Here is a 57671-nt window from a genome sequence, read left to right as displayed (position 1 = left end):
TATATGAGTCAGTATCACATTTTTTGCATTCAATTCCTTTGCAAGTTCCATTGCTTCTTTTGAATTCATGTGTTTGGCAATAATTGCCCGCGGTGGGATTATAGCATCCGCTATCAGAAGGTCAGGTTCGAACATTGCAGAAAGTGTTTTTTCCGGGATGTTTTTTGAAGTATCGCCTGTTATAACGACTTTTTTGCTGCCGTCTGTTATTAATACTGCTGCCGATTCTTCAAGGGGCGGATGTGTAACTTCAAGAAGCGTAAAATTAAGGCCGATAAGTGAAAAAGGCTCATAAAAAATTATATCATGTCTCACAGGTTTCATGAAATAGAGGTAGTTCAATATATAATCCATCGTATTCTTCAGGCCATATACATTAACTCCATTCTGGATACGATGAAAATCCCCAAAACCGGCATAATGGTCATAATGGGCATGAGTCCAGATTACCCCGTCAATATGGCTTATGCCTTTTTTCAAAAGCTGCCACCGCAAATCAGGGCTGGTATCAATAAGTACTTTGCCGATTTCCGATTCAATGAGAACTGAGAAACGAAGCCTCCTGCTTTTGCCGCCCGCTAATGCGTCAAGACAGGTCGGGCAGGAACATCCTATTTTTGGTGTCCCTATGGCATCACCAGTTCCAAGGAGTGTTATTTTCATACACTTTCATCAAGCTTTTTCAGGTGTGTCCGTTTATTGAACTCGGCAACCCCACGAATCAAATCCTGCTGTGTCAGGACTGTTCTTTCGGTAATAAGACCATTAAGTACAGCTTCCCGTGCTATGAGACGAAGGTCTGAACCAGAGTATCCGTCTGAAATTTTTGCAATTTCCTCGGTATCAAAGGTGCCTTCGATGTTCCTCAAAATAAGGTCGAGTATTTTTTTCCTCATGTCCTTATCAGGCAGCGAGAACTCAACAATCTCATCAAACCGCCTCCATGCAGCATGGTCAAGTATGTTGGGATGGTTTGTGGCTCCGATGACCAGGACACCATGTTCAACAAGACTTATCTCGTCAATGGCCTTAAGAAGGGTATTTACTGCCCTTTTCAACGCTGCATGTTCATCTGTTGCCCTTGCTTTTGCCACGAAATCGAATTCATCGATAAAGAGGATGCATGGGCTCAGGCGCTTTGCAAGTTCAAAGACCCGGTCTATGTTCTTTGCGGTCTCTCCAAGATACTGGTCGGCAATTTGTGAGAGTTTTACTTCCACTATGGGGATCTTAAGCTGTCCTGAAATAGCCCTGGCAACTGAGGTCTTTCCTGTTCCCGGCGGGCCAACGAACAATAATTTCCCGATTTCCCGAAGACCTATCCGCTTCAGGTAATCACGATATTGTATCGCTTTAGTCATTTTTTCGATCTCATCTTCCTGTGCCCTGGTAAGGACAAGGTCAGAAATATTCTGCTGGATATCTTCCGGCGCTACGATATGGGCAAGTTTAAGCATATCCTCCGAACCTTTTTCAGATTCGATATTCTTGATAAGGGAGTTTATCCATTCCCTGCCGCTTTCTTTTGGCAGGATCGAGGCTTTTGCTTTCTTATAACTCACAGGGAGTGAATCATAATTCTCAAAGAAAGAAGCAAGAACCGGATTTTTATTTATGTTCTCAACCGCTTCAGGATGTTTTGTCACCCACTTTACGGCAAGATCAAAGATGTTGAGTTTGATCTGGGAACCGAAATCTTCAAATTCAAGGAAAGGTAGTAATTTAGTACTATTTTTTACGTTTTCAATCCCGTAAATGGATTTTATGTCCCCTTCAGTGACATATATGGGACGCTTTACGGTTTTTTCTTTCTCATCCCAGTAGTGTTTCCTTATTTTATGGGGAAGGTCATCTACGGTAAGCTTATCTGACTGATTATACAGATGTGCTGTCAATACCAGTTCTGTTATTAAAAATTTCTCATCTGTCATATTTAAACTTCATTGTTACGTCCTGAAATAAGATATAGTTTACTCAAATATCCAATAATTCAATAATTTTTTCCGGATTCCCATGCTCTTATCCCCGTAAGTAATAAATACCTTAATGCAATTGTTTGAGGCATTCATCACGATTGATTGTTAAATAATTAAAAATATATATAGTATATTATTCTTGGAGAAAGGAAATGAAGGAAATTCGAATACATGGTCGCGGTGGACAGGGTTCTGTGACCGCAGCAGAACTACTGGCCGTTGCCGCATTTGAGGACGGGAAATACAGCCAGGCCTTTCCTGCGTTTGGCGTTGAAAGGAGAGGCGCCCCGGTAACTGCATTTGTGCGTATTGATGACAGACCCATACGATTACGGAGCCAGATATATGAACCTGATTATGTAGTTGTACAGGATGCGACGCTCGTTGATGTAGTAAATATCGCTGCAGGCGCCAGACCTGATGGATTTATCTTAATAAACACGGAAAAAAGCCCGGGTTCTTTTAATTTTAATACAAAAGCGATTGTCAAAACCCTGGATGCCACAAAACTTGCAATGGACATCATAGGAAAACCCATCGTTAATACGATCCTTGCAGGCGCTTTTGCGGGCGTCTCCGGTCTTATCAATCCTGAATCCATTAAAAATGCCGTTATGGAAAGATTCCCTGGGAAAGTCGGTGAGAAAAATTGCCTGGCAATACAAACTGCGTATGATCTTATGGAGGCCCAGCGATGAAACTTATTATCAAGACAGTGACAAAACCAGGAAGCACGCGAGCTAATAAGACCGGAGCATGGCGTTCATTTATGCCTGTTTTTGATCATAAGCTGTGCAGTAAATGCGGGATTTGCGGGATCTATTGCCCTGAAGGAGTTGTCAATAAATTGGAAAATGGTTATTTTGAGCCTGATTATGAATATTGTAAAGGATGCGGCGTCTGTGCTAACGAGTGCCCGAAGAAAGCCATCATAATGGTGCTGGAGGGAAAATGAGAAAAAATATGGTAGTTGTAGAAGGTTCGTATGCTGTGGCTCATGCGGTCAAGGTATGCAGGCCAAATGTAATTTCAGCATATCCGATCACCCCGCAGACGCATATTGTCGAAGACCTGGCGCAATTTACTGCCGATGGTGAGATGAATTGTGAATATATGAACGTGGAATCGGAATTCTCAGCCATTTCAGCATTAATAGGAGCAAGCGCAGCAGGAGCAAGGACATATTCATCGACCACTTCGCAGGGGCTGGCGCTTATGCATGAAGCATTGTTCAATGCCTCAGGAATGAGATTACCCATTGTCATGACTGTTGTGAACCGTGCGCTTTCTGCGCCCATCAATATATGGAATGACCAGCAGGACTCCATCTCACAGAGAGATACGGGCTGGATACAGCTTTATGCTGAGGACGTACAGGAATCAGCAGACATGACCCCGCAGATTTACAAGCTTGCTGAGGACGAAGATGTTTTGCTTCCGGCAATGGCCTGTATGGACGGGTTTATTCTTTCCCATGTATATGAACCTGTGATATTACTTGAACAGAGCCTGACTGATGATTTCCTTCCTGCTTATGATCCCGAGTTTGTTCTTGACACAAAAAACCCGATGTCCTTCGGCGCTTTTGCTGATCCGGGCACTTACACGGAATTTCGGTACAAACAGGAAAAAGCAATGGGTATAGCCTTAGAGAAAATAGAAAAGATCGCAAATGAATTCAAAGATATCTATGGAAGGTATTACGGCGGTCTTATAGATGGTTATGTTCTTGATGACGCTGAAATAGTCATTATGGCAATGGGTTCGATCATTGGAACTGTAAAAGATACAATTGACGAACTTAGACTGGAAGGAGAAAGTGTCGGACTTCTCAAGATCCGGTCTTTCAGGCCATTCCCGGCAGATGCCATAAGGAAAGCACTGAAGAACGCAAAGGTCGTCATAACCCTTGATAAGAATATTTCTATCGGGAAGAATGAAGGGGCGCTTTGCACTGAAGTCAAGGCCTGTCTCCATAATACGGACAATAGAGTGCCGGTTATCGGTTTCATGCTTGGTCACGGGGGGCGCGATATTCCAATAAGTATGATCAAGAAAATTATCAATAAGGCAAAATTAGTTGAAAAAGGTATATTTATAGAAAGCGAATTTGCTGACCTCAGGGAGGACCTGGCATGAGCCTGTTAAAACCCGGTCATCGCGGATGCGCAGGTTGCGGAGATGCTTTTGCAGGAAAATTCGTTCTTGATGCGCTTGGTGAGGATGTTGTAGTTGTCAGCCCGACAGGATGCCTTGAAGTGTTTACCACCCCATATCCCGAATCAGCATGGGGCGTACCATGGATACATTCACTTTTTGAGAATGCGGCAGCAGTTGCTTCAGGTGTTGAAACAGCGATGAAAGCTCTTGGTAAAAAGAACAACACAAAAATAGTGATAATAGGAGGAGATGGCGCCACTTTTGATATTGGCTTACAGGCAATATCGGGTGCATTTGAGCGCGGGCACGATATAACATATATTTGTGTTGATAATGAGGCTTATATGAATACAGGTATCCAGCGCAGCGGCGCCACACCATTATATGCAAGCACAACTACAAGCCCGCACGGTAAGGTCTCGATCGGGAACCCACAGCATAAAAAGAATATGCCTGCAATAATTGCAGCCCACGGATCGCCTTATGTGGCAACAGCTTCGATCGGGTATGCGCCCGATATGATTAAAAAAGTGAAAAAGGCAGCCCAGGTAAAAGGCCCCACTTATGTCCATGTTCATGCGCCCTGCTGCACAGGCTGGAAATTTGACAGCTCAAAGACCATAGAGATAGGCAGGCTGGCAGTTGAGACCGCAATGTGGCCGCTATATGAAATGGAAAACGGCGAGATCACAAACGTCAGGAAGATCAAGAACAGGAAACCTGTGGAAGAATACCTGAAAGTCCAGGGACGCTTCAAACATCTTTTCACTATGGAAGGCAGGAATGAGGATATCAAGAAGATACAGGCGATAGCTGACTGGAATGCGAAACACTTCAGGTTGGAGTAAAGGGTTATTTAATTTTTGAAAAGCTTCCATTACGTAGCTCTATTCAGTACAGGAGCAAATTCTAAGCGAATCGAACGCTCCAGCAATGAAAATTCATGCTCCTGAAGGCCGGGTTGGAAAAGGGCACCTGTCTCATTGTAGTTCGTGGCAAAGCAACCTCCCTGGAAATCTCCGGCTATGCCCAGAGCTTCACAAGCCGAGCGCAGCTTTATGCAATTTATCAGTTCAAACCGGTTGCTGATGTTGGTTAATCCGTATTCTACATCACCTAGCTTTGCAAGGAGCTGCCTGTTATTTAAGGACAGGACCTTTGAACAGGATGATATCTCTCCGTCGACAGATATAGATATGCTGTTGCGGCCCGCCCTGCAGCCGAAGAAGCTTGAGCCTTTATCTTCTGCATCTAACTCTGCAATACGAAGATCCCCACGACGTTCTTCCCTGTACCACTTAGCGATTTTTCTCATCTCCCGGCCGTAAGTTTCCCTCTCTTTCTCAGACCACTCCACACCTGTAGCATGACCGATCATAAATTGGTTTACGCCCATACTGTAAAGCCCCAGGATATCTTCAAAAAGACTGGCGACATTATCGGGCATAACGGTCATCTTTGTCCCTATCCAGGGTTGGGTTCTCTTCAATATTCTCATACTCTTCATAACCCGTGAGAAGGTGCCCCTGCCTTTTTTATCCACCCGATGGCGATCATGCGTAGACTCGCATCCATCAATGCTAAGAAGCACATTTATTTTATGCTCATCAAGGTATTCTGCCATGGATTCATTCAGCAAGATTCCGTTGCTCGTCATATTGAAATCAACAGATTTTCCTGTGAGTCTGGCTTTTTCCTCTGCATACTCTGTGACGAATTGGACCATGGGAAAATTCAGAAGGGGCTCCCCTCCAAAATGAGTTATGCTTAACTTATTCTCATTCTGCGAATAATCGAAGAGAAGATCGATAGCATATCGGGCTACTTTTTCAGTCATCTTCTTGTGCCTGATCATTTCATTTTCAAAACAATAAGAGCATTTCAGATTGCATCCTTCAGTTAAGATCAGCTCCATGCAGGCCACAGGAGGGAAAAACTTGGCATTCAATTGTGCTACGATTTGATAAATAAGGTGCTGTACTTCGCCTGATGGTAAATTAAGCTCCATTTCCAGGCGCTTGCAAAGTTGAGAAAGATTAACAGGCTCTGATAAGAGAGCTGTGCTAATCTCCTCGACTAAATTGTCCTGCATTCTTTCTTGCTATTCGGGGTCTTATTCCAATACTACCCTGGTGAAGCCGCCCCCGCATCTGAATACGGTTGTGCACTCAAATGGGTCCTGGTCACAAGAGTAAGAGCCCCTAAAACCACATCTGAAGCAACCTCTTGCCATAGCCCGGGACTCAGGTGATCCGGCAATCAGTGCCTCCCCCATCTTTTTCGCAACTGCATCTGTTATATTCTGGATATCTTCCGGTGTCATCTCTACCATATCTTTACCTCCTAATTATTTTGTTATTAACCTGAGACTCAGAGTTGCAGATTACTGATGTAATTATTAACCCCATATCATCAGTTATAACCACTTTCCCGCTAATTGAACATTGTTTTTAGGTATATATAATCTTTCCGGCAGTTATTCATGATCATATAAATAAAGTGTCAACAGGTTTTGATTAATATTAAGACTGTGATCTAACAATAACTCCCACAAATCTGCTTCATCGATCAAAACCTATTTAAATCATAATTAATAAAAGTAAATATGTCTGTTTTAACAGATATAAAATGGGAGGTTAGTTATGAGAGAGGAAGAAAAATTTTCAAGGGCGTTTGAATTAGAGAAAAAATGGCATGGATTTCCATGGCCGCTTGACGGGGACCCTGTGGATATCCTGTGGAAAGATGGATTAATCGAAATAGAAGCGTTCAGGGAACTGGCAAGACTTCAACTTGATGTGCATATCCAGCAATTGAAAGGACGTCTTGAAATCGCCGAGAAAGTACAGGAAATGTTGAAGTAAATTCACATTTGCCTATAATATAAACAAATAATGTGAAAAATAACACTACAGAGGGCTGTGAGGTTCTACTTGTCGGTTATGAGGACGAGGAGAACCTTGGTCTTCGTTCAATTGCTGCCTACCTGACTGAGAATGGTGTTCGGGCAAAGATCGAACCGTATAATAATTCACACAACAAAATCTTAGAACGTATTCTTGTTGAGAAGCCAAGACTCGTGGGTTTCTCATTGATATTTCAAAGAATGCTCTTTAATTTTGCAGACCTGGTCGCATATCTTCGAAAAAATGGGATCACAGCTCACTTTACAATAGGCGGGCATTTTCCCACCCTGGAATACAGGATAACTTTAGAATCAATACCAGGGCTTGATACGGTCGTGCGTCATGAGGGTGAGTTGACACTGCTGGAATTGTTCCATAACATTGACAGCCCGGATCATTGGAACACTATAAGAGGTCTTGCATATCGCAATAATGGGGAAATAGTGGTAACCCCTCCACGTCCCCTGATCTCTGACCTTGATTCGCTTCCTTTCCCGATAAGAAATAAAGAAATGGCTACTTACAGGGGACTGGGAATTCACTCATTACTTGCAAGCCGCGGGTGCCAATATAACTGTAGTTTTTGCAGTGTCCAACAGTTTTATCGCGGTGCCCCGGGTCGGAAAAGGCGTTCACGCTCACCTTCCGGCGTAGTCAGAGAGATGGAGAAGCTTTACTCCGAAAACGGAACCCGCATCTTTCTCTTCAAAGATGATGACCTGGGTTTAAGAAATACCGGACAAAGGCAATGGGTAGAAGAGTTTATAGGGGAACTGAAGAGGAAAAATTTGTCCGATAAAATTGCATGGCGTATCTCATGCAGGGTTGATGAAGTCGATGCCGAAATGATGAACAAATTGAGAGAAAACGGCCTGGCATTTCTCTACCTGGGAATCGAATCCGGCAGCTCACATGGGCTCAAGACATTTAACAAAGGTTATTCGGTTGACCGGATTCGTCCTGCACTAAATATACTCCAGGAACTGGGAATAAAATTCGAATATGGTTTTATGATACTTGATCCCGACAGCACCATAGAGTCTATAAAAGAAAATATTACTTTCCTTGGCGACCTATCCAGAGACGGAAGGGCAGTGGTACATTTCACAAAGATGTTCCCTTATATTGGAACAACGATTTCCCACCGGTTAAAAACTGAAGGAAGGCTAAAGGGATCGATAGCCTCGCCTGATTATGATTTCAATGATCGCCGGCTGCATTTGTTAGAATATTTCTTTTTTAAATTTGCCTTCGATTCGTATTTGATGGGGAACGGATTGGCTAACCAACTGGCAATGGCCAAGTTTGATACCATAATACTTGACAGGTTCTTTTCCGATGAATTTGACACCCGGACTTATTCGATGGCAGTAAGCGAACTTATTCTCCAGAGCAACGATTCGGTTCTGCGTACGATGAACCGTGCAGTCGATTTTATGGAGAATCGCAGTTACGGGGAAATCATTTCTGATTGGTATGACCTTGAAATTATTGTGCATGATAGTAAAATCATAGAACAGAATATCACTGAAGCCCTGAAAAGATTAACGATCAATAACCGAAAGGTTTATACATGATGATGATTTATTCAATAACGGAAATATGGTTGTGGGATAATTATAAAAAATTCAGTAGTTTCCCTTGACTGTGAAATTTCCTTTCTAAATAGGTGGGGCCGATCAGGGAGATTTAGCTAAACTTGATTTAGATATATTTCAGGAGTATTTAGGGAGAGGAAAATATGAGGAAAAATAAGTTAGGTGGGACTCAATCCAACAAGAAATACAATATGAAAAATCCGGACGTAATTATGTTTGCTCCGAAACAACTACGGTCGATCAGGTAAGGGGGATGAATTAATGGACATAGAAATTCCAAAGCCTCCAGCTGAAGAGCTGTCGGGTAATCGTGCACCACCACGCAAGAAAGCAAAAAAGGGATTACAGGCATCATCAGAAAAAAAAACAGCTTTAATAATAAATGACGACAATGATATTGATTTTGGAGATGATCAGAGTGTGCCCACATTTACGTCGGCATTTAAGGATATGGGGTATGATGTTAAACTGGAGAAAGCAAGTGAAACTGTATATACAACATGGAATAAATATGATATTGTAGTATGGAGCTGCGGGGATGATTATTCTGCCGTAAATACCATTAAATACAGACAGATGCTTGTAGAATACGTAGAGATGGGAAGGCATCTTCTACTTGAAAGTGGGAATGTTGCGGCATGGGCAAAAGAATTTGGAGGAGAGATATTCCCGAACCGCATGTTCCGTAAAAAAGTGTTGCATGTAACAGGAGACTGGGTCTATCATGATGTTGGGGATTTGAAATTAAAAACAAATCATCCTATTGCCACCACACCAAATGCACTTCCCAAAACTATTGGTTTTACCCCTACAAATCCGGGAGATAACTCAGGAGATGCCAACGCAGTCAGGATTTTACCAGATGCTACAGGCGTATATAGTTGGTCTTCTGTTTCCTATGAAAATATGCTTTTAAATGATAGTATAACAGAAAAATCATACGGGCTTGTAGCATATGAATCCAGGGAAGGAAATGGCGGTCGGATAGTATATTTTGCCTTTGATATAGATGACATTGAAGATGCTGACATACAGCAGAAATTAATAGAAAACTCGGTAAATTGGCTTAAATCATAGGAGGGAGAAGAAATGTCAAAAATAAGTAAAGAAGGAAAATCAAAAATAAGTAAAGAAGAAAAATCAAAAATAAGTGGAGAAGGAAAGCATCAACGGTTATGTTCAATACCTAAGGTGCCTGAACCTGTTTTGCCAGCGGACATCGATTCCACCCGCGCCCGACTGATAATGATTCTGCGCAATAAGTGGGTGAATGGAACGAAGCTGCTCTATTGCTTTCTCAACCAGCCGCGCAATTTTGCCGGAAGAGAGGATCAGAAGAGGGTTGTGCGTGATGGGTTCAATGTGTGGAAGAACGTGGGTATAGGGGTGAAGTTCGAAGAGGTCTCAAACCCTGATGATGCTAAGATCCGCATCGGCTTCTTGCGTGACGGTCGAACATGGTCATTCATCGGCCGTGAAATCCTAAATGATCATGAGGACGAGAGGACGATGAACTTCGGTTGGGATTTAATTTTGGAAGATCCCAGGGGGGTCGATACGGCGACGCACGAGATCGGCCACACTCTGGGATTCCCACACGAGCACCAGAACCCCTATGCCGGCATAGAATGGAATGAGGATGCGGTTTATGAGGAGATGCGCAGGACTCAGAATCCCCCCTGGACTAAGGATGAGACCGATACGAACATCTTAGACAAGATCTCACCAGATGAAGTGCAAGGATCGAATTGGGATCCTAACTCCATCATGCATTACCCCTTTGGAGCCGGCATGATCAATAAACCTGAACAATATAGAAACGGCCTGAGACCTGCGGGCGGGTTATCTGATAGGGATATTACTTGGGTCGGTACCTATTATCCGCCTGACCAACCGGATATTGTGGATCTCACTATCGACACACCCGTTACACTCGCCCTGGGCCCAGGGGAGCAGAAGGACTTCCGCTTCACGCCCGATGAGACGCGGATATACAACATGGCAACAGAAGGGGATTCAGACACTGTGATGGTCCTGTTTGAGGAGAAGAATGGGGAAAGGACCCAGCTGGCAGCTAACGACGATAGCGCTTCGGACATCAATGCCCACATTAAGCAGGAGTTGACCGAGGGAAACAAATATGTACTGAGCATCCGGCTTTATTATGAGTGGGGAAGTGGCGATACTAAGGTGAAGGTGTGGTAGACGATCGGTACATCAGATATTGAAATCGTGAAGGAAGGCCCAAAGTCTGGGAAAGATAATAAAAGCAGCCTCTGGGTCACCGATTCATCAGCGAAGGAAAGAAGGACCTCCCTGGAGTTGCCTGCAGGGTCTTGGGCAAGGCTGGAGTTACAGCCTGCTACCGATGGAAACCTCCTTCTTCTATGCCGTTATCCAACAGGATCGATAGATACCATATTCAGCATCACTGTGAAAAAAGGTTACATCTACAGAACATGGTATCAATCTGAGGTAGAAGGAAGTTATGAAATCTGGTATATTCTTGATGGATACGAAAGCAACTCAGTTACATTTCATGTGATCCAGGGAATAGAAAAGACCCTATCAAGCCCGATCGGGTCTATTTCGATGGCTGCGGCCAGGTCGTTTGCACCATCCCGAAGCATCGGCTTCTCAGTTGGTGGAGCCAAGGACATTGGCAATTTCAGGGAGAACATAGAGAAGGGCTACCTGCCCCTGCCCACTGATGTGACATTCGAGGGTATAGCTTATGGATATTATTTCCAGACCACCCAGAGAGAGTGCAAGAAAATCTTCTGCCCATCCTACAGCTACGCCATATCGAGAGATCCCTTATCCGGGGAACCTCAGTACTACCTTTCTGTTGGCCTTAACTCTGGCATAACAGATTTTCGCAGAAGCAAGCTGAACATGGTTCTGGTGCTTGACCGCTCAGGTTCTATGAGGACAAACTTTGGTCAATATTACTATGATCGCTTTGGAAACAAAGGGGAGACAATGACAAAGGTCGCTGATGTGACCAAGATGGAGATCGCCAGCCAAACAATAGCAAACCTACTAAAGCATCTGAAAGATGATGACCGCTTTGGGCTTGTCGTCTTTTCTGATAATGCATTGCTGGTGGAACCCCTGACACTTATGAAAGATAAAAACACAGAAAAGCTCGGTAAGACAATCATGGAAATCGGGGCATACGGTGGCACCAATATGGAGGCAGGGATCAGGAAAGGGACTGAGCTCTTCTCCAGGGTTCGGGGGAAGGCTCCTGCGGGAAATAAGAAATCGGACCTGGAGCAGTACGCGGACAGGATAATCTTTCTAACTGATGCCATGCCCAATACAGGGGAGACAAAAGAAGAAGAGATGCTAAAAAGCTTCAGGGAGAATGCTGCCAACAGCATATATACAACCTTCATAGGTGTCGGGGTCGATTTCAACACAGAGCTGGTAGAAAAAATGACCAGGATCCGGGGAGCCAATTATTACTCCATCCACTCTGCTGAGGAGTTCAGAAAGCGCATGGATGAGGAATTCGATTATATGGTCACGCCTCTGGTGTTCGATTTGCAGCTCTATCTGCATGCCTCAGGTTACAAAATCGAGAAGGTTTATGGATCTCCTGAAGCGGATGAGGCCACAGGGGAAATAATAAAGGTAAGTACGCTATTCCCATCAAAAGCCGAGGAGAAGGAGATTAAAGGTGGGGTCGTGCTAATGAAGCTGAAAAAGATTTCACCTGAAAGCAGGATGATGCTAAAAGTTACCTATAAGGATAGGGAAAATATGCACCATGAAGATGAAACAAGGGTTGAGACCATGAAAGGGGAATCCGAGTTTTATCAGGGATCTGGCGTTCGAAAGGCCATACTCTTTGCAAGATATAGCGATCTTCTCAAGAACTGGCTCATTGATGAGATGAGGGAAGTGAAGGAGGGACCGAAGATTCAGCCAGCTGTGAGCCTGGAAAGTGGCATAGTTGTACCTGTAAAACCGGGAAGATGGGAACGCCAATCTATTCCTCTGCATGTCACAGACCACTACAAGAAACTTTTTAAATTGTTTGTGGAGCACTTTAAGAGGGAAATGGAGGCTTCAGGGGATGAAACCCTGGGACATGAACTGGCAGTTCTGGAAAAGCTCACAGGGTAGATGGGAGTGTAAAAGATTTTGTTGAGTTATATTACACTCCCCCCTATTTAATCATTTTAGCTTGACATCGTATTGGCTTTAAGATTAAAATTACCTTTACCAGCAAAGGAGTGCACTGTAATGTAGTAATCTCCTTGTTCGGTTGGGTCAATTGTTACTTCTTCATTGGGGTCAGAGGTATAACCGCGGGAATCCCAATCATCAACTTTTGCCAGTGACCCGAATTTAACATATAAGTCAAAATCCTGGCCTTCTGGTCCCTCTAAATTTATAGTGAGTTTTTTACCACTTTCAACTCCTTTAATAACATATTCTTTAATGCTATCTTTATCTGGTAGCATGGATGAAATTGTCGTGTCCAAAGAAATAATTTCTGGCCCTTCATTTGGCTCATCTGGTGATGGCACTAAATCTGAAAATTCAGTAGTCCTTGTGCAGTCTTCACCCCTACAGCCTCTACTTGGACATACAAGAGAAACGTCGCAGCCGTTAGAACTGGCAAAATCTGTTTCTCCTCTTACTAAAATTCCTTCAACCTGATGAGTTTCACTATTAAAAACTGGCGAACCTGAATTGCCTCCATAAGTATCTAAATTCGCAACAAAAAATTCACCGGGTGTGTTATCGCGAACTTCCGCTCCACCTGCAAATTTGGTAGGAAGTCCACAAGGATGCCCGATTACATGGACTTTTTGATTATCCTGTATTATCCCTGTTCTCCTAAACTCAGCAATCTTATGATTTGCTACTGCTCTTTCCAGTTTGACTACTGCCCAATCAGCACCTTCGGATATTTCTTCTTGTTTTATTACTTCCAAACCTCGATAGATTTCATTGTTATCGATAATAGTCGATGGTGTTGTTTCATCTATCATTCTAAACCCAAAGACAAATAGTATATTAGTTACGTTGCCTGGATTGACACAATGTCCTGCAGTAGCTACAAGGTCCGGAGCTACCAGAAAACCGGAACAAAAGGCTCCGATTGGTTGCTCTCTAAAACGTTCATTATTGCATAAGTTATATTCCGTACCAAAATTTTTTGTTGCAAGTGTAGACGTGCCATCACCATTGTCTACAACCTCTCTATTCTGAAATAAACTTACCACGCAATCGGCATCTTCAAGAATTCCTTGATCCGTAACTTTAAATAAATCCATTCTATCGTCTACCCCATATATTGCCTTTTGTTTATTTTTTAATACTTTAGCTATCGCAGCTGAGTCAAAATCCCGAAGAGGTCCGATAGATTTTACCTTGTTTTTACGACTCCTTAATTCTTCCAATAGTTCATTTGCTTCAAAGCTATTCAATTTATTAGTTGAACCAATTTTTTTATCAGACATTTAAACCACCCTTTTATTTAAGTGAGAGATAAATCCTGCTCTAAATCCCACCTGACAAATAGGTATTCTTTTTAGTATATAAATATGTCGCTCAAATTGTTATATTGAATAATTGTCCTTCTATAGTACTATGGTTCGTGCACTTCAGCCAGACCAAAGGTTTTATTTGGGTAAAGAATTACATCGATGACCTTTGTGACTGTCGAGCCATTGTCCATCTTGAAGGTAACCAGCAATTCTTTGCGTGGCGGATTGGTCTTGATGAGGTAGTCCATCGTCCTGATAGACTTTATATAGTGTTGCGACCTTAACCAACCTTCAAGCTCTTCAAGCGACCCTATCCGTTGTATGATATCGGCCAGAGTTCCTATAAATTTTGCCAGATCTTTTGCCGAAATAGTGTCATCCCCCATGATGCTGATATTCCCTCCTGTTGTTAGTCAACAAATAGATTACACGTTTATCGCTTGTACAGTATAAGCGCCTGCTTCTATATATATTTACCAGAAACATTAATGGGCGATCTTGCTTTCAAATTCAGGGCTCCTGACAGCATTGAGATGCAGCCCGACTTCTTCTGGCGTATAGCCGAATGCCAGACCGAGCAGCTGGCTATAATGAACAACCGGGATATTGTAGGTTTTTCCTGCTTTTGCAAGCTCTGCCTGCCCGCCGTCGTATTGCAGATGACAAAACGGACATGCTTCTACGATGCAGTCAATGTTAGCTTTTTTGATCCTGTCCAGTTTGTATTCTGTCATCTTAAATGAAGTTTCAAGCATTGCTGAACGCACTCCTCCACCAGCGCCGCAGCAACTTGTTTTTCCTTCATACGGAACACTTACAGCGCCTGTTGCCTCAACAAGCTCATCAAAAAATACCGGGCATTCTGCGCCCCCCAGCTTTCTTTCTCTTGTTGGTTTCAGGAGATGGCATCCGTAATGCACTGCGACTCTCAGCTCAAGGGGTTTCTCAATTAATTTATTCAGGTTTTTTGCACCGATTTCTTTACTCAAGAATTCAATTATGTGCCTGACCTCAATAGTACCTTTATACTCCTTATTGATCTTTTTAAGATGAGAATTTACTTCATTTCGAAGAGCTGTGTCGTTCTTTAAGATATTATTGGCATCCATGAGGGAACTGAAGCAGCCATTGCAGATCGTCAGAATATCGGTGTTATTTTCTTCGGCCAGCACTATGTTCCTTGAAGCGATAGTGAGCCATGTTACTTGATCAAACGAACGGAATATCCCTGGCGCGGGACAGCATGAAGCTTCTTTCAATTCACTCCATTTCAACCCCAGCCTGTCAAGGATTAACCTTGTGGCTTTTTCGATGCCAGGATAACGGTTCGGGATCACACATCCAAGGAAAAGAGATAAGTCCTTCATTCTTTTACCAGCTCATTAAAACCGCATGATTCAAGAAGAGTTTTTACATCCTTTAGCGCCTTCGGGTACTTTCGTACTGTCTCAGGCTCCGAAAGCCCGATTTTTTCCCTGATTGCTATGTGAATATCATCAATCGGGACTGCATGCCCCACCTCAATAAGGAATTTGCATACAGCCCTGTGGGCAGGCTGTATCCTGCCTTTTTTTACAGCTTCGGCACGGAGGTAAAGGATGGCATCTGTGACTTTTATTCCACGCGGGCATCTTTCCTGGCAGTTATAGCAGGTCGTACACATCCAGAGATCAGGCTGGTCTGAGACATCTTTTTTTATGGAATCTTTAACGATCCGTCTCACATTCAGGCTTGTGTACTTTCCAGACGGGCAGCTTCCCGTACATGTGCCGCACTGGAAACAGGAGAGAATCTCGGAATTTTTCATTGTGGGAATTATGTGAATGCTTATATTTAAGACTTATATTTCAAAGATGATAAAGTATAAATATCATAATGATTATAATTATATGTGACGAGCGGTCGGATTTTTTTAAATAACCCACCACTCCCACTCCCCGTCCGCTCGTCAATAATGATTATTATCATTAAATTTGAGGAAAAGGTTAAATATGATACGTATTATACTTATGTATAACGAGCGGTTAGATTTTTTTTATAACCTACCACCCCCATACCTCTGACCGCCCGTTTATGTTTTTCAATACGGACGAATTTTCCCATTCCGGCAAAAAAGCAAATTCAAGAGTACATTGGATTGTAGGCAGAGCGCAGCGCCAATGCTATCTGTTGAATAAATATCTCCGGAGGTTGTGCACCTGTGAATGAAGTATCATTGTTGATCACAATGTGAGGAACGCTCATAACGCTGTACTTCTGGGCAAGGTAAGGGAATTCAATCATTTCTATTACATCAGAGCGGATATTTTCATTTTCGATTGCAAACTGGTGCGCTGTCCTTGCTGCTTTAGGGCAATACGGGCAGGTAGGAGAAACGAATACCTGTAAATGCACGGGTTTTTTTATTTCTGCAAGCTTTGTCTTTAATGCATCTGATAACGATGTTTTTCCCTTGGAAACATCAATTATCGTATCGATCAGGGCCGCCAGTTCATATCCTGCAGGTACGCCAAAATACCTGATGCCATAATCAATTTTTCCCACAACTGCTATTGCAGGGATGTTTTTAATTTTATAGTTCAGGGCTTCATCCCCATTCAATACAAAATCATATACTTTTACTTTTATTTTTTTTGATAATGTCCCCAGTTCAAGCACTAATTCTCTTGTTTCCTTGCAGAACATGCACTCTGACTCCTGTGAAAAAACAATGAGTTCCACATCGTCTGCAAGGCCCGTAAATTTTTTCTGGATAGTTTGCTTATCGCTCTCCTGGAGCACCATAAATCACTCTACCGATTTTAAGAGTTTTTCCATTCTCTCAAGGGATTTTTTTGATTCCTTGAGTTCCATTAATATCATATAAGCCAAATAAATCAATATAAGACCAAAAATTATGACAACTATTATAAGTGTGTTTATAGACACCTGAGAGGTTGAGCCGAACATTGTATCCATCATTGACATGGTTTTACTCCTTTTTTACTATCTCCTTGATTCTACTTAATGAAAGTACTAATTCAAAATTCTTTGCTTTATAGTATTTCTTTGTATATGGAGGCTCTTCAAAATGCCTTATCTCACTTTCCACAAGACCGGCATTTTCAAGTTTCTTAAGATGAAGATACAGGAGCGGACGCGAAATTCCCACTTCCTTGGCAAGCTCAGATACATAACATTCACATTCGGCAAGTGTTGCCAGGATCTTCAAGCTATGCTCGTTACCAAGCGCGTTTAGCATTTCCGCAAGGGAGTTCTTATCCACCTTTTCACCGATTGACTAAAAGAATCTTAACATATTTAAAATAAAGTAATTTACTATTTTTGAAAGGAAATATACTGGAAAAATATTGAGAAATTAGTCCACCTCCAGAACTTTTTCAAATGTACCATGCCAATTGTGATACCAGACAGCGCCCGTGTAGCCGTTAACGCTGAGCATGCCGTAAATATTTCCATCTTTTGTTACTTCCATTGTGTAATAACCGTAGAAATCATCCGCGCTGTTCACTTTTGTTCCGGGCAGAGTCCTGTCAAGATATTCCTGTGCATTCTTCAGGGCCTGTTCTTCTGTCACTTTAGTTTCTGTTTCTTGTATGTTCATATACCCATATTTCGAATTCCACATCATGTTCGGCCCCATTTCAGGAACTACTGCACCTGTATATTTATTAACCAGGAGTTCAAAAGCATATTTGCCTGTACTTTTCTCTTTTATTCCTGCATAGAAGTTATTTTCGAATTGCAAAACCTCGGCGATCTCAAGGTCACTATTTCCGGTCTTTATAAGATATTGCTCCACTGATGTCTTTGCTTCATCGATGGTTATGGGGGTTGAATTTTCCCCATTGCCTGTGGCATCTGCCCCGCAGTGATTTCCATAACCGGATCCATCACCGGTCATCATTCCACCGCTACCCATCATGCCATTGGCTGTTCCGTAGCCTCCCATCATGCCGTTGCCTCTTCCATAGCCTCCCATCATGCCATTATCGGGTCCATAACCGCCCATCATGCCGCCGCCCATCATGCCGATTCCATTTCCGCCCATCATGCCATTACCAGTAGTACCATAGCCTCCCATCATGCCATTCCAGAAATTACCAGGTCTTGCCACGGCATAACCTGCTCCCAGGACAACAATGATCGCTGCTATGACCAGGATCGTTTTATTGTTCATATTTTCTTATCACCTTTGATATTTTATTATTTATTTCATGTGTAAGTTTTTCTTACATACTATAATTTAACTTACTATGGTATAAAGATTTCGGCATTTAGTTTTGAAATCCTGTCTTTTAGAAACTTTTAATTCATTACCGCTCCAACCTGGATATTATGAGCGATGCCCTGAGAACCGACCTCTACCAGCTTACAATGATGCAGGCTTACTGGAAATCCGGACATAACCCGGAAGCTACATTTGATTATTTTGTACGTAAGATTCCCTCAGGCTCTTATCTCATAACCGCAGGATTAAGTTTTCTTCTTGATTACATTGAAAACCTGCGTTTTGAGAGTGATGACATAGAATACCTGAGGACACAGGATTTTGATGAGAAGTTCCTTAAGACATTGCAGGATTTCAAATTCACAGGTGACATTCTTGCAATGCCAGAAGGGAGCATTGCGTTTCCGATCGAACCGATAATAAGAGTAACAGCTCCCATAATCGAAGCCCAGCTTGTGGAAACGTACCTGCTCAATAAAATGAATTTCTCAACACTGATTGCCACTAAAGCCTCGCGCGTGGCCTATGCTGCAAAAGGACGAGCGATTGCAGAATTCGGATTGCGCCGCGCCCAGGGGGACGGTCATCTCGAAGCAACCCGCGCGACATACATCGGGGGATGCGCTTCCACATCCAGTGTGCTTGCAGGGAAAAAACTTGGAATCCCTGTATCAGGGACAATGGCGCATTCGTTTGTAACGAGTTTTAACCATGAGATCGACTCCTACCGTGCCTATGCCGATGCATTTCCAAAAAGATGTTTCCTGCTCATTGATACCTATAATACAATTGAAGGCTCAAAAAAAGCCGTGATTGTGGGAAAGGAGCTTGAAAAAAGAGGTGAGAGACTTCTTGGTGTGAGGCTTGACAGCGGGGATCTGTCCGAACTTTCAAAGCATGTCCGCAAAATCCTGGACGATGGCGGCCTTGGATATGCGAAAATAGTTGCAAGCGGGGACCTCAATGAGTGGAAAATTGATGAACTCATAAATAAAGGTGCAAAGATCGATATGTTCGGGGTAGGGACAGAACTTATAACTGGACGTCCAAGTCCTGCGCTTGATGGGATATACAAACTTTCGGATATTGTAGAAGGTGGAAAGCATATCCCCAAAATGAAACTCTCTGAAGAGATCGTAAAAACAACCCTTCCCGGTAAAAAAGTAGTATGGCGCATAATGGAAAACGGTAAGTTCAAAAAAGATGTTATAACTCTTGAGAATGAGATCGTTAATGAAGGTGTGCCTTTATTGGAAACTGTCGTCAGGAAAGGAAAGATCGTTTGTGGCAGGTCATCACTGAATGAGATACGGCAAAATGCGGCCACAAATTTCTCAAAGTTACCGGATATTTACAAGAAACTTGAAGGAGCGCCTGCATATCCTGTTGAGTTCAGCGGGGGATTGACACAGCTTCGAGGTGATATTGTTGGGAAAATCAAACGGGAAGAGATAAGGCAGGAATAAGCAGGAAAACTTGATCAAAGTGAAAAGCATAATTATTATCTATCTTCAAAAAAAATCAGTGAGCAGATTACTTCATAATCTTCAGTATTTGACCCCTTCCTGTTTCAGTTTCTTGGGAATCCTGCTCTAGGCTAGAGACATAAATCATCCCATCCCTATCAATAACCATATCTCTGGGAAAATTGATACCATCTACGATAATCTCATGGGAACCTCCTTGACCTGATTTTAAGATTCTTCCAGAATTTAACTGAAATCCAGTTGTTAGATCAAAGGAAGAAGTATATTCAAGGATATACAGATTACCATCTCTGTCGAATTCTATATCAACAGGAAAATTAAGCTGAGTAATAAAATCCTTCTGTTCTCCTGTATCGATATCTACTTCTATAACTCTTCCCAAACCTGCAATAAAAGGGAAGCCAGTGAAAACAGATATGTAAGCTTTTGAACCCTTAATAGCAATGGACGTTGGAACTGGTTCTATCTTTTCTCCAATGGGTGGTGCTCCGGGTGGTAGATCATATAATGGGAGGGCTGCAAAGGTGGTAACCTGTCCATATTTGTCCACCTGCCAGACAGCATTGGCCGCAGAATCAACCACGTATAAAACTCTATCTTTTCCGAATTTTATTTTTGTTGGGTTACTTTCCAAGGGCGGACGCTTATCTGGATTAAAAATAGCTTCGGCATCCAGTAGATTTGCATATTTCTTAATCAGAGTTTGATCTTTAATGTCATATATTAATACAGAAAAACCGCGTGCATCGTATGTTTCAAAGAGACTTCCTGTCTCCTGTTTATATGCAATTCCTATATCTACAAAGAGGGATTCGTTATTATCCGAAAAATCATCTCTAGCAATACTCATAGGACCTTCAGTGTTTCCAATAAACCAGCGAGAAGGCATATCTGACAACAATACTTCTAAAGAACCTTTTGAAGTGAGCTTCAGAATCTTTCCATCGCTGGTGCTCGGTTGGTAAGGGGTTGCCGAACCTGAATCCGCGATTAGCAAATCCCCATTCTTTTCAAGAAATAAGCCGTATGGCTTGTTAAGACCTGAGGCGGTTATATTTGCCCGATGAGATGCTCCTGTTTCCGGGGTGGCAATGCTTATCGAACTCATTAAGATTAAGGCAATCAATATAGCCTTACTTATTTGACTCATTTTTTATTCCTCCTTTCTATATTTATTCTCCAGGATAATTCCCAAATTATTTGCTTCAATGCCATGAATCACATGCATATAGTTCCAGCCTTCAATGAGCTCTGGTCTAGGACCATTGATATAATTTTGATGTCGGAAGTTTGTCCAAATTAATATAGTCCCATCTTTTCCCAAAGCAGGTCTGGCATTCAATAATCGTGTAGCATAAAACATCCAGAGTGCCTCTTTCTGATCCCATGCACATGGCCAATCAATTACCTTGCTTTCAGGATAACAATCGGCTCGGATGTATATCTTTGTATTTTCGACAATAGTCTCAACTCCTTCATATAAGCCTTCTCCAATATGTTTTAAAGACCTGACACTAAACGTCCACTCTTCTAAATTTTTTATATTGGATAGATAAGCATATGCGAAGTCTACCGGGACATCGATATACTGGTTCACATTACAAAATTTACCAAAGATGTCATTATGAGAATAATATTCCTTGGTTCGTAATCTTATCAGTGACCATATATCTTCCCGCGATGTATTCTCAATATTAATAATTCTTTTTTCGCTGTCTGCTAAGTTTTCATTCATATTTTACCATCTCCATATTATTGATGATACGACTTGCCCCACGCCAGGGGCTGCCATTGCAATGATATCTCCTTTTTTCAATTTCTCCTGTTTATAAGCCTCTGTTAAACTTACCGGTATACTGGCAGCCCCTAAATTCCCGTACCGCAAAAAGGTATGGAGGCATCTATCAACAGGCAACGATAAATTTTGGCGCCACTTTTCTATCAGGAATATGCCTGGCTGGTGGGGAAAAAACCAGTTAATATCAGCAATCTTGAAAGTTGTTTTTTCAATGGATTTCTGCACAGCATTGGGAACCATCTCAGGTACCCTTGTTTTTAAATCTCCTATATCATCTTCATTAAATTCGAAATAGAGTTTTTCGTAAGATGGCTCCCAGTAATTTCTCCGTCTTTTAAAAGAGGCAGGATTAGATAGCTCGATTGTCATGGAATTGTAATATTGACCGTAGCTCTTTTCCCATGAGCCGATATATGAGCAGTCTTTATTCACATCCGACAGTATAATAGCTCCGGCGCCGTCGCCAATAATTTGCCCGCTCTTTGTAGATATATCAATAATCCTTGTGGCCCAGTTTGCAATTGAAATAATAAGTACAGTTTTATAAAATCCTGCTTTAATTAGTGCCGTTCCATATATCATGGAGGTGATAAAAGAGGTACATGCTGTATCTATATTCACGGCAGAGGCATTTTCCGCATTCAGTTTATGCTGTATAGCTGTTGCATCCCCTGGCCATATCTTATCGTGAACAGCAGAAGAAACCAATATAATATCGATATCGGCAGGGGACAGATTGGCATCTTTTATAGCTTCCGTTGAAGCTTTAACACCAAATTCCACAGATGTTTCTCCTTCTACAGCAAATCTTCTTTCGATGCCCCCTTGAAATATCTCAGACAATTGTTCATCTATTTTATCTACCCCTGTATCAGACTGTTGGGAAAAGTCATCTTTAATAATTTTAGAAGGCAAGTAACTCCCAAGTCCAACAATCCCAACCGATATTTGATTATTCATTTGAATCACCACCATGCTGAAGGCTCTTTACCCTACCAAGGATTGGAGGGGCCTCTTCCCGGTCTATATGAACATCAAGTATAGTCGGTATGTCTAAGGAGAGAATTTCCTGAACAAGTTTCTGATTGATCTGGCCAGGTGAATCAATCTGAATCCCGTTACAACCAAAGGAAGACCCCAATTGAGCGAAGTCTACCATAGAGTACTCTGTTTGATTGGTTTTTAATCCAAAAGATCGCATCCCGTAATAAACTACACCCCAGCGGCTATCATTTAAGATTATCCACACTATAGGTAGCTTCATTAATTTAGCTGTATTAATTTCAAAGCCATTCATTAAAAAACTGCCATCTCCTGTAATACAGACTACAGGCCTTTCCTTCAATGCTAGTTTTCCACCAATAACACCCGCTACTGCCGAAGCCATAGAAGCAAGTCCATAAGCAATGAAATAACTTTTAGGATTTTTAATAGTCATATAGTGATTTGCCCATAGATGGATTGAACCGATATCAATAAAATAAGCTGTATCTTCAGGAAAACTTTCTTGAATATCTTTCAATAGTCTTTGTGGTTTTATAGGGATGGAATCCGAAAAGTATTTCATCTCTTCGAGATGGCGGGGTATAACCTCTTTGTATCCTTCAATATCAATTGAGAAGTTTAATGGTGTTTTTATTAACCCCTCATGGAGTTTCATTAAAAATATATTTATATCCATCAAAAAATTATAGAGAGATTTGAACCGATAATCTATAGAACTTGGATCAATATCAACATGGAGTATCTGGGAGATATTGTATAATTCTGGCATCCATCCGTTGGTTGATACTTCGCTAAAACGGGTACCTAAAGCCAAAAGAAGGTCAGCATTTCCCTTTCTTATATATTCAATGCTCTGTCGTGAGCCACCATACCCAAAAGAACCTAATGAAAGCGGATGATTTTCTGGAAATACACCCTTAGCTTTAGGTGTTGTCATAACAGGAATACCAAATTTTGTCGCGAACTCAAAGAGCTTTTCCTCAGCTCCAGCTTGTTCAACACCGTAACCTGCTAAAATAAGCGGTGAGCGGGCTTTGTGGAAAAAATATAGAGCACTATTTATGTCTTCCTTGTTAAGATCATTATTTTTATTAAATTTTCGGCTAACTTCTATTTGTTTAGGATACGAGGAGATGGCCATAGATACGTCAATTGGTAGATTGATAGCGACAGGTCCCCATCTCGGGGTAAAAGCGATATGGATCAATTCATTTAACACTTTGTAGATCAGTGAAGGATTGGTGATAAGTGAACTTCTTTTTGTCACTTGATTTAGAAGAGGCATTATATCAATTGTATAATCGCTCATCTCCTGACTTGCCCCGCACCCCCTCTGTGAGAAAGATGTCTGGCCGGTAATTGCCAATACAGGTATTCCATCGAGTTTTGCTGAAGATAAGCCTGTGATAAGGTTTGTAGCCCCTGGCCCAGAGGTGGCGATACATATCCCTATATTTCCAGACGCTCTGGCATAAGTAGCTGCCATAAATGCGGCGCCCGACTCTGTCTTTGTTGATATGAATTTTATTCGATCCGACTTGCAAAGTTCATCAAATAGAACAATAATTGCACCTCCCGGAACACCAAATACATATTCAACACCTATCTTCTCCAAAAAGTATCTTATCCCCTGGGCAACAGTTATACCTTCTGGAACTTCATTTATGTTTCTGAAAGAAGATTCTGAAAGGATTACATATTCTTCTGCATGAACGATCTCAGCCATTCCCGTTTTCCTCCGTATTTTTACATGAATATTGATTGAGCGTAGTAAAATAGTAAAGTATTTAAAAGAATGGCAACCAGCAGGATAGTAAGTTACATGAAAGTAAGTTGTATCTTAAAAAGTAGTCGTAGAAATGAATTATCCAAAAGATTTTAAGAAAATTCCCTGTCCTGTTGAAAAAACTGTAATCTTAATAGGCAATAAATGGAGTCTTCTTATCATAAGAGATTTAAGTCGCGCTAAATGTCCTATGAGGTTCAACCAGATTTTGAAATCTTTAAAAATAAATTCTAAAACACTTTCTATAAAACTTTGTGAGCTCGTTGACTATGGTATAATCGAAAAAAAAATTTTCGCCGAAATCCCCCCGAGAACTGAATATACTCTAACCGATAAAGGAAAAGACCTCTGTAATGTACTTTATGATATGGAAATATGGAGTAGAAAATGGCACAGCCAAAACCAACCAGTAAATCGTCAGGGTTCATGCAATAACAACTGAAGTTTAAAAAGGATAAAAAAAGAGAACGGCAAACAAACTGTTAGGCGATGTTTCTCTGTTTCTCGCTCCATCGCTCCAAAGTGGTTATGGGCGTACAAAGCAGCTTACTGGCTTCCTCTGGGTTTCCTCCTTCACCTACTCTGTCAAAGAACCTCATCAATCCAGCAATGAATTGCAATTCAGTATTTAAGGAGACTTTGCCAATCAGAGACATTAGCCAAATTGGGACTGAAGAAACTTTCACACCGGGATGCACGATCGAGCAATATTTCTCAAGTGCTTCTGGTATCGTTAATGCTTCAGGACCGTAAATGAAGAATCTCTTGTTCATCGCTTCAGGTAACAGAAATGCTTTTGATACCATCTTTGCGTAATCGCCTGCTGCCAGCCAATGCAAACGGTGTGGCTGTTTTCCGAGGACCGAAGCCCGCTTGCCTCTGATATACAGGGGAAGAGATTCCATAAAATGTGTTGCGCAAAAAACGGAATAGGGAACACCGCTCTCACGAATTGCTGCTTCAGCTTGAAGTTTTGCCTTGATCGAAGGAAACCAGGAATTCTCTTCAAATACAGCAGCGCCAGATAAGTAGGATATGCGTTGCACCCCCATAGTTGCGGATACCCTGGCAATGTTAGCAGTTCCTCGATGTTCAATCCGGTCAAAATCCTCTGCCTTAGGACCCCCTCTCAAATTAATGTGAACCCCGAAGCATCCATCCAGGGCCTTTTCTAACGAAGAAATGTCTCCGACATCTCCTCTGAAATACTCAAAGGATTCCCCGAGTTTGGCTCTGGCTTTCTCCGGGTTGCGCGCCAGGACACGAACAGCATATCCGTCTTTTTGTAATTGACGGGCAACGGGTTCGCCAAGCATTCCTGTTGCACCCACTACGAGAATAGTATGTCTCATAATTGAACCTCATTCATTATTTGCTGAAGTGTAGTCTAACCTGCTCCTGTATGTATATATTTTTCATATTTTTTTCCTTAATTAGAGATGTTTTTTCATTCATTTATTTATCACCTGTGATTTATCGAGTAAAGTTAATTGATATAATAAACTACATAAATGGATAGCAACCCGTACGATAGTAAGTTACCTAAGCGTCAGTATTATGATATAATTGAAAAGAAAGTTTTTGCTGAAATTCCTCCTATGGTTGAATATACACAACTGAAAAAGGAAGGGACCTCCCGTCCTTCATGATATGGAATTATGGAGTAAAACTTTGAGTTTCCAGTTGAAATAATCGTTATCAGGAGCATGAAAAAGACAAAAGAACCTGACACAGGAGATAAACCGAAATATTTTATAAGCACGAACTACATACAGATAAGGATAGGGGGTTAAATCAATCTTGGACGAAAATAATAACACCAAAAAAATCGCTATTGCATGCCAGGGCGGGGGAAGCCATACTGCTTTCACGGCAGGCGTGTTAAAAAGACTCCTCCGGGAAGAGGAGAAGCAATTTGAGATAACAGTATTAAGCGGAACTTCAGGTGGGGCAGTATGTGCGCTCCTTGCATGGTATGGGTTATTAATGAAAGACAAAGGCAAAGCTATCAAACTGCTGGATGATTTCTGGAGAGATACTTCGGCAAGTTCATACTGGGATATGGTGGCAAACAACTTGTTCGTATCAACCCATAGAATGCAGGAGGCAGGCATCATACCTGAGTTCAGTCCTTATCTATATCCTCCTGTACCGCAGGATATATTGAGAAGTCTTTTGAATAAACATGTGAAATTCGAAGAAATCCGGAAATTAGATTCTTCAGGTCCGAAGTTATTCATTGGCGCTGTTGAAGTACATTCAGGAGAATTCAAGGTGTTTCAAACCGATGGCTATAAAAATGAGATCAGTGCAGATGTAATCCTTGCATCAGCAGCTGTTCCTACTTTCTTAAGAGCAGTCCATATTGAAAACAAGACTTACTGGGATGGCCAGAACCCGCCAATCAAAGAATTCATAACCGGGAATGCAGAAGAAAAGCCTGATGAGATATGGATTATACAGGTATACCAGGAAGAAAGAGAAAAAGTACCAGAATCAATAAAAAATATCCATGAGAGGCGGGATGAAATTTCAGGCAATCTTACGCTTAACCAGGAAATTACGTTTATAGAGGCAGTCAACAAATGGACAAAATACCTGCCGCATGAGAAATATAAGCCAATCAAAGTGCAAAAGATACAAATGTCAGATAACACTCTTGATCCGGCATCAAGACATGAACGCAATCCCACATTCATAAAAAAGATGATGGCTTACGGAGATAAAGAAGCGGATAATTTCCTGAAGAACTGGTATGTGAATGCTTAGAAGAATCAAAATATATCAATGGGATATAATGAATTAAAATTAAAAAACAAATACGCTGGCTGTATGATCGGGGCTGCAATAGGTGATGCTCTTGGAAAACAAAATGAAGGAGTACGAAGAGAAGAAATTCTCAAAGCAGGGTACATAAAAGATTATGGCAGGGCGCCAAAAGGGAGTTCCGGGGAGAAACTGAGGGCAGGTCAATATACAGATGATACTGAACAGATGCTTGTCCTTGCTCAATCTTTGATCGCCTGCAATGGTTTTGATGCCGCTGATTTTGCAAGCAGGATAGCAAAATGGGGAATTGAAGTCCGAAATGATCCTGCAAGGAGTCCGTTTATCGGGCCTTCAAGCTCCATTGCTATTGATAAATTAAATTCCGGTATCTCCTGGAAAGAATCGGGAAGTGATATACCATCCTGCGGCTCTGCAATGAGAGTTGCCCCGATCGGACTTTTTTATGATAGCCTGGATAATGTGGAATCCAGTGCAGTCCTTTCCTCAATCCCGACGCATAAAAGTAAAGGGGCAATTGCAGGCGCAGTAGCAGTCGCGGTAGCAGTCCGATCTGCGATTGAGGGAGATGATTGTTCCGGAATCATGAGGAAAGCCTGTAAAAGAGCATCAAACCATGACATTGGCCTTGCGACGAAGATGGAACTGGCTTATGAATCGCGAAACGAATTACCGGATATGGTTTTTGCCGGATTTGGAACTTCATATTACGTGTATGATACCGTCCCTTCTGCCTTTTATTGTTTTTCCAGGTATTTTGAAGAACCTGAAATGGCGGTCATAGAAGCTGTGAACGCTGGCGGGGATGCGGATTCTATTGGCTGTATAACAGGCGCTTTGTGCGGAGCGCTTCATGGTATCGGGTGTTTTTCGGAAAAATGGGTCAATGGTCTTGAAAACAAGGATATAGTGGAGAATATCGCTATCAAAATACTGACTTTGAGAGCAAAACCTTAATTGATCAATAACATAAAGGGATTCTATATGGCTACTGTAGCGGAACATTATGACAGGCTTCTTGCACGGTATTATTCATGGCTTTTTGGTGATTTTGATAAAACAGTTGAAGCAAACCGTGATTTTTTTATCGTTCAGAAGCTTATCCCCGGAAAATCAAAAATTGCATTAGACCTGGGGTCCGGACCCGGATTCCAGTCCGTCGCCCTGGCGCAATTGGGTTTTAGCGTATATGCATTTGATCAGGACCGGGAACTGCTGGACGAATTAAAAAGAAACAGCGCAGATATGCATATTACCCCGATAAGGGATGATATTTTGAACTTTGCTTCTCATTGTCCTGAAAATGTAACGCTGGCCGTATGTATGGGCGATACCCTGACGCATCTTGATTCCTTTGAGATGGTCAAAAGCCTGTTTGCAGGTGTTTACAGTTCACTTGAGACTGGAGGGAAATTTGTTATCACTTTCAGGGATCTTATTCCTGAGCTAAAAGGTGTGGACAGGTTCATTCCGGTCAAAAGCGACTCAGAAACCATTTTTACCTGCTTTCTTGAATATGAAGCAGCGCATGTTAGGGTTAATGACATTATCTACAGGAAAAGTAAGGATGGATGGAAAATGGATGTGAGCTGCTACAGAAAGCTTCGCATTCCGCCCGAATGGGTAACAAAAGAGCTGTCAGGCCTTGGTTTTACGATTGCACGATATGAGAACAATAAAGGCATGATAACCGTGATTGCAGGTAAATAAGTGATATGGGTCAAATGAACAAATGAATACCTTCGATGGAATATCCGGAAAGTACAGGGAGAAATCACTCGTGCAGCAAAAGGCAGCAGTAAAGCTGTTTGACCTCCTGAAAATAAGAGGCGCGGATGATATTATTGATATCGCCTGTGGTCCCGGGCATATTACAAACTGGCTCAGTAAGGCTACCAGTGGCAAAGTAACCGGCATCGATATTTCTGAAGGTATGATCGAACAAGCCAGGGCTCTGTATCCTGAGATGAGTTTCAGGCAGCTTGCAGTTGAAGATCTTGAACATAATGAAATATTTGATATAGGTTTTTGCAACTCAGCGCTGCAGTGGTTCAGCGATCCCGACAGGGCAATTGAAGCGATATTTCACTCATTAAAAAAATCCGGGAAACTGGGCCTTGCCTGCCCTGCGACACCAGACTGGTCACCATGGTTTGGCAGGATCATTTCTAAAGTTGCAGAAAATAAAGAGATAAAACCCGTTTTTTCCCACTGGAAGAATCCCTGGTTCCATCTTCCGACAGAGAATGATTACAGGCTATTCTTTGAAAAACATGGGTTTGTCACCATTTTTATCGAGATAGACCATGAACAAACGGATTATTCTGTTGAAGAAGCTTTCAACATATATATTTCAGGCGCAGCAAATGGATATACCGGAAAAAAATATTATGATATTGAGATTGGTGATGACTATATAGCAGCTTTTAATAACAGCGTGAGGGAAGAAATCAAGAGGCAGGCAAAAGACGGAAGAATAATCGTGGATTTCAATCGGCTTTATTACATAGGTAAAAAGGAAAAGCCTTGATGGTAAGATTTGTTTCAGCTACCCGGCGATCGCATGCCGCTTTATAAACTGTGCTACTTCTGACCGCACTTCCTCCTCCTGTCCAATCAGTAAATGACCGCCGGTTTCAAACCCAATGAATTTCGCACCAGGTATATTTTCAGCAGTATATTTAGCTGCATCATAAGTTTTCCACGGATCATCGGCAGCGCTAATCACCAGTGTCGGCGCAGTAATATTCTCAAGTGGATAACGATCAAGGGCTGAGAAAACCTTACCCTCATTAACCATCCCATCTATACGCGGACTGTATGGGAGCAGACTACTCATGAGTTCATCCTGTTGTGTATCCGTGAGCCTGGACTGGGATGATGGAGGCACGCCTAAGGCATAGAGCACACTTGACGGGTCTACTTTCATTGCAACCCACAGTGGAAAATCCGATTTGAATATAGTACTAAATACGAATGGCAAAGGTGCCGGGCTTGGGCTTTCAACGGGGTTTTCGGGGGTATAAGTCCCGGGCACTATCAACACCAGAGAAGAAGTCCTTTCAGGATAGCGCAGGGCAAATTGCATAGATGAAGGCGCCCCGGCCGAGATGCCCACGACAGCTACCTTACTTATATTAAGTGAATCAAGGAGGCATGCATGCGCATCTGCCTGGGCAGCAGGGGATGCATCTTGAGGAAGCGGCGTGTGCAGGTAGCCAAAGCGCGAAGGGGCGATAATGCGAAAGCCTTCGCCCACATTATCCCGTGCTACCCACAACCCCTGGTCATACCCACCCCCGGCCCCATGCACCACAAGCACAGGAGGACCTTCTCCTATTGTGGCATATTCGATCGGACCGCATTTGGTCTCGATGACCTGGCTTCCTGACATAACCCGCTCTTGTGCTGTACGTATGTCGCTTTGATAGCTTTGGTAGGTCACAATAAAGATTACTGCCATGATACCGCCCAGAATTGTAATTATTAATGAAAATCGGGACATAAGTAAAGTCTAACGCTCCAATAATTCCCAAATATAGTTTATTGAATCGGCTATTAATATGTATCGTAGAACACTTTTAAGTTCTTCCAGATTGTACGCCTTTTTCTGTCCTGAGCATGGTTGTTTTGGTTCCCGTTACGTTTTCGGGCATGAGGTTCTACTGATGCAGTCACAACTCCCGACCGATATCGGGAGCATCCCGTTAGATGCTCTTAGGTTTGAGATTTGTTGGTTGACTTGGATTTCCTCCTTTAATAACAAAGCGAAAACAAAAAGACAAATTATTAATACCACTTCAACATAAAATAATTTTGAGATGTAGACTTTGAGTTATGGATATAGAAGTTTTGTATCTAAAATTGTATTTTCAATTCTTGATAGAATTCGTCTTTTCATTTTTTACTTAAGGTTAGATATCAGTACCCCTTCAACACTCTTTTCTCTAATTTTCACAATAAGCACTATACTTTGGGGTATCTATACAAATTTTAGACCAAACTTTCAATTAAATCGTGAATTTTTTACCAATCCAATAAATGTTATTTTTGGTATAATATTTATACTATTTTTCTTAATCATTTTTTCTACAATCAAACTGATGTACCCTTCAGCCAAACGAGCAAAAATTATAGTCGATGCTTATGGCAGTAATCCAAGAATTATACCATTCATCGCAAAAGATGTCAAAATGTGGTTAGAAAATACACCTGGTTTAATAAAACAACAAAAAAAGATATCAGATATTCAACGTTATGTCAGGTCAGAAGACATTGATATGCTTGAAAAATTACGCAAAAAATTATTCTTGATATCAAGTATAAATAAGAAAAACTCAGAAAAGAATGAGAGGAGGGGAAATTACTTGGATATTCTGATTACGGGAGTAAGCGATTCTTTTGGAATACCTCGCGAATCGTTTGAAGATTTGATTAATACCAGAATTGACATAAATCAAAAAATAAGTAAAGAACTAATTTCTTCATATGACCAAATCAAGGTTAGTATAGAGGGATTTGTAGCGGCCAAAAAAGATAGAGACGTTGTTGGAATGCGTCGTCATGAGAAAAAAATACAGGATAATTGTGATAAAATCCTTAAAAAAGGAGATGGTGTTGAAAACCAGATTAAATGGATCGAGGAGCTTGATAGAAGAAAATGGGCTATACCTATGCTTATAGAAATAATTAAAGAATCTTCTACGGGAAATGCTCTTTCCAAACTAACCAAATTGTTATCAGATGCAAGAGTAGAAAATATTGAAGATATGAAGTGGTTAATTCAATTTGCAAACTCAAGAAAGGGCTTCTCAATCAGTGAGTTATTAGGATTAAAGTTTGTCGATAATGAAAATTTGTTTAGTTTGGACAAAATTCCAGGAAAAGATGGTGACAGTTTAATAGAATTTCTAAAACAAAATTTTAATGTGGAATGATTAGAATGGATAAAATAAATAAGAGCAACGACGGTAGAACCATCGACATATCTGATGAAAAGAACTCCATTTTTCTCAAACTAAATCCTGATAAAACATTGGTAAATATATCGATCAATAACATCAGTATTGGCGAATTCAAAATGGAGAATGGTAAGCTAAATATCTACAATAAAGTTTTGAAATGTTACGGAAATCAAATATCATCTGACCTGTTGAGAGAAAAAAAATATTTAGGGAATTGGGAAGGATTAAGAGAGGATGCTCTTAGAGAGATAGGTGATAAATTTATAGGGTGGAATAGGTCACAAAATAGAATTGACTTTAGTGGATCCATTGCTGTAGGTCTTACATTTGGATACAGCGCCGTTTTGAAAATCATTTTGAAACGGATAATAGATGATAATATTCAGAATATAAGAGGATTGCACATAATATTGATAAGGAGTAGTGAAGCTCCAGGTGACGAGGAGATTTTGAAAGCTGAGCTACTGGCAGATTATGGATTTCAAGGATTAAAATGCCATATTCTGCCTATTGAAGCAATCGAAAAAAAGGAAATACAATTTAAAATAAAAAGTATTTTCGTTGGTATTGAGAGTATAAATAAACGAGGGGATATTGTTCATCCAAGGGGTGGATCAGAGGTTATTCGGAAAATCCAAGAACTTAATAAAGATATAGGTGAATATATAAAGGTCTATGCTTTCGGAGAGTCGTATAAAGTTCAGGATTTCAAAGATAATATAGACTTTACCAAACTTTCGTTGTTTCTACATGATAATGTAGACTTTGTGGTAACAGACCATGGTGTTCATGAAAAGATATCGGACAAATGGAAAGTAGGAACACAAATAGAAACTAATTTATGTTGTTGCTCAACACATTGGATAAACATACTGAGAAATAATGGATATATCATATAAAATATGTTGTTGATGATGTTTTAATCTTAGGAATTTGTCTACTCTTTCAGGTTCACTACATTCCTTTTTCTAAAGTATGGACTTCTCGCCTATCATTAATATCTACCAGGCGGCGATGCCGGTCTATCCAGTAGCCCCAGAGGACCAGAATCCACTGTGCCTGTCCTATCCATGCCAGCGCTGTGACATTCGGGGGCGGGGAACCGAACAGGTTCCCCAGGTATATCATAAGTAAAAAGACCACCAGGACCCGGAATGCAAAGACACCTGTCCTGTCAACAGGTTCGGTTGTTCGAATATACAATCCTACACCGACACCAAAAATCAGGAGCTCCACCGCAAGAGTTCCCCATAAAGATGACCAAAGGCCAAAACCCACAAAATATGAGCTTCCGGGGTAAAGCGCAAGGTCGGGACGATGAACAATGGCATCGAGCATCCAGTGGCTGACTACCGCTAATCCAAGGACCAGGGCACCGCGTGGGTAACGGCGGAGAAACTGGTAGGCTCCGGCAACCAGCAGCGCCCAGAACAGTACCGCAAGCAGACTGTGAGATATGGGGTAATAAACGAATTCGAGCGGTGACGCCCTCATTATTCCGGGAACAATATTTACCCGCTCCACACCGAGTAGAAGCAATGCAGGCCACAGCAGGTCTATGAACTGCGACGCCAGGAATAGTGAACCCAGCGATACCTTCGGCGCAGCCGCCTTCGCCCCGAATCCGATTCCGAAATGACCGATGAACATTCTTATCCTCCATATCTTAACCGGATAATTAAAATAATCATATATGAATCACTTTTCCCAATGCCGCTTCTGCCGCTTCGGCAAGCGCTTCGGGAAGGGTTGGGTGCGGGTGCATCGTTCCTGCCAGGTCCTCTAAAAAAGCAGCCATCTCTATGGAATGCGATGCCTCGCTTATCAGCATTGAGGCGTTTGCCCCCACTATATGTACACCGAGTATCTCTCCGTCTGTTTTTGCAACTACTTTCACAAAGCCTTCTGTCCTGTTCATGGTCAGGGCACTTCCTGATGCGTGAAAAGGAAACTTGCCAGTTTTTATTTCAAAGCCGCTTTTCCTGGCACTTTCTTCATCAAGGCCGACTGAGGCTATTTCCGGATCTGAAAAAACAGCCAGCGGTATTGCCCTGTTATCAAAAGCACTCGGGCTACCCGCTATCACTTCTGCTGCAACTTTGCCTTCCCTGAAAGCTTTACTGGCAATGTATGGAGGTCCGGCAACATCACCCACCGCAAATATTTTTGGATATGTAGTACGCCGTTTTTCATCCACCATGATAAAACCGTTTTTATCCAGTTCAACCCCTGTGTTTTCAAGCCCCAGATTCCCGGTGTTCGGTTTCACACCAACGGCCGCAAGTATTTTATCAGCTTTAAGTTGCGTTTCCTTCCCTTTATCATCAACAATTGTTATCAGGGCTTTATTATTTTCCGTATCCAGTTTCTGCGGCATGGAATTATTATATATCTCCATGCCCAGCTTTTTCATTTTCTGGCTTACTACTTCAACCAGTTCTTTATCAAACATGGAAAGAATCCGGGAAGAACGCTGCACAATTTTTACTTTACTCCCAAACTTGGCAAACATCGTCCCCAGTTCAACACCGATATAACCTGCGCCCAGTACAACTAACTCTTCCGGGATCTTCATAAGGCCGAGAGCTTCATTCGAGTTTATAACAAATTTGCCGTCAAAAGGAAACCCCGGTAACTCCTGGGGATACGAACCCGTTGCGATTATTGCATTCTCAAACCGGATGGTTGAGATTTCCCCATCTTGTAACGTAATTCTTGCTTTATCAGGGGACTCAAAAAAAACCTCGCCCTTTATCACCGTCACGCCATATTTTTTGCAAAGGCTTCCTATGCCGTTCCTTAACTTTTTTATAACCTCGTACTTCCACTTCTGGATATTTTTATAATCAAATTCGACTGAACCCTTTATCCCCCTGTCTCCCGGATTCTTTATATCGTAAATGAAATTGGCAGCTTGGATTAAAGCTTTTGAAGGAATGCATCCGCGGAAAACACATGTGCCCCCGGGGTCATATTTATCAACCAGTATTACATCCTTGCCAAGCTGTGATGCCCTGATGGCTGCCGTATAACCACCCGGGCCCCCGCCGACTACAAGAACCTCGCAGCCTGTGACGATATCTCCCATTACCATCTATACCCCATCCAGCAGAAGCAGATCAGGGTCTTTAAGGTGATCAAGAAGGGTGTTCATGAACCTTGCAGCCTGCGCGCCGTCCAGGACCCTGTGGTCAAACGACAGGACAAGAGGCAGTATTTTTCTTATCTTTATCTCCCCATCTATTACAACAGGCATGTCCCTTATCCTGTGAATGCCAAGTATGGCAACATCAGGAGGATTGATAATGGGCGTAGAAAAAATCCCTCCGATACTGCCTATATTAGTTATTGTGAAAGTGTTTCCCTTAAGATCAGGAAGTTTGATCTTCCTTGTCCTTGCTTCCTGCGCGAGTTTTTCGCTCACCTGTGCCAGTTCCATGATGCTCTTGCGGTCGGCATCTTTGAGAACAGGGACCATCAAACCTTCGGGAGTGTCAACTGCTATCCCTATATTGTAGTACCGTTTAAGAACTATTTCATTTTTCTTCGGATCAAGAGAGGCGTTCAGGTATGGATGCTGTTTCAACGCAACGGTCACTGCCTTGACAATAAATGCAAGGTACGTAAGCTTGATGCCCTTTTCTTCGGCTATTTTTTTCTCTTTTTCCCTGAGTTTGACAAGCTCAGTAACATCTGCCTCATCCATGGAAACAACATGGGGAGCCGTAAATAGCGAGAGAACCATCCTTTCGCCTATTGTCTTCCTGATGCCTTTTATCGGGATTCTCTCTTCAAGTGTTTTTATTTCCGGCGTTATCTCCGGTGTTATTTCCGGGGCAGTTTCAACTGGTGCAGCCTCAGGCGCCTGCGGAGCTTCAGCTACTTCCCTGATATCCTCATCAGTAATTCTTCCCCCCGGCCCCGTACCCTTAACCTTTGATATATCCACCCCCAGTTCCCTTGCAAGGCGCCTTGTGGATGGTACAGCTAAGACTCTTTCAGGCATATGTTCAGGCTGAGGTTTAAATTCAGGTTTAGCTTCAGGCGGTTTTACTTCAGGTTTAGCCTTAATTGGTTTTTCAGGAGCCCCGGTTTCAGGCTTCTTTACTTCTGCTTCTCCGGGCGCAGCGAGTGAAGCAAGAGTGCTGCCGACTTTTATCACATCCCCCTCTTTTCCAACAAGTTTCAATATCTTCCCGGCTTTAGGTGAAGGTATTTCAACTATTGCCTTATCTGTTTCTACCTCTGCAACTGCCTGGTCAGCCTTGATTTCGTCTCCTTCTTTTACCAGCCATTTGACAATCGTACCTTCGGTCACACCTTCGCCAACATCCGGAAATTTCACATCTACCATATTTTCACCTTTTCACCTTTTCAACTCAAAAAGCCACAACCTCTCTTATAGCATCAGCTACCTTCGAGGCATCCGGCAGATAATAATCCTCAAGCCTGGGCAATGGTACCGGAACATCGAATCCTGTCACCCTTTTGATAGGCGCCTCAAGGGAAAGGAGAGCTTTTTCGTTAATCCTTGCTATGATCTCTGCCCCGAAACCCAGTGTCCTTGGTTCTTCATGGACAATAACCGCCCTGCCGGTCTTTTTTACAGAATCTATAATGATCCTGTCATCAAGGGGCGAGAGCGTGCGTAAATCTATAAGCTCAACACTGAGATCTTTGACCTGTTCAAGGGCTTCCTGGCACACCCTGACCATGGCACCCCAGGCTATAAGTGTCAAATCCTCTCCTTCCGTGATCTTCTTTCCCACTCCAAGCGGGACAATGTACTCGCCTTCCGGTACTTCTTCCTTAAAAGCGCGATAAAGCTTTTTGGGCTCAAAGAACATAACCGGATCAGGGTCCCTTATAGAGGAAATAAGGAGTCCCTTGGCATCATAAGGCGTTGAGGGAATAACCACTTTTAAGCCCGGGATGTGAATATAAAAAGTCGCCACGGCTTCTGAATGGTGTTCCAGTGCCTTCACACCTCCCCCATAAGGCGCCCTTACTACAAGGGGACAATGGTATGTCCCACGCGACCGGTACCTTATCCTGGAAGCATGGGCTGCAAGCTGGTCAATGGTCATATAGCTGAATCCCTCAAATTGTATTTCAGCAACGGGCTTGAGACCCGAAACTGCCATGCCTATTGCTGTCCCTACTATCCCGGACTCTGCAAGAGGCGTATCGATCACGCGTTCGCTTCCGAATTTACTAAAAAGACCTTCTGTGACCCTGAAAACGCCGCCATCCACACCCACATCCTCGCCCATGACCAGGACAGTTGGATCCTTTTCCATTTCTTCATGAAGGGCGAGATTGATCGCCTGTACCATATTGAGTTTAGCCATACTTATTCCCTCTTCTTTTTTGAGATGAAGCCCTCAAGTTCATCCATCTGTTCTTTTAAGTGCGGGGGCATCTGGGCATACACATATTTGAACATGTTCCCAACCTCCGGTTTATAGCTTTCAGCCTCTTCAACTGCCTTCTCGATTTCCCCACTGATTTCTTTTATCATGGCATCCTCGCGGCCCTGATCCCAGATGCCTTTTTTTTCAAGGTATATTCGCAGACGTTTTATGGGATCCTTTTTTTTCCATTCTTCGACCTCTGCCGCCTGTCTGTATTTAGTAGGATCATCGGATGTTGTATGGGGACCCATGCGGTAAGTGAAGCACTCTATCATTGTAGGGCCGCCACCCGACCTGGCTTTTTCAAGCGCGGCTAAACTTGCGCTATACACTGCCAGAATATCGTTGCCATCAACCTGTATGCCTTCAAAACCATACGCTAAAGCCTTCTGTGCAAGTGTTTTTGATGCGGTCTGCTTTTCCCTGGGAAGGGATATGGCATACTGGTTATTCTGGCAGATAAAAACGGTCGGTGTCCTGAATACGCCAGCAAAATTCATACCTTCATGAAAATCCCCTTCCGAAGTTGCCCCGTCCCCGAAATAAACCACTGAAGCTATGTTCTGTTTCTTAAGCTTCGCTGCCCATGCTGCCCCAACGGCATGGAGAACCTGGGTAGAAACCGGAATTGCCACAGGAAAGTTCTTCTGGGGAAGCTTGAGGTTTGCATCTTCAGAACCCATCCAGTAAATGTAAAGAAGTGAGAGGGGAATGCCTCTTGCTATCTGGACGCCGTGCTCCCTGAAAGCCGGGAAAAACCAGTCATCGGGTTTCATGGCAAAAGCACTTCCTACAGCTGTCGCCTCCTGCCCCAGCGAAGAACCGAACGTAAGCATCCTCCCCTGGCGCTGGAGCTTCAATGCTTTATCATCATACATACGGGTAAGCACCATAGTCCTGTAGAATTTTACAAGTGTTTCCGTATCCATTTCTGGCTCCAGGCTCTCATCCACATTACCCTGTGCGTCAAGAATAGAAAGCCAATCCACACTCATATCCAGGATTTTTTGTCTTGGCAACTTTTCACCCCGATGATAAATTAGCTCTTAACCTTTTTAATCTTTTCTGAATGGGCCATATACGAGCTTCTTACAAATGGTCCGCTCATAACCCGGATAAATCCTTTCTCAATTGCTATTTTTTTATAATACACGAATTTTTCAGGGGATATATATTCTTTTACTTCAAGCTGCTTTGCGGAAGGTCTCAGGTACTGACCCAGTGTTAGGATACTTACACCTGCGGATCTCAAATCATCCATAGTTCTGGTGATCATATCTTCCGTTTCCCCAAGCCCAAGCATCAGGGAAGATTTGGTATATACGGAGGAAGACAACAGTTTTAATTTACTGAGCACTTCCAGGGATAAAGTATATCCTGCCCTGATATCCCTCACATGAACCTGGAGTTCCCAGACAGTCTCAATATTATGCCCGACAACATCAGGATGAGCGTCTGTAATTTTGCGAAGGCGATCTTCATTTCCCCCAAAATCCGGTATCAGGGCTTCTACAATAATGTTTTCATCAAGGCTTTTAATTTCTTTGATGCAGTTTGCAAAATGCATCGCTCCGCCATCCGGCAGGTCATCCCTGTCCACTGATGTAAGAACAACATATTCCAGACCCAGCTTTTCCACAGCCTGCGCAACCCTTCCGGATTCTGAAGAGTCAAGGGTCTCTCCTTCCTTTCCTTTTTTCACAGCGCAGAACCTGCAGTTTCTCGTGCATATCGAGCCAAGTATCATAAAAGTGGCAGTGCCATGAGTCCAGCATTCCCCGATATTCGGGCACCTTGCACCCCTGCAGACTGTGTTCAATTTTAAGTCCTCAAGGATTTTTTTTATGTCCTCGAATTTTTCCCCGTACGGGGGTCTTATTTTAAGCCATTCGGGCTTATTGGCAACATAAGCACTCACATTTACTCACCTCATAATTTAAACACCTGATAAACTATATATGGATTTGTTGCCATCAATATATTGGTGTGAAATATACGACTATCAGGTGGTGAGAAAATGATAAAATATCGATGCACGGTATGCGGTTATGTATATGACCCTGAGGCCGGGGATCCGCCGAGAGCGAAGCCGGGAACTGCTTTTGAAGATCTTCCTGATGATTGGGTCTGCCCTGTGTGCGGGGTAGCAAAAGATATGTTTGAGAAAATGACTTAACAATCATTATCTCAAACAGACTTGATTTTCTTATTTTTTATTTAATTTGATAAGATATTTATAAAATTGGCTTTAGGAAATCTTATATAACATACGTGATAAAGTTATAAATAGCGATCTTCAGAATACTAAACCGAACAAAACGGGTCGTGGGGCTGGAAATGAAGATTATAAGATAATTGAACCAGGGTTCGGATATGATACTTAAAAGGGATATTAGCAGAATCATTTCTGTACTGATGCTTTTGAGCTTGGTATATATACCTGCCGGACATATGTTTGAGGCTGATCTCAACAACATCAGGGCGATAGAAGCAGTATCTGGAGCAACCTCAACAAACACAGTAACTACACCTCCTATCCCCTCTCCAACAGATAATGCTGCTGCTAATGCCACTGCTGCACCAACTGCAAATGATGCTGCTAATGCTACCGTTGCACCAACAGCTAACGCTACGGCTACTCCTACCCCAACGATAAATGCTACCGCTAACGCCACTGCCAATGTTACTGCCAGCCCCACCGTGAATGTTACATCAACCCCAGTGGAACCCGGAGGACCCGTAATAAATTCATACTCCCCATCAACTCCGGTGTCAGATGTTATTGGAACCACTCGAGCCTTCAACATCACGGTAAACCAGACCGTGAACGTAATATGGCTGATCAATGGTGTTCAGGCTGGGGCCGATACGGGCGTAACTGCTTCAAGCTATACCAACTCAAGTGCATCCCAGGGAACATGGAATGTAACAGCTGTAGCCAGTAATGACAACGGCACTGCCACCCAGAACTGGGATTGGGTTGTGACTGTGCCAGGTTCGCCTTCTATATTAGCATCGGATCCCAAAAGTCCTGTGAATAATCTTGTTGGTACGCCACAAACGTTCAGCATTACTGTAAATCAGACAGGAGATGTGGTCTGGCTGATAAATGACTCTGTGGTTCAGAATAACTCAAATGTAACTGCTGCAAACTATACTAACATCAGCGCTGTCCCTGGAACATTTAACATTACAGCAGTATTCACAAGTATTTACGGTACATCATCAAGCAACTGGATATGGAATGTAAAGAACCCCCCGGAGAATGTCACCAACTTAACAATAATAGCGACAGGGCCGAAATATATAAACTGGACATGGGATACCCCGGAGGATGAAAGCTTTAACGGTACACAAATACTGATAGACGGAGCATTAAAAGATACTCTCCCGGCGTCATTAAATTATTATAATGGTACAGGCTTTATTCAGGGCACGGCTCATAATATTTCCGTGATTGCGGTTGATACTTCTGGTAATAAAGCAATACAGCCCTGGCCTACCAGTACTGGTACCACGACAAATACCCCGGTTGGGAGCGAGGTAACACCTTTAGCATTGCCCCCGGGGGTCACAGTCACTTTTGCAAACATTACGGAAGAAGGGATCACGACAGTATCACCCGAAAAAACCTCTCCTGTGGTTCCAGGCTTTATGCCGCTCGGACCATACATAAACATAACAACAACTGCAAACTTCACAGGTCCTGTAACTATAAGCCTGAACTATACACGACCTCCGGATGGATTTAATAAGAGCAACGTTCGCCTGTATGCTTTGAACGACTCTGCCTGGGAAGACATGACCACTAACATGAACGAGAATACAGTAACTGGAGTCGTATCCGGTCTTCCTCTTGTCGTTGCCGGGATATACCCGCCGCCCAATATTACAATAATCCGGGAGCCTTCTACAGAGATCACTGTAAGGGACTCGATCGTCTTCAATATAAGTATTGACCAGGCAGCGACCGTTAACTGGACTGTAAATGGAAATACGTCATTGGGTCCCCTGGTTATTCCTGCAGGAGGAGACTCCAACTTCACTTTCAATTCAACCAGGATAGGAAATTACTCAATAGTAGCAGAGGCTGAAAACATAAATGGGACAGGCTCGCGAGCATGGAACGTGACAGTACATCCGGTAACTTTCTTTAAAGGAAATCGCATCTGGGATGGAAGCAAACCGGATGAGTTCTCCCTTAACTATACCTGGGATTCTATGAGTTTCTCCGGGTTTTATTATGATATTAACGAAGATGTTGGCGATGAAAGTATTACGATGTCAATGAATGGTTATAAAGATAGAACAATAAGCAGGGGCAACATCAATTACACTACATCCTCCCAGGAAGTGGTCTTTGGGTATGCCGGTTTTGGGAGCTATGACGTTATCGGGTTCATGGCAGATAAGTACTTTGCAGGATACACCGCAAATACAAAACCTCCGGAACCGACATCAGGCATTGATCCCGTTAATACGATTTCCCGGGGACATCTCTATAAGGTGCTTATTGATGATGACACGCGACGCACAATATCTCTGGGAAGCACCCTGGCTCTTCAGGACGGTTATGTTGTAAAAGCTGAAGATATCGACCTTAACGCCAGGACAATGTTAATATCTCTTTTAAAAGACGGGACAGAGGTAGACTCAACTCCGCTCTCGGCAGGTCAGACATATGTATATACAAAAAATGATATTCCTTTAATATTGCTAAGATTTGAAAATGTATTCTCAGGACAGGAGATACAAACTGCGTTCCTGAGAGGATTATTCCAGATATCCGAGAACTATGATACGGTAAGTACAGGGAATGACTTTGGTATTATGGAAATAACCAGTATCGGCGATGAAAGTATAATGATGAGAAATCGTGCGTCCCTGAGTCTTGGTGCAGAGAACAAGATAGACCTGATGGGAGATTTAAAGATAATCGTAGCAGATAGCCCGGATGTCCGTTTTGCTCTATCTGTTGAAAGAACAGGAGAAAGAACAGGAGAATTTGAAGTACGAAGCAATGTTTACAGGGAAAGCGATCCTGTTGACACATGGACTCCGTATAACTTCGGAATGAATATAGGGAAGACAGTCCTGGGGTTTTATTATGACCTGGACAAGGGTATCGGGGAGGAAACCCTGCGCCTTACTGCGCCTCTGGCTGGTAGCAGGACCATCCCGGATGGGGGCTTGCTGTACACGACCACACCCCAGGAAGTAGACTTCGGGTACAGCGGGTTTGGAAGCTATGATGTTATCGGGTTTATGGCAGATAAGTATTTTGCAGGTTATACCACCAACAGCAAACCGCCTGGTACAAGCATTGATCCTGTAAGTGTAATCACGGGTGGTCAATTACATAAGATACTGATTGATGATGATACCCGGCGCACTTTCTCGGTAGGTGGTACTATAGCCCTGAAAGAGGGATATGTTCTGAAAGCAAAAGACATAGATCTTAATGCAAGGACGATACTCTTATCCCTGTTAAAAGATGGCGTTGAGGTGGATGTAGCTCCGCTTTCAGCAGGCCAGACCTATGTGTACACAAAGAATACAGGCGGCCCGGATATTCCTTTAATATTGATGAGATTTGATAATGTATTTTCAGGACAGGAAATACAGTCCGCATTTATCAGAGGCTTGTTCCAGGTATCCGAGAATTATGTTACTATTACTGCCGGGAACAGGTTCGGCAGGATGGTAGTCAGGAATGTGGGAACTGATAACATACAAATGAGTAATGATGGGAGTATCAGCCTTTCTAAAGGTACGAATGAAAACCTGATGGGAAATATCACAGTGAAAGTTGGTGACACTACTGATAATTCTTTGAGGTTTTACTTTGCCGTGGATGTGACCGCAGAGATGATTGCCAGCCGGCTTATAATAAATGCCCCGGCCCGGGCAACTGCCGGTGATACTATAAATATAAATGTTACTGCAGGCGGGAACCCGGTAGGCGGCGCGACGCTTGCAATTAATTCTTCTAACATTGGCCAGACCTCCATCAATGGTACTCTTAATTATACTCTTCCAAAAACCCTGAAAGGTACTTATAATATAACCGCAACCATGTCCGGGTATGATAATGCGACCAGGAATATAGAAGTACTGGAATATATCGAACGCAAGCTGAGCATAGATGCCCCTGCCAGGGCCAACCAGTTTGAAACCATAATAATACTGGTCACTTCAAATAACACGAATGTCAGCAATGCAACTGTGAGCCTTGATAATACGACTATCGGATTTACCAATATCAGCGGTGCCCTGAACTACACGCTAAATACAAGCGGCATTCATAACTTATCCGCATCAAAGACAGATTATATCAATGTTACAAGGGAAATTAACATCAGGGCGCCCTTCTCCGAGTATAAGGCCCTTGATATAAATATCACTCCCAATGTGGTTTTTACTGACGAAGATGCTGTAATCAAATCCAATATCACAAATGCAGGCACCAAAAAAGACACGCTTCCTGTAGAGCTCATAATTAATGGCACCTCAGTGGATAACAGGTCTGTTACTCTTGCTCCGGGTGAGATAAAGGACATTAATTTCACGAGAAAAGAAGCCAGGGCAGGGAACTATACTGTAGAGATCCTTGGACAGAAAGGCTTATTAGAAGTAAAACCGGCGCCTCTTATCTGGAGATTGATACTGATTGCGGCGCTGGTTACAGGTTTAGGGGCAATCGCCATATATCTGCTGACTGCGAAAAACAAGATAAGCTTTGAGGCAATACGAAAAAAATTAGAGCGTAAATGAAAATTATAAAAAAATAATTAAAGAGGGCGAAAATCCCTCTTTTGCAGAGATAAGAGCTATTGTGAAAAGTTCAGGACAGGTCTAATGACTTTCTGATTTATTACCTCCACTATCATGGCATCTGATGTTGTATTGGCCTCAGAGCGCAGAATATAAGCGCCTTGCGTCCGGGGAATCCAATCAACCTTTATGGTTTGTTTTGGTCCTCCCATTAACACTCCTGATGCATTGTATTCCACTACACTGCGGCTTACATTTGTTACTGTTATGTTATATCTGTCGCCAGCGTTGAAATTCATGAAATTCTCCGATAGAATATCCATTGTTGACTGGTTGGTTTGTGGAACTCCGCTCATGTTATCAATTATTTGAACTACTGTGGCTGTTACATTCGGAATAGGATGGTCTGCCGTATCAACATAACTGATATTTGAGTCACTTATATTATATTTGAAATAGATATGTCCTCCAAGAAGTGGGCTACTCGTAGTCACGTTTGTGCAATTTTGTTCTCCTGAGGTCAGATTAAAACTATAATTAGAAGGTGAAAAAATTACATCCGTAAGATTCTGATAAAAATCCATGGTAGCATTGAACGCTAACTCAGTTATATTAAGATTTTTTGTAGCATCATCATTAATCAAACAAAGAGAATGGTTATATTGTCCCGGGTTTGCAGGATTCTGTACTGGATTATCTACAGTCCAGCCATGATCAGGAACACTTCTGTTTCCCCGATCTGGTGGATTCCCTCTGGTCCAGACGACATCAGCTATACGCTTAGTATTCCATGATGTTAGCCAGAAAGTTGCTTCAATTTCAACCCTTGTTCCTGGAGGAATATTTGCCCCATCGGCATTAACATCTACGGCGTGTTTGCCATTATCCGGATTGTTCGTATTGGGAAGTCCCGGCATATTATCCAGATGTGAATGAGCTGGTTCAGGCTGATCGCCAAAATTACTGTTTGAATTCGGGAAAGCTCCAATTATCTTTACTTCCCATCCGTTTATATCGATATTATCTTCTTTTTGCCACAGCTTAAAGTGAAGGTCAGTGGCGCCCTCAGGGAATTGTCCCTGCTTTATAACAAATCTCTCACGTACCCGAACACCTTCTTGCACACCGCCGCGCGTGACAGTTTCATTAGCTGGCGATATCGTTACATTGGAGTTGTTTACTGTTACATTTACTGTATCATTGCCAGGAGCGCATGGTGTCCCATTACTCGTGTTGCTCATGTTGCCACCTATTACATAGTTTCCATTATCTACCTGTGTGGTATTCCATGTAACTGACCAGTTATTTGCCGGATTTGTAGAGTTTGCAATAGGATTCCATATCATACTATTATTAGATCTATATCTCCATTCATTGATATTAGCGATCTGGCAGCCATTCATTACTTGCATTTCCGCCGTATCTACGGCACCATTTACCGTTGATCCCTCTTCAGGAGTGATTATCTGTACCTGTATTGTTGGTCTACCTGTAGCTATCAGTGCTGCGCTGACATTAGCGGTATAGTTTGGTTGAGCTGCAAAACGACTACCATAAGCAGTCAATGTCCCACCGCCTGCAGGGTTAACATGACAAATGGCGCATGAACCATCACCATATACTGCGCTGAAATTTGTAAGATATTCGCTCCGTGCCGAAGCCTCCGGCACTTCTGACAAAGCTACAACTGTGAACAGCAGTAGCATAACTATTATTTTATTCATATATTTACCTCCCTATTTCTATTACACAGATATACTACATCCCATCAGGGGAAGGAGACACCTACGGCGTTTTTCCCGGTAATCCATTAGAGATCATATGCACCACTCTTAAAGTAGAGATCCTGTAACCCTCATAATACAGATGTATTATATCTCCAATTGTTATGTTTATATGCCATGTAATATATAGCTTGTGGGATACTTTTGGAGTATTTTCAGAAACATGCATATTACCCCTCTCCGGCTTACTCTACTGGCGATTTACATGCAATCGATGAATGAAGACGTTTTGAATTATAAACTTCCTCAATAAAATGCTCAATATTCCGGATAGCATCCCACCTGCCGAAATCCTTATATAGCAAATCAAATATGGAATTATCGGGATAAAGATTGCTGGACGTGGGATTATGGGAGAAAGAGTATTGAACGATACGAAATGCAAAAGTGTATCATTTATTGTAAGCGGTCTATTATCAATTTTTATTATTATAATGTTACTGATTTCTGTACCTGCCAATGCGGTTACAGTCGTAATTAGCGGTCTTTCCGGTTCGATCACGCATGGTGATTCCAGGACGTTTAATTTAACAGTAACATTGGAAACTCTTGATAATTTTGTTCCAATTTCCAATGTAACTTTAAATGTAACCGGACCAACCTCAAAACAATGGACAATCGATCCGGTCAACGGTTCAATACTTTCAGGTAATGTTTCTGAAATCTCTATTAATGTAATCTCAATTCCCAATTCAAGCCACTATGGCTTCACTGACTCAAGGCAAGGCGTGGATTCATTAAACAATGGAGTTATTTACAATTTCGGACCTGGATACGGCTATGGGAATAATTCTGGTGAAGACGGTGGAAATATTTCATTCACTTATCAAGTTACACTCTTAACAGATAATCTGACTGTAGGCAGTTATATTGCAAGAGCTTACCTCAATACAGGAGATCAGAGGCAGGCTTACTTTTCTTCCAGTTCATCATCATTCACAGTTGATGCACCTTCCGGAAGTAATGGAGGAAGCGGCGGAGGATCGGCAAGCAGTGGCGGCGGAGGTGGCGGTGGTGGAGGTTCTGGTGAGAATGCATCAAATATCGAAGTAATTGAGAAATATGACCTGGCTATTTACAAGGATAAGCTAACATCATACAGGTTCACAGATAAGAGAAATCCCATAATGTTTGTTAATATAACAGGTGATGTGAATGCAGGAGAAATTACCGCAATGGTAGAAGTCCTGAAGGGTGCTTCCTCATTATTAAAAATCCCTGCTCCAGGGTTGGTTTATAAAAATGAAAATATCTGGGTTGGAACAACCAGTTTCGCAGCCCGAAAGAGTATGAAGGACGCATCCATAAGATTCCGGGTTGAGAACTCCTGGATGGCAGACAACAATATCCGGGGCGAGGATATTTCCATCCTCAAGTGGGGCGGAATATGGAACAAGCTGGAAACAAGAGAAGTTGGTGAGGATGACAGCTACCATTATTTCGAAGCAAAGACTGATTCTTTCTCCCATTTTGCAATAAGCGTACTTAAAGGTGGAGGACCAATAGGAGGCGGGGTATTTCCGGTACCTGTGGCAACGAAAGCACCTGTCCAGGACATCAAGACCTATGTTCTGCCCTATGGGAAGACAACTGAAAAAGCACCCGCTGCAGAAGGATTTGAAGTTATTTTTACAATAGCTGTATTTTCAGCGGCCTACCTGTTCTGGCAAAGAAAAAGATCCTGATGTTTTGTTATAGAGATGCCAAGAGAGAAAATACGTTATTATTAAAAAAACGTATGCTGTTATTAACCAGTACAGGTTGCCGAAGGACACGGAAAAGTTATATGATAAATGTAGAAACGCAGCGATCATATAGAACTGTATAGCCCGGTTCGTTGCAATGCCATAGGCTGTAATTGACGCGCTTGCTGCGTGGAAGAAAATTCCTCAATAAAAGGAACGAAAAAACCTACAGCGCATAATTCAGAATACAATACCGGTAGCAGGAAGCACAGGTGGCTTGAGAATATATTGACAAAGAACGTAATAGGAATACTCACTATCAATCCGGATAATAAAAAGAAAGATCTCTTTAAAACCGGGTTTATGCATGGGTATTATAATTTTGTTATCGTTTACCACGTTTAAGAGAAACCCCTTCCTCACCATCTTGGGCACTTTGCCGGTGCCAGGATCACAGAAATACCATTCTTTCCAAGTTTTTCATTTAAGATTTTCCTGATATTTTTTTCATGAGGATCCACAGTTACAGTGTCCTTGATATAATAACTCAGCAGCCCTGCCAGGTACGGGACGTTTTGTCCTCCTGTCATCGCAGCCACTTCGTTCTGGAGAACAACTACAACGACTTCATGTTTATTATGGACCGCATTAACCAGTGCAGGGATACCTGAGTGTGCAAAGCCAAAATCACCGATAATGGCGATGCCTTTCCTGTTAAAACCGCATGCTGTACTTATTGATGAGCCAAGCGAGAACGCTGCATCGATAAGCGAAAGGGGCGGTGAGGACGTCATGATGGAGCAACCCATATCGCCTGCGACCGGAACATCCAGCTCTTTTATTGCTAAATAAAGGGGCATATACGGGCAATCTTCGCACATGGGGCGAGGCCCTCTTTTTTCTATAGTCTGGGGTACAATATCGCTCTTTGGAGCGTCATTATTAATATTTTCAAGGGCTTTTCGGATATCCTCAACTTCTGCAATTCCATACGGCATGTGTCCCGTGAGCTTCCCAAATACTCTTTTTGAAAACTGCTTTTCAATAACAGGCTCTGTTTCTTCTACCACAAGCACTCTTGAATGCTCTTTTATGAAACGGTCGATAAGTTCAATGGGCAAAGGATTTACGACCGTGAGCGATAAGTGGGACGTATCACCGGATATTATGGAATCAACAAGCGACGAGGGAAAACCGGATGAAATTATTCCAATATTGCCTTTTTTCTTATTGGTCTTATTATTTTTATTATATGTATTCAATTTTGAGGCTTCAGCATACCTACACATCTGCGGATATGATCCGGCATGGAATCGCTGGTGTTTCCCGAGCATAGTTAGATGCCATATTTTTTTATCAATTGGCTTTGATTGGTATGGTTCGCTTTTTCGTACGAAGCCGCCATTACTTTTCAATAACCTGTCAGTAAGCCTGATAATCACGGGAGTTCTCACTGTTTCAGATAACATGAAAGCTTCTTTCACACAAAGATAAGCATTTTCCGTTGTTCCCGGATCAAATACCGGCACTTCTGCTACAAGTCCGTAAAAACGCGAATCCTGCTCATTCTGCGATTTTTCGATGCCGGGATCATCCCCTGCGAAAATCACAACACCTGCGCCAATGGTATGTATCGCCGAGGTAACAAGCGGGTCTGAAAGTATGTTCATACCAACATGTTTTGTAATGACTGCACAGCGTTGCCCGCATACTGACGATCCCAGTGCTATCTCAAGCGCCACTTTTTCATTAACTGACCATTCGTGCTTAACATCTCCTAGTGATTCCATGAGGTCTGTTATCGGATAACCGGGGACGCCAGTGACTCTTTTCACATCACAATCAACAATGCCGCTAACTATTGCTTCAAGGCCATTCATAAAAATACCGATTCATCATTTCTTGAAAACCAGGGAAGAGCCGCAAGTGCTCCTATTATGCCTTTTCCATCTATGCAAATTTCAACATTATTTTTTGCGGCTGTCTCAATTGTTAATTCTTTGGAAATCATCCTGCTTCTGCAAAGCCTGCTGTATTCCATAAGAGAAGAAGTATCAAAACCGGATAAAGCGACCATACCTGTCTCGGATGAGACGCTGTACTTAAGAAGCCCCTCTTTTATTTTGGCAAGTAACTCTTCCTTGGCTCCTTGCATGCACGCAAATTCAAGTACTGTCGCCACGCAGTTCTGGGTCTTGTCAGGCACGGGATAAAGCTGGACAAGCGTGTGTGAAATATATTTATGTTCCAGGGAATCAACGGCTGCCCCGATATTATGGGCAAGAGTCCATGTCGCCCCCACTTCTTTTGAATCAGTATTGTCCATTCCTACGAGTACCCGTTCCCTTCGCGGAACTACGATCGTGCCGCTTGCGCGTTTTCCCCCGCCTGACTCTGAAATATTCGAGCGGATAACGCCCTTTGCGCATGCCCTGCATGTGGTCGCCCCAACGCCCCCGCCGCCGAGGCCGCTATATGTTATCTCTATTTCATCGTCATTCACGAGGACGGATTCAATGCCCGCAGCAGCTGTTGATGATTGCAGTTCCAGGTTTGATCTTCCCACCCTTACCAGGTAGCGCATCATGTCCCCGACAGAGCGGCTTTTTATGACAAGCGGGCTTTTAGAATAATGATACAGCGCCCATGCTGAGCCGCCATAACAATTGGAATGTTCCATAATTTCCACAAATTCATTTTTGTGGTCGGCTACTGCGTAAATACCTTTATAAGGTATAGTATAAGGATCTTGTAGATTCATAAACACTGGTTTTAAGTATTTTATCTGATATATGAGTTATGGGTATAATTAAATGACATATAGAATTCTCTGTATCTTTTTAATGCTCTTGACAATAAATAGTGTTTATGCGCTTGAAGAAGGTGTTTCAGTCCCTCTTGTTGCTGATAAAAGCACAGGTGACGGGGAAGAAGGAATCCTTCTGAGAGCCGAGGTGATAGTGACCAACGGCACAGGCCATGTATTCGTTGATACGAACCCTTACACCCAGGTGGATCTCCAGGGTTCGGCGAGAATCGCAGCCATGGTCGCATCTGATGTCCTGGGGATTGATGAAAAATCGTATGATTTCTATTATATTATAGATATAAGTTCACCTATCATTGGCGGGCCTTCGGCAGGCGGGGCGCTGACCGTAGCAACAGTTGCTGCTATAAACAAATGGCCTCTGAAAAGCGATGTTGTGATGACGGGAATGATCAATCCTGATGAATCAATAGGACCTGTTGGCGGAATACCCTTCAAGCTTGAAGCTGCGGCGGAAAAAAACGCTACGCTTTTCCTGATACCCGAAGGCCAGAGCACTGTAACCGTGACAAAAACAAACACCAGTTCAGGTGGTTCTATTATTATTACAAATACTGAGGAAACAGTGGATGTGGTTGAACTTGGCAAGAAATTGAATGTTACTGTAAAAGAAGTAAGTACGATACAGGATGTTGTCAGGGAATTTACAGGTTATGAGATTACAAAACCAACATATAAAGGGACTATACTGACAACTCAATACATGGACCTCCTGAAACCTCTTGCCCGGGATCTGAAAAACGAATCCGGGTATATGTATAAAGAAATGGAATCAACATTACCTAAAAACCAGTTCCTGGGGACTGCAAAGGATATCCTGGACAGGGCAGATAAGATGTATGATGATAATAAATACTATGCTGCGACTTCCTTATATTTCAATTCAATGTATACAATGCGATTTGCACAGTGGAATGACGGATATGATAAATCGTCTGATAAGGAACAATATCTTACAGAAATCATAAGGAGAGTTGAAAAACAGATTAATCTCTCCGAAAATGATCTTAGTAATTTCACATTATACGGAATAAGTGATGCGGAAGCAGTAGGTGCTGCCGAATCAAGGATTACTGCTGCCAGGGTGAAACTTGATGATGCGAAAAAACTTACTGATGCGCAGGAGAAGATTACTTCACTTGCATTTGCCCATGAGAGAGCGCGTACAGCGCAGTGGTGGCTTACGCTTGCGACGCCTGATGGGAAAATCGTGCCTGAAAAAGTCCTGAAAGACCGCGCAGGATGGTACCTGAGCCAGGCCCAATCCATCAATACCTATATGTTCGCACTGGTCTCAGAAACCGGGTCGCATCCTGAGATAACAGGCGGTGCAGGCGAGGACCTGGACCACGCGCAGAAGGAAATGGAGCGCGGCTACTATGCAGGTGCGATTTTTGATTCACTCCAGGCCACAACAAAATCCAGTACCATGATCGGGTTAATGGGTAAAAAAGATACACAAAAGAAAGTCGATGAGAGTTACGAAGCTGCGAAAGTTGCGATAAACGAAGCCCGTCTTGCGGGGATCGAACCCACGCTTGCAGTGAGCGCTTATGAATACGGGGAAACTATGACCAATCCATATGAACAAATTTCCCAGTATTTTTATGCCAGGACAATCGCAAAGACCTCAATCGTACTTAAATCCCATTCCATTCCCTCAAATCAAACACCTGTTAAACCTGTCATTACCCCTTATGTGTCAGAGCCATTTGAGCCTCTGATGCCTGCTCCTGATGCTACCGTAAAAAGATCAAAAACAAAAATAGAAGTTCCGGGTTTTGAAGCAGTTATGGCTGTATCTATATTGCTGGCGGCAAGAAGATTATATAATAAAAATAAAAAAATCAGGAAATAACCAATCCATTAATTATATCCCCTATGCTATCGTAAAAAGCGGTCATGAAGTACATCATAGTCACCGGCGGTGTGATGAGCGGACTTGGAAAAGGAATAACGGCAGCATCTATCGGGCGGATTTTGAAAAACAAAGGATTCAATGTTACGGCCATCAAGATCGATCCTTACATTAATATCGATGCCGGGACCATGAGTCCATACCAGCATGGTGAGGTCTTTGTCCTTAAAGACGGGGGAGAAGTCGACCTTGATCTTGGTAACTATGAACGTTTTCTTGATATTGAACTAACACGGGAGCATAATATAACTACGGGGCAGGTGTACCAGACAGTCATAGAAAAGGAAAGACGCGGGGATTATCTTGGGAAAACCGTACAGATCATCCCTCATGTGACAAATGAGATAAAAGAACGGATCAGGAAAGTTTCAAAAAAGAGCGGCGCGGAAATTTGTATAATCGAAGTGGGCGGCACGGTCGGCGACATCGAAAGCATGCCTTTCCTTGAAGCGGTAAGGCAAATGCACAGTGAGGAAATGGAAGAGGATATTATTTTTGTGCATGTGACGCTTGTTCCTCTTGACACGCAGGGTGAACAAAAAACAAAACCCACACAGCATTCTGTTAAAGAACTCAGGAGCCTCGGCCTCCAGCCTGATGCAATAGTGGCAAGGTGCAAAGAACCCGTACTTCTTGACACAAAATCAAAAATAGCGCTCTTTTGCGACGTTCCCGTAAGTGCGGTCGTAAGCGCCCATGATGCAAGCGATATATATTATGTTCCTGCACTTATGGAAAAAGAGGGTCTTTCAGATTATTTAATGAAGAAGCTTAATATTACGGAAAAAGAAATCTCTCATGTCTGGGAAACGTTAATGAAGAAGATGGCTTCCATTGATAAGGAGATCCGTATAGCGGTGGTGGGAAAATATGCGCATCTTGGCGACTCTTATATCAGTATCAACGAAGCGCTAAAACACGCAGGAATAGAATGCGGCTGCCGTGTAAAAGCAGACTGGCTTGATGCTGAGGAATTTGAGAGGAATCCATCAGATATTGATATTCTCAGGAAATATAATGGTATCCTTGTTCCCGGAGGTTTCGGTGTGCGCGGGACCGAAGGGAAAATCCTTGCCATAAAATATGCACGCGAGAACAATATCCCGTATCTTGGCCTGTGCCTTGGCATGCAGCTTGCTGTGATTGAATTTGCCAGGGATGTACTGGGATTAACAGATGCGAACAGCTCCGAGCTTGCAAAGACACAGCATCCTGTTATCGATATTTTACCCGAGCAGGAGAACATCAGGAATATGGGCGGTACAATGCGCCTGGGTAATTGCGAAGCGGTTCTTGTGGAAGGTTCCCTTGCCTGTAAATTGTATGGAGGCATCAATCTTATCGAACGCCATCGCCACAGGTATGAGGTAAACCCGAAATACATAAAGCAGATCGAGGCAAAGGGTATGAAATTCACTGGCATGAATGACCACAGGATGGAGATAGCAGAAATACCTGATCACAAGTTCTTCTTTAGTTCCCAGTTCCATCCCGAGTTCAAGTCACGCCCCGGAAAGCCGTCGCCGCCGTTTCTGGCATTTGTGAAAGCGGCTATACAGTGATTGTGGCATTTTTCAGACAGCGTAGTAATAAATCAGATTCATTGACTTTAAGTTCTGTATAGTTTTGACAAAACCAATATATACAATTGTGCATAAGTAAGGTAATATTCTGAAAGTTGGTAACACGATTGGTATGGTCAGTCATGCATATTTCGCCCAAAAGGAAAAAGATACAATAAACCGCAAAAAACGCAAAGCATAGAAGCAAATCTTTGCTCCCTTTGCGTTCTTTGCGGTGAGCGTTCAATTAATCTTTGAATTCCTATCGGCTTATTTAATACTGATTGACTATAACGCCACTTTCGAAAAGGAGATATATGGATAAATTCCAAAAAATAAGAAAAACGACACAATTCACGTCACTTGCCATAAGTTTGATAATATTTACAATAGCAGTATATGGCCTGATAATCCACAATGACCTTTATTTCGAGATAGGACTTCTTCTGATCGGATTTATAATTGCCGGAGGAATTCTCATGGCACCTATACTGGGAAGGTTCTGGTGCGGGTGGCTCTGTCCTCGTGGCACATTCCTTGAATATTTTGTTGAGAAAATATCGAACAAGTCCAGAATACCGGATTTTTTGAGGTCAAAAGCGTTCAAATTGTTCATTGCTTCAATACTAACAATAATGTTTATTATGGTACTTCTTGATAAAAATCCGCTGCTGACATCGGATGATGAGCTTGCCTCGATCGGAGGTTTCATTGTATTCATGTGTATCATGACTACACTCTTGATTTCCATACCTCTGGGTATTATTTACATGCCAAGGACATGGTGCAGTTTTTGTCCTGTTGGATACGCTCAATCACTTATCGCGAAGAATAAAATCCTCAATATATCGATAGGAGATTGCAGGAATTGCAAAAAATGTCACTCATCATGTAATCTTGACCTGTGCAAGGATTATACGGGAAAAAGCAAAAATATAGAATCAACGGATTGTCTCGCCTGCATGAAATGTTCTGATTCGTGCAAGATCGGGGCAAGTAAACCCGTGATCACGCTAAAGGCAGCCTGAAGTTGCCTCTGGTTTCTGGATTATTTATTCGATCCTGTAAATCCTTTCCAGAATAAATATTGAGACATGCTCTTAATTCAAGCCCCGTTTCCTGATAATATATCCTGCGATCACAAGTCCTATTGCGAGTATTCCGGTAAATCCCGGAGATTTCACTGGTGAAGCCTGGGGAATGGTATTATCCGGGGTGTTTCCAGGTTTGGCTGTTTCCACAGCTGATACAGTTGTGACCGTAATTGCAGGCTGCGATGGAACTGCTTGCGGCGCTGACAATTTTGTCTCTTCCGTATGGCAGGCAGAGCACTGCAATCCACTTTGCGACGTTAATTTCCCAATCTTATTAAAGGCATGCAGTGTATCAATATCATGGCATCTTGTGCATTTAGGTACTACAACCTGCCCATTTTCCTGGTGGCAGTTTTGACAATCCACCTTTGAAGCATGGATCGCATGTGGTATCTCGCTGCCGCTGGCTTTGGAAGTACCTTTGTGGCATCCGTAACAACCTTTCTTTTCATCGACTCCCCCGTGGATAGTTGCAACGCTGGAAGCCGAATGACAGTTCTGGCAAATGAGAGTCATTCCTTCTGATTGTAGTGGTTTAACAATAGCCGGAGGTGATTTATGACATTTTACGCATGCTTCATTGTTTCCATGCACCTGTATCAGGTCCTGGTGACAATGGGAGCATACTGCATCTTTCAGAAGATTATTATGTACATCAGTTATGGTTTTATGGCAATATGCGCAGGTCTGTGTGGCCACTTTCCCTGCATGTACCTGATGGATTGGCCCATTATGGCATTTTGTGCACTGGGGTACTGATACATTCAGCTTGTCACCATGACAGTTCACGCATTCCACCGGCTTATTGGCATGGATGATATGCGGGGTATCAGTATGGCATTTTTTACAATTAACATCATTTGCCGTCAGTAAAGATGCTGTAAAGTTTGCTTCTGCTGCATATGCCGCTGTCGAAAATACGACAGGTATGAAAATCAATAAAATAATAAATCTTCCTATCTTCATATCAAATCATCAACCAATACCCGTTTTTGTATGAATCGTGTTGGGCATGTATATTATGTTTTCGATTTGATCACGATATTTCAACTTATTACACTCACGATCCCGTTAAATTCAGAATCATAAGTGAAAAGTGTGTCAATATTATGTCTATCCATCATTGCAATATTGGTGCAATCCGTGAAACTAAAATTCTTATCTTTAAATTTTAGATAAAGATCCCATGCCCTCTCAAAGTCGACAGGCTCAAGGAACCTGAATATAATTGGCCTGGCTCTTGAGAACCTGCCTATATCTTTCGCAAAATTTTTATTGCCAGTCCGAAGGTAAGCAATGGTTACTGCTTCATCAAAGATATAATCGCTGACATACAATTTTCCATATTCCCCCTTTAAAGCCCCGGTCATGATAACAAGAGCTTTATCATGATTTTTATCATCAGCATTTCTTGCAGCTATAAGCGCAGAAGTGTCAATAAGAAGGCTCATGAGTCCCCGTAAAGATATCGGTCTATATCTTCTGAAGAATCTGCAACTCCCCAATGCACAGGCTTTTTCAGCATAATGAGGGCAGTATTATCTTCTTTTTTCAGGAGTTTTTTTATTGTTGCGACATCTGAATTTGAGATAAGTATATCGAGGATTTTTTTCTCTGTAATTTTAATTCCACTGCTGCGTAATTGCTGGAATAGGTTATCAAGAATTATTTTCGCATCCGAACTTATTTTGACACTTGTATTCTCGGCCATATTAGTCTACTTTCTACTTTCTACTAAATAAGATTTTTGAATTAGAAATATCCTCAAATAGTTTCACTTATTATAGATACAGAAACAATAAGGATCCAACAATCGTCAATCACCCACACCTGAAGGCTGTGGGCATGTTCTGTGAGGAGCATGGGTAACAGGTTGACAAGGAGGCATAAATTATGCAGAAGTTAGAAGAAAGAAATACATACACACCCACCGATATTCCGCACGTTAGTGGCAACTGTGATCTATTATTAAACAGAACCGAAACATCGGTTCACGCTGTATCCAGGTATGGCAAAGCCATACGTGTGTGCGACGTAAACTGGCGCAACGGTTTAGAGGAAACTCTCAGTGTAATAGGTTTAAAAACATCTCCTAACAACTCCGATGCGGCTCTAATTGCGACAGAACACGCAAAGCAGAACACGAGTGTATCTGCTGTTTATGTTCTAAACATGAGAGGAAAAACACTCATGCCTACAACACCACAAAAAGCAAAAAAGTTATTAAAGGAGGATAAAGCGAAAGTAATCAGGAGAACACCATTCACGATTCAACTAAAATATGCAACAGGAGAAACAAAACAACCGATAATTCTTGGAGTGGATAGCGGATTCTTGAATGTGGGATTATCTGCAATAACAGACAGGAAAGAAGTGTATTCCGCCAAGGTAATACTTCGCTCAGATAC

55 protein-coding genes (2 of these 55 cut by a window edge) are annotated in these 57671 nt (G+C 42.4%); 25 read left to right on the top strand and 30 right to left on the bottom strand.

Features of this window, described 5'->3' with window-relative positions; translation table 11 throughout:
- Together FIB07_08510 and FIB07_08505 are read right to left on the bottom strand one after the other, a co-directional pair.
- Positions 1–663 carry the 5' portion of an MBL fold metallo-hydrolase gene (locus FIB07_08510; GenBank protein ID NJD52893.1) on the bottom strand. Its footprint begins 78 nt before the window's first position, so only the first 663 of its 741 coding nucleotides appear in the window; it begins with the start codon at positions 661–663; the stop codon falls past the left edge of the window.
- Entirely contained in the window at positions 660–1931 is a 1272-nt protein-coding gene (locus FIB07_08505) for an ATP-binding protein (GenBank protein ID NJD52892.1), read from the bottom strand. Before FIB07_08505 ends, FIB07_08510 begins: the two co-directional genes overlap by 4 nt.
- Before the next feature lie 197 nt (positions 1932–2128).
- Here FIB07_08505 and FIB07_08500 point away from each other — a divergent pair, with 197 nt between their 5' ends.
- From FIB07_08500 to FIB07_08485, 4 genes are read left to right on the top strand one after another with little or no spacing between them, the layout of a single operon-like run.
- Complete coding sequence (locus FIB07_08500) at positions 2129–2674, top strand: pyruvate ferredoxin oxidoreductase subunit gamma (GenBank protein NJD52891.1); 546 nt, start codon at positions 2129–2131, stop codon at positions 2672–2674.
- Positions 2671–2931 carry a 4Fe-4S dicluster domain-containing protein gene (locus tag FIB07_08495; GenBank protein ID NJD52890.1) on the top strand — a complete coding sequence of 87 codons (261 nt, stop codon included), beginning with the start codon at positions 2671–2673 and terminating at the stop codon, positions 2929–2931. Before FIB07_08500 ends, FIB07_08495 begins: the two co-directional genes overlap by 4 nt.
- Positions 2928–4115 carry a pyruvate ferredoxin oxidoreductase gene (gene porA, locus FIB07_08490; GenBank protein ID NJD52889.1) on the top strand — a complete coding sequence of 396 codons (1188 nt, stop codon included), beginning with the start codon at positions 2928–2930 and terminating at the stop codon, positions 4113–4115. Before FIB07_08495 ends, porA begins: the two co-directional genes overlap by 4 nt.
- Entirely contained in the window at positions 4112–4984 is an 873-nt protein-coding gene (locus tag FIB07_08485; GenBank protein NJD52888.1) for a pyruvate synthase subunit beta, read from the top strand. The genes porA and FIB07_08485 overlap by 4 nt, the downstream gene beginning before the upstream one ends.
- Positions 4985–5013: 29 nt before the next feature.
- On the opposite strand, the gene FIB07_08480 is transcribed toward FIB07_08485, so the two are convergent.
- Together FIB07_08480 and FIB07_08475 are read right to left on the bottom strand one after the other, a co-directional pair.
- A complete protein-coding gene (locus tag FIB07_08480) occupies positions 5014–6228 on the bottom strand; it encodes a radical SAM protein (protein NJD52887.1) in 1215 nt (404 codons plus the stop codon).
- A gap of 21 nt (positions 6229–6249) precedes the next feature.
- Entirely contained in the window at positions 6250–6468 is a 219-nt protein-coding gene (locus FIB07_08475) for a hypothetical protein (GenBank protein ID NJD52886.1), read from the bottom strand.
- Between the two features lie 310 nt (positions 6469–6778).
- On the opposite strand from FIB07_08475, the gene FIB07_08470 reads away from it, so the two are divergent.
- From FIB07_08470 to FIB07_08450, 5 genes are all read left to right on the top strand, one after another.
- Complete coding sequence (locus FIB07_08470; GenBank protein ID NJD52885.1) at positions 6779–7000, top strand: hypothetical protein; 222 nt, start codon at positions 6779–6781, stop codon at positions 6998–7000.
- 32 nt (positions 7001–7032) lie between these two features.
- Positions 7033–8619, top strand: coding sequence for a radical SAM protein (locus FIB07_08465; GenBank protein ID NJD52884.1), 1587 nt, complete (start codon positions 7033–7035; stop codon positions 8617–8619).
- 282 nt (positions 8620–8901) lie between these two features.
- Complete coding sequence (locus tag FIB07_08460; protein ID NJD52883.1) at positions 8902–9717, top strand: hypothetical protein; 816 nt, start codon at positions 8902–8904, stop codon at positions 9715–9717.
- A 12-nt stretch (positions 9718–9729) separates the two neighbouring features.
- Positions 9730–10845, top strand: a complete 1116-nt coding sequence (locus FIB07_08455) for a hypothetical protein (GenBank protein ID NJD52882.1) — start codon at positions 9730–9732, stop codon at positions 10843–10845.
- A gap of 27 nt (positions 10846–10872) precedes the next feature.
- Positions 10873–12774, top strand: a complete 1902-nt coding sequence (locus FIB07_08450; protein ID NJD52881.1) for a VWA domain-containing protein — start codon at positions 10873–10875, stop codon at positions 12772–12774.
- 56 nt (positions 12775–12830) lie between these two features.
- Here the strand turns inward: FIB07_08450 and FIB07_08445 are convergent, their stop codons facing one another.
- The 8 genes from FIB07_08445 to FIB07_08410 form a co-directional block, all read right to left on the bottom strand.
- Positions 12831–14120 (bottom strand): trypsin-like serine protease, encoded by a 1290-nt coding sequence (locus FIB07_08445; GenBank protein NJD52880.1) that lies wholly within the window; start codon positions 14118–14120, stop codon positions 12831–12833.
- A gap of 128 nt (positions 14121–14248) precedes the next feature.
- On the bottom strand, positions 14249–14533 hold the full coding sequence (locus FIB07_08440) for a hypothetical protein (protein NJD52879.1): 285 nt from the start codon (positions 14531–14533) through the stop codon (positions 14249–14251).
- Positions 14534–14632: 99 nt separating this feature from the next.
- Complete coding sequence (hdrB, locus tag FIB07_08435; GenBank protein ID NJD52878.1) at positions 14633–15514, bottom strand: CoB--CoM heterodisulfide reductase subunit B; 882 nt, start codon at positions 15512–15514, stop codon at positions 14633–14635.
- Positions 15511–15978 carry a CoB--CoM heterodisulfide reductase subunit C gene (gene hdrC / locus FIB07_08430; protein NJD52877.1) on the bottom strand — a complete coding sequence of 156 codons (468 nt, stop codon included), beginning with the start codon at positions 15976–15978 and terminating at the stop codon, positions 15511–15513. Before hdrC ends, hdrB begins: the two co-directional genes overlap by 4 nt.
- Positions 15979–16268: 290 nt before the next feature.
- The gene (locus FIB07_08425; GenBank protein ID NJD52876.1) at positions 16269–16931 is read right to left on the bottom strand and encodes a glutaredoxin; all 663 of its coding nucleotides are present in this window, start codon (positions 16929–16931) and stop codon (positions 16269–16271) included.
- A 3-nt stretch (positions 16932–16934) separates the two neighbouring features.
- Positions 16935–17114, bottom strand: coding sequence for a hypothetical protein (locus tag FIB07_08420; protein NJD52875.1), 180 nt, complete (start codon positions 17112–17114; stop codon positions 16935–16937).
- A 4-nt stretch (positions 17115–17118) separates the two neighbouring features.
- Complete coding sequence (locus FIB07_08415) at positions 17119–17388, bottom strand: winged helix-turn-helix transcriptional regulator (protein ID NJD52874.1); 270 nt, start codon at positions 17386–17388, stop codon at positions 17119–17121.
- Positions 17389–17505: 117 nt separating this feature from the next.
- The gene (locus tag FIB07_08410) at positions 17506–18327 is read right to left on the bottom strand and encodes a peptidase M4 (GenBank protein NJD52873.1); all 822 of its coding nucleotides are present in this window, start codon (positions 18325–18327) and stop codon (positions 17506–17508) included.
- A gap of 158 nt (positions 18328–18485) precedes the next feature.
- Here FIB07_08410 and FIB07_08405 point away from each other — a divergent pair, with 158 nt between their 5' ends.
- A complete protein-coding gene (locus FIB07_08405) occupies positions 18486–19844 on the top strand; it encodes a nicotinate phosphoribosyltransferase (protein ID NJD52872.1) in 1359 nt (452 codons plus the stop codon).
- 67 nt (positions 19845–19911) lie between these two features.
- Here FIB07_08405 and FIB07_08400 read toward each other — a convergent pair whose 3' ends face one another.
- Genes FIB07_08400 through FIB07_08385 form a run of 4 tightly spaced genes read right to left on the bottom strand, consistent with a single transcriptional unit; the run spans position 19912 to position 24394 of the window.
- Complete coding sequence (locus tag FIB07_08400) at positions 19912–21015, bottom strand: ScyD/ScyE family protein (protein ID NJD52871.1); 1104 nt, start codon at positions 21013–21015, stop codon at positions 19912–19914.
- A 3-nt stretch (positions 21016–21018) separates the two neighbouring features.
- On the bottom strand, positions 21019–21600 hold the full coding sequence (locus FIB07_08395; GenBank protein NJD52870.1) for an SRPBCC family protein: 582 nt from the start codon (positions 21598–21600) through the stop codon (positions 21019–21021).
- A gap of 3 nt (positions 21601–21603) precedes the next feature.
- Positions 21604–22638, bottom strand: coding sequence for a 3-oxoacyl-ACP synthase III family protein (locus tag FIB07_08390; protein NJD52869.1), 1035 nt, complete (start codon positions 22636–22638; stop codon positions 21604–21606).
- A complete protein-coding gene (locus tag FIB07_08385) occupies positions 22616–24394 on the bottom strand; it encodes a thiamine pyrophosphate-binding protein (GenBank protein ID NJD52868.1) in 1779 nt (592 codons plus the stop codon). The genes FIB07_08390 and FIB07_08385 overlap by 23 nt, the downstream gene beginning before the upstream one ends.
- 133 nt (positions 24395–24527) lie before the next feature.
- On the opposite strand from FIB07_08385, the gene FIB07_08380 reads away from it, so the two are divergent.
- Entirely contained in the window at positions 24528–24896 is a 369-nt protein-coding gene (locus tag FIB07_08380; GenBank protein ID NJD52867.1) for a helix-turn-helix transcriptional regulator, read from the top strand.
- Between the two features lie 40 nt (positions 24897–24936).
- On the opposite strand, the gene FIB07_08375 is transcribed toward FIB07_08380, so the two are convergent.
- Positions 24937–25806 (bottom strand): NAD-dependent epimerase/dehydratase family protein, encoded by an 870-nt coding sequence (locus FIB07_08375; GenBank protein ID NJD52866.1) that lies wholly within the window; start codon positions 25804–25806, stop codon positions 24937–24939.
- Between the two features lie 448 nt (positions 25807–26254).
- Here FIB07_08375 and FIB07_08370 point away from each other — a divergent pair, with 448 nt between their 5' ends.
- The 4 genes from FIB07_08370 to FIB07_08355 are packed head-to-tail and all read left to right on the top strand — an operon-like array spanning position 26255 to position 29771.
- Complete coding sequence (locus FIB07_08370) at positions 26255–27223, top strand: Patatin (protein NJD52865.1); 969 nt, start codon at positions 26255–26257, stop codon at positions 27221–27223.
- Positions 27224–27241: 18 nt separating this feature from the next.
- Positions 27242–28198: a hypothetical protein gene (locus FIB07_08365; GenBank protein NJD52864.1), complete on the top strand. Its 957-nt coding sequence runs from the start codon at positions 27242–27244 to the stop codon at positions 28196–28198.
- A gap of 27 nt (positions 28199–28225) precedes the next feature.
- Entirely contained in the window at positions 28226–28951 is a 726-nt protein-coding gene (locus tag FIB07_08360; GenBank protein ID NJD52863.1) for a methyltransferase domain-containing protein, read from the top strand.
- A 22-nt stretch (positions 28952–28973) separates the two neighbouring features.
- Positions 28974–29771 carry a methyltransferase domain-containing protein gene (locus tag FIB07_08355; protein NJD52862.1) on the top strand — a complete coding sequence of 266 codons (798 nt, stop codon included), beginning with the start codon at positions 28974–28976 and terminating at the stop codon, positions 29769–29771.
- Between the two features lie 18 nt (positions 29772–29789).
- On the opposite strand, the gene FIB07_08350 is transcribed toward FIB07_08355, so the two are convergent.
- On the bottom strand, positions 29790–30746 hold the full coding sequence (locus tag FIB07_08350) for an alpha/beta hydrolase (GenBank protein ID NJD52861.1): 957 nt from the start codon (positions 30744–30746) through the stop codon (positions 29790–29792).
- A gap of 325 nt (positions 30747–31071) precedes the next feature.
- Between FIB07_08350 and FIB07_08345 the strand changes: the two genes are divergently transcribed.
- Entirely contained in the window at positions 31072–32178 is a 1107-nt protein-coding gene (locus tag FIB07_08345; protein NJD52860.1) for a hypothetical protein, read from the top strand.
- 5 nt (positions 32179–32183) lie between these two features.
- Complete coding sequence (locus tag FIB07_08340) at positions 32184–33104, top strand: hypothetical protein (protein ID NJD52859.1); 921 nt, start codon at positions 32184–32186, stop codon at positions 33102–33104.
- 55 nt (positions 33105–33159) lie between these two features.
- Here FIB07_08340 and FIB07_08335 read toward each other — a convergent pair whose 3' ends face one another.
- From FIB07_08335 to lipA, 6 genes are read right to left on the bottom strand one after another with little or no spacing between them, the layout of a single operon-like run.
- A complete protein-coding gene (locus tag FIB07_08335; protein ID NJD52858.1) occupies positions 33160–33855 on the bottom strand; it encodes a hypothetical protein in 696 nt (231 codons plus the stop codon).
- Positions 33856–33892: 37 nt separating this feature from the next.
- On the bottom strand, positions 33893–35299 hold the full coding sequence (gene lpdA, locus FIB07_08330; GenBank protein ID NJD52857.1) for a dihydrolipoyl dehydrogenase: 1407 nt from the start codon (positions 35297–35299) through the stop codon (positions 33893–33895).
- Positions 35300–36559: a 2-oxo acid dehydrogenase subunit E2 gene (locus FIB07_08325; protein ID NJD52856.1), complete on the bottom strand. Its 1260-nt coding sequence runs from the start codon at positions 36557–36559 to the stop codon at positions 35300–35302.
- A 25-nt stretch (positions 36560–36584) separates the two neighbouring features.
- Positions 36585–37556 (bottom strand): alpha-ketoacid dehydrogenase subunit beta, encoded by a 972-nt coding sequence (locus tag FIB07_08320; protein ID NJD52855.1) that lies wholly within the window; start codon positions 37554–37556, stop codon positions 36585–36587.
- A 2-nt stretch (positions 37557–37558) separates the two neighbouring features.
- Positions 37559–38614 (bottom strand): pyruvate dehydrogenase (acetyl-transferring) E1 component subunit alpha, encoded by a 1056-nt coding sequence (gene pdhA, locus FIB07_08315; GenBank protein ID NJD52854.1) that lies wholly within the window; start codon positions 38612–38614, stop codon positions 37559–37561.
- 44 nt (positions 38615–38658) lie between these two features.
- Complete coding sequence (gene lipA / locus FIB07_08310) at positions 38659–39537, bottom strand: lipoyl synthase (protein NJD52853.1); 879 nt, start codon at positions 39535–39537, stop codon at positions 38659–38661.
- A gap of 99 nt (positions 39538–39636) precedes the next feature.
- Here lipA and FIB07_08305 point away from each other — a divergent pair, with 99 nt between their 5' ends.
- Both FIB07_08305 and FIB07_08300 read left to right on the top strand, forming a co-directional pair.
- Complete coding sequence (locus tag FIB07_08305; protein NJD52852.1) at positions 39637–39795, top strand: rubredoxin; 159 nt, start codon at positions 39637–39639, stop codon at positions 39793–39795.
- 197 nt (positions 39796–39992) lie between these two features.
- Positions 39993–44393 carry a hypothetical protein gene (locus FIB07_08300; protein ID NJD52851.1) on the top strand — a complete coding sequence of 1467 codons (4401 nt, stop codon included), beginning with the start codon at positions 39993–39995 and terminating at the stop codon, positions 44391–44393.
- A 56-nt stretch (positions 44394–44449) separates the two neighbouring features.
- On the opposite strand, the gene FIB07_08295 is transcribed toward FIB07_08300, so the two are convergent.
- Positions 44450–46117, bottom strand: coding sequence for a hypothetical protein (locus tag FIB07_08295; protein ID NJD52850.1), 1668 nt, complete (start codon positions 46115–46117; stop codon positions 44450–44452).
- A 410-nt stretch (positions 46118–46527) separates the two neighbouring features.
- Between FIB07_08295 and FIB07_08290 the strand changes: the two genes are divergently transcribed.
- Positions 46528–47862, top strand: coding sequence for a PGF-pre-PGF domain-containing protein (locus FIB07_08290; GenBank protein ID NJD52849.1), 1335 nt, complete (start codon positions 46528–46530; stop codon positions 47860–47862).
- Positions 47863–48051: 189 nt separating this feature from the next.
- Positions 48052–48267, top strand: coding sequence for a hypothetical protein (locus FIB07_08285; protein ID NJD52848.1), 216 nt, complete (start codon positions 48052–48054; stop codon positions 48265–48267).
- A 14-nt stretch (positions 48268–48281) separates the two neighbouring features.
- Here the strand turns inward: FIB07_08285 and FIB07_08280 are convergent, their stop codons facing one another.
- On the bottom strand, positions 48282–49742 hold the full coding sequence (locus FIB07_08280) for an indolepyruvate ferredoxin oxidoreductase subunit alpha (GenBank protein ID NJD52847.1): 1461 nt from the start codon (positions 49740–49742) through the stop codon (positions 48282–48284).
- Positions 49739–50623 carry a DUF1743 domain-containing protein gene (locus tag FIB07_08275; protein ID NJD52846.1) on the bottom strand — a complete coding sequence of 295 codons (885 nt, stop codon included), beginning with the start codon at positions 50621–50623 and terminating at the stop codon, positions 49739–49741. The genes FIB07_08280 and FIB07_08275 overlap by 4 nt, the downstream gene beginning before the upstream one ends.
- A gap of 52 nt (positions 50624–50675) precedes the next feature.
- On the opposite strand from FIB07_08275, the gene FIB07_08270 reads away from it, so the two are divergent.
- From FIB07_08270 to FIB07_08260, 3 genes are all read left to right on the top strand, one after another.
- A complete protein-coding gene (locus FIB07_08270) occupies positions 50676–52547 on the top strand; it encodes a hypothetical protein (GenBank protein ID NJD52845.1) in 1872 nt (623 codons plus the stop codon).
- A gap of 44 nt (positions 52548–52591) precedes the next feature.
- Entirely contained in the window at positions 52592–54169 is a 1578-nt protein-coding gene (gene pyrG, locus FIB07_08265) for a CTP synthase (glutamine hydrolyzing) (protein ID NJD52844.1), read from the top strand.
- Between the two features lie 317 nt (positions 54170–54486).
- Complete coding sequence (locus FIB07_08260; GenBank protein NJD52843.1) at positions 54487–55197, top strand: 4Fe-4S binding protein; 711 nt, start codon at positions 54487–54489, stop codon at positions 55195–55197.
- 72 nt (positions 55198–55269) lie between these two features.
- Here the strand turns inward: FIB07_08260 and FIB07_08255 are convergent, their stop codons facing one another.
- The 3 genes from FIB07_08255 to FIB07_08245 form a co-directional block, all read right to left on the bottom strand.
- Positions 55270–56229: a hypothetical protein gene (locus FIB07_08255; protein ID NJD52842.1), complete on the bottom strand. Its 960-nt coding sequence runs from the start codon at positions 56227–56229 to the stop codon at positions 55270–55272.
- A gap of 80 nt (positions 56230–56309) precedes the next feature.
- Positions 56310–56714: a type II toxin-antitoxin system VapC family toxin gene (locus FIB07_08250; protein NJD52841.1), complete on the bottom strand. Its 405-nt coding sequence runs from the start codon at positions 56712–56714 to the stop codon at positions 56310–56312.
- Positions 56711–56974 carry a hypothetical protein gene (locus FIB07_08245; protein NJD52840.1) on the bottom strand — a complete coding sequence of 88 codons (264 nt, stop codon included), beginning with the start codon at positions 56972–56974 and terminating at the stop codon, positions 56711–56713. Before FIB07_08245 ends, FIB07_08250 begins: the two co-directional genes overlap by 4 nt.
- Before the next feature lie 461 nt (positions 56975–57435).
- On the opposite strand from FIB07_08245, the gene FIB07_08240 reads away from it, so the two are divergent.
- A protein-coding gene (locus FIB07_08240) for an HNH endonuclease (GenBank protein NJD52839.1) crosses the window boundary here: on the top strand, positions 57436–57671 show its 5' portion. It continues 1024 nt past the right edge of the window; only the first 236 of its 1260 coding nucleotides appear in the window; the start codon lies at positions 57436–57438; the stop codon falls past the right edge of the window.

Origin of the sequence: Candidatus Methanoperedens sp., assembly GCA_012026795.1 — an archaeon.
GTDB lineage: Archaea > Halobacteriota > Methanosarcinia > Methanosarcinales > Methanoperedenaceae > Methanoperedens.
This window is presented reverse-complemented; position numbering and strand designations above follow the sequence as displayed.

Coding starts and splice junctions, on each gene's coding strand:
- FIB07_08360 (NJD52863.1), top strand. CDS start 28,226: ATGGCTACTGTAGCGGAACATTATGACAGGCTTCTTGCACGGTATTAT.
- FIB07_08305 (NJD52852.1), top strand. CDS start 39,637: ATGATAAAATATCGATGCACGGTATGCGGTTATGTATATGACCCTGAG.
- FIB07_08425 (NJD52876.1), bottom strand. CDS start 16,931: ATGGTGCTCCAGGAGAGCGATAAGCAAACTATCCAGAAAAAATTTACG.
- FIB07_08325 (NJD52856.1), bottom strand. CDS start 36,559: ATGGTAGATGTGAAATTTCCGGATGTTGGCGAAGGTGTGACCGAAGGT.
- FIB07_08460 (NJD52883.1), top strand. CDS start 8,902: ATGGACATAGAAATTCCAAAGCCTCCAGCTGAAGAGCTGTCGGGTAAT.
- FIB07_08355 (NJD52862.1), top strand. CDS start 28,974: ATGAATACCTTCGATGGAATATCCGGAAAGTACAGGGAGAAATCACTC.
- hdrB (NJD52878.1), bottom strand. CDS start 15,514: ATGAAGGACTTATCTCTTTTCCTTGGATGTGTGATCCCGAACCGTTAT.
- FIB07_08365 (NJD52864.1), top strand. CDS start 27,242: ATGGGATATAATGAATTAAAATTAAAAAACAAATACGCTGGCTGTATG.
- pyrG (NJD52844.1), top strand. CDS start 52,592: ATGAAGTACATCATAGTCACCGGCGGTGTGATGAGCGGACTTGGAAAA.
- FIB07_08400 (NJD52871.1), bottom strand. CDS start 21,015: ATGAGTCAAATAAGTAAGGCTATATTGATTGCCTTAATCTTAATGAGT.
- FIB07_08335 (NJD52858.1), bottom strand. CDS start 33,855: ATGTTCATCGGTCATTTCGGAATCGGATTCGGGGCGAAGGCGGCTGCG.
- FIB07_08255 (NJD52842.1), bottom strand. CDS start 56,229: ATGAAGATAGGAAGATTTATTATTTTATTGATTTTCATACCTGTCGTA.
- FIB07_08350 (NJD52861.1), bottom strand. CDS start 30,746: ATGTCCCGATTTTCATTAATAATTACAATTCTGGGCGGTATCATGGCA.
- FIB07_08275 (NJD52846.1), bottom strand. CDS start 50,623: ATGAATCTACAAGATCCTTATACTATACCTTATAAAGGTATTTACGCA.
- FIB07_08395 (NJD52870.1), bottom strand. CDS start 21,600: ATGAATGAAAACTTAGCAGACAGCGAAAAAAGAATTATTAATATTGAG.
- FIB07_08420 (NJD52875.1), bottom strand. CDS start 17,114: ATGTCAATGATGGATACAATGTTCGGCTCAACCTCTCAGGTGTCTATA.
- FIB07_08300 (NJD52851.1), top strand. CDS start 39,993: ATGATACTTAAAAGGGATATTAGCAGAATCATTTCTGTACTGATGCTT.
- FIB07_08390 (NJD52869.1), bottom strand. CDS start 22,638: ATGGTGGTGATTCAAATGAATAATCAAATATCGGTTGGGATTGTTGGA.
- porA (NJD52889.1), top strand. CDS start 2,928: ATGAGAAAAAATATGGTAGTTGTAGAAGGTTCGTATGCTGTGGCTCAT.
- FIB07_08480 (NJD52887.1), bottom strand. CDS start 6,228: ATGCAGGACAATTTAGTCGAGGAGATTAGCACAGCTCTCTTATCAGAG.
- FIB07_08485 (NJD52888.1), top strand. CDS start 4,112: ATGAGCCTGTTAAAACCCGGTCATCGCGGATGCGCAGGTTGCGGAGAT.
- FIB07_08445 (NJD52880.1), bottom strand. CDS start 14,120: ATGTCTGATAAAAAAATTGGTTCAACTAATAAATTGAATAGCTTTGAA.
- FIB07_08455 (NJD52882.1), top strand. CDS start 9,730: ATGTCAAAAATAAGTAAAGAAGGAAAATCAAAAATAAGTAAAGAAGAA.
- FIB07_08415 (NJD52874.1), bottom strand. CDS start 17,388: ATGCTAAACGCGCTTGGTAACGAGCATAGCTTGAAGATCCTGGCAACA.
- lpdA (NJD52857.1), bottom strand. CDS start 35,299: ATGGTAATGGGAGATATCGTCACAGGCTGCGAGGTTCTTGTAGTCGGC.
- FIB07_08295 (NJD52850.1), bottom strand. CDS start 46,117: ATGAATAAAATAATAGTTATGCTACTGCTGTTCACAGTTGTAGCTTTG.
- pdhA (NJD52854.1), bottom strand. CDS start 38,614: ATGAGTGTGGATTGGCTTTCTATTCTTGACGCACAGGGTAATGTGGAT.
- FIB07_08380 (NJD52867.1), top strand. CDS start 24,528: ATGAATTATCCAAAAGATTTTAAGAAAATTCCCTGTCCTGTTGAAAAA.
- FIB07_08470 (NJD52885.1), top strand. CDS start 6,779: ATGAGAGAGGAAGAAAAATTTTCAAGGGCGTTTGAATTAGAGAAAAAA.
- FIB07_08500 (NJD52891.1), top strand. CDS start 2,129: ATGAAGGAAATTCGAATACATGGTCGCGGTGGACAGGGTTCTGTGACC.
- FIB07_08505 (NJD52892.1), bottom strand. CDS start 1,931: ATGACAGATGAGAAATTTTTAATAACAGAACTGGTATTGACAGCACAT.
- FIB07_08405 (NJD52872.1), top strand. CDS start 18,486: ATGAGCGATGCCCTGAGAACCGACCTCTACCAGCTTACAATGATGCAG.
- FIB07_08245 (NJD52840.1), bottom strand. CDS start 56,974: ATGGCCGAGAATACAAGTGTCAAAATAAGTTCGGATGCGAAAATAATT.
- FIB07_08250 (NJD52841.1), bottom strand. CDS start 56,714: ATGAGCCTTCTTATTGACACTTCTGCGCTTATAGCTGCAAGAAATGCT.
- FIB07_08375 (NJD52866.1), bottom strand. CDS start 25,806: ATGAGACATACTATTCTCGTAGTGGGTGCAACAGGAATGCTTGGCGAA.
- FIB07_08320 (NJD52855.1), bottom strand. CDS start 37,556: ATGGCTAAACTCAATATGGTACAGGCGATCAATCTCGCCCTTCATGAA.
- FIB07_08385 (NJD52868.1), bottom strand. CDS start 24,394: ATGGCTGAGATCGTTCATGCAGAAGAATATGTAATCCTTTCAGAATCT.
- FIB07_08495 (NJD52890.1), top strand. CDS start 2,671: ATGAAACTTATTATCAAGACAGTGACAAAACCAGGAAGCACGCGAGCT.
- FIB07_08440 (NJD52879.1), bottom strand. CDS start 14,533: ATGGGGGATGACACTATTTCGGCAAAAGATCTGGCAAAATTTATAGGA.
- FIB07_08475 (NJD52886.1), bottom strand. CDS start 6,468: ATGGTAGAGATGACACCGGAAGATATCCAGAATATAACAGATGCAGTT.
- FIB07_08280 (NJD52847.1), bottom strand. CDS start 49,742: ATGAATGGCCTTGAAGCAATAGTTAGCGGCATTGTTGATTGTGATGTG.
- FIB07_08340 (NJD52859.1), top strand. CDS start 32,184: ATGGATAAAATAAATAAGAGCAACGACGGTAGAACCATCGACATATCT.
- FIB07_08270 (NJD52845.1), top strand. CDS start 50,676: ATGACATATAGAATTCTCTGTATCTTTTTAATGCTCTTGACAATAAAT.
- FIB07_08410 (NJD52873.1), bottom strand. CDS start 18,327: ATGAACAATAAAACGATCCTGGTCATAGCAGCGATCATTGTTGTCCTG.
- FIB07_08260 (NJD52843.1), top strand. CDS start 54,487: ATGGATAAATTCCAAAAAATAAGAAAAACGACACAATTCACGTCACTT.
- FIB07_08290 (NJD52849.1), top strand. CDS start 46,528: ATGGGAGAAAGAGTATTGAACGATACGAAATGCAAAAGTGTATCATTT.